The organism is Legionella sp. PATHC035, from assembly GCF_026191115.1.
Lineage (GTDB): Bacteria > Pseudomonadota > Gammaproteobacteria > Legionellales > Legionellaceae > Legionella.
The window spans coordinates 3,041,715-3,099,385 of the sequence record NZ_JAPHOT010000001.1 but is presented as its reverse complement, the minus strand read 5'-3'; the positions used below and the strand labels follow the sequence as shown (position 1 = coordinate 3,099,385).

The following is a 57,671-nucleotide window of genomic DNA, read 5'->3' as shown; positions in this document are numbered from 1 at the left end:
TAAAGCATTGGACTCTATCACCAATCTGGTAGGTCTGGACACTTTAGTCTACCCCTTGATAACCATTATATGCTAAATCTTCAAAACGAGTGTATTTACCTATGAAAGCGACACGCACTTTACCAATAGGGCCATTTCTTTGCTTGGCAACTATAATTTCGGCTGTACCCTTATCGGGACTATCCTCGTTATACACTTCATCCCTATAAATAAAACAAATTAAATCAGCATCTTGCTCAATTGCACCCGATTCACGTAAATCAGACATGACTGGCCGTTTATCCGAACGTTGCTCCAAGCTCCGGTTCAACTGAGATAAGGCAATGACCGGTACTTGTAACTCTTTTGCAAGCGACTTAAGACTGCGTGAAATTTCAGAGATCTCTGCAGTTCGATTATCGGCACCAAATCCTGGCACTTTCATTAATTGCAAATAATCCACCACAATTAGGCCCAAATTGCTCCCTTGATCTTTTGCTAATCTTCGGGCTCGCGCACGCATTTCACCTGGACTTAAAGCGGGGGTATCATCAATAAATAAAGGAGCCTCTGAAAGCATATGCACTGCAGAAGTAACACGAGGCCAATCGTCATCATCCAGTTTACCTGTTCTAATCTTATGCTGATCAATGCGTCCTAAAGAAGACATCATCCTCATTGCCAAAGAATCTGCGGGCATTTCCATGGAAAAAACGAGAACGGGTTTTCCAGATTTTATTGCGGCATGCTCTGCCATATTCATAACTAATGTTGTTTTACCCATGGAAGGACGACCTGCAACGATCACTAAATCGGCAGGCTGTAATCCGGATGTCATTTCATCCAAATCGGACAATCCCGTAGCAAGCCCTGTGATTGCATCGCCATTATGGTAGAGGGCATCAATTTTTTCTACGGCCCGAACCAAGATTGATTTTATATTTTCTGGACCACCATCACCACCAGTTTGCTCACCTATAGCAAAAACCTTGGTTTCGGCCATGTCCAATAGCTCTGGAACTGGTCTCCCTCCGGGATTATATGCTGAATCCGCGATTTCAGTAGCGACATTAATGAGCTGCCTCTGTACTGATTTTTCACGGACAATATCCGCATAAGCAGACACGTTAGCAACACTGGGAGTATTATTCGCCAGTTCAAACAAATAGGCCTCACCACCGGCATCATCCAACTCATTATGAGACTTTAATGCATCAAGCAACGTCACGACATCAAATGGCTGATCTTTCTTTACCAAAGAAGAAATTGCACGAAATAAAATTCGATGCTCAGTGCGGTAAAAATCTGCTTCGCATAATTTATTGCTGACTTTGTCCCAAACCTGATTGTCCAGCATTAATCCACCAATAATGGATTGTTCCGCCTCGACCGAATGAGGTGGGCGTTTCAAAGGATCAACTGACTTTTTGGAATTTTGCAGATCATACATATTAATGACACAATGACTATTTAGAACAAGCTATTGTAATGTGCTTTTGACAAATAGTCATTATTCTTGACTCTTTGAGGTAGTGAATTATCCCTACTTTGCAAGATAACATCCCGAACAGACTGTTCGGGATGTATTTGAGGCTGTTATTGTTTTTGCCAAACTTGAGTACGACCCAATAAAGAAATACCAACATATCCTCTGACCAAGAGTTTATTTCCTTGGACTGTCAATTTTGCACGATAGATCTTACCTGACTTGGGATCTAAAATAGAGCCACCGCCCCATTCATTGTCACCTTCGCTCTTCAAACCCCACATAAATTGCAATCCTTGGATTTTCTTGCCCTTAAAACCACCTGGACATTTCTCACAAATTCCAGTATCACCAGGTTGTGGGAATACCTTGTCGATGACCGCACTCAGCTCTCCACCAGATTCACTAATGGTGACAAGTGCTCTTTTTTTACCCGTTTTATCATCAATTGTGACCCAATTACCTACTGGTGCCTGGGATGCGGCTAGTGCTGCGGGTAAATAAATAACAGCAACAAAAAAACCACAAGCGAGCTTCCATAAGTTCATAATTTTCTCCATGTTTACAATCATTTAATAGCTTATGCCATGAATGAAAACTATGCCAGTTATTAATGCAATAAATTTTCGAATAAGCATGGGCATCTGAATAATTTTGTGATTTGGAGCCTGGGTTTGATAGCGGCAATTTTCAATCAAAAGCCTGAGCTATAGCATAGCGGTGCACTCGCTACGCGATTGACGGGCGCTATTAGCTCAAGGGCATAAATAGGTGTTCTATATCTTCTTCACTCAAAGTCATCGCTTTGGTCGGATCAGCGGATAGAACACCGGCAACTAATTGTCTCTTTTTCTCTTGCATCCCTAAAATAGCTTCCTCTACCGTACCCAAGGTAATGAGCTTATAGACAAAAACGGGGTTTTCCTGACCTATTCGATGACTCCGATCGGTTGCTTGATCTTCAACGGCGGGATTCCACCAGGGATCATAATGAATTACTGTATCAGCACGTGTTAAGTTAAGTCCGGTACCTCCCGCTTTCAAACTAATGAGAAAAACTGGAGTTTTTCCTTCCTGAAATTTTTCTACCATTGCTTGTCGATGAACGGTTTGCCCAGTTAGCTTTAAATAATCATAATTTCTCGCACGCAACTCCTCTTCAATTAATTGCAACATGGAAGTAAATTGTGAAAAAACCAGAACCCGCCTACCCTCGCCCACCAAATTATCCAATAACTCCATCAACGCCTCGAGCTTTGCAGAAGTTCCATGGGCAATCGAGGCTTCAGACAAAGACAAAAGCCTGGGATCGCAACACACTTGGCGTAGCTTCAGTAGCGCATCCAGAAGAAGTATATGACTTTTACCTAATCCCTGCTTTGCAATCGCATCCCGAACTTTTTTCTCCATACTCATGCGAATCGCTTCGTACAAATCACGTTGTGGACCAATAATTTCTATGGTTCGAGTCATTTCTGTTTTGGGTGGTAATTCACGAACCACCTGATTTTTTGTCCTTCTTAATATGAAAGGCTGCACTCGTTTAATTAATATGTTCCGTCGGGCCAAATCTGCGTATTTTTCAATGGGCGTTCTAAACCATAGTCGGAATTGTTTTGCATCGCCCAATAACCCCGGCATCAAAAAATGGAATAAAGACCACAACTCACCTAAGTGATTTTCCAAAGGCGTGCCGGTCAGACATAAACGATGGGTTGCATGTAATTGCTGAATAATTTGCGTCGTCTTAGTGCGCGCATTTTTAATGAATTGCGCTTCATCCAAAATCAAATAATAAAAAGGATAAGAAATAAACTTATCTTTATCACGGTGAATTAATCCATAAGTAGAAACAACGATGTCATAGTCATCAAAATTATCCTGATGGCGCTCAGAACCATGATAAATTAAAACGTTTAATTCTGGGGTAAACCGCTTTGCTTCGGCATGCCAATTTCCTACAAGGCTGGTTGGTGCAACGATTAAACTTGCTTTTTTAATACGTCCTTGTTCTTTTTCATATTGCAAATGAGCTAAAGTCTGTACTGTTTTACCTAATCCCATATCATCGGCCAGAATACCACTAAAATGAGATACTCTTAAAAATTGCAACCAATTTAAACCATGACGTTGATAATCCCTCAACTGAGTTTGCAAGCCAGTTGGCAGTGGTATTTCAGGAATAAGGGTTAATTGCGACAGTTTTCTTATTTGTTCTCTTAGCGTTTCAGCGCCTTGCCAACGCGTTTTGGTTGCCGCAATTGCCAATTCTGCTTCGCGCATTAAAATAATTTGATATTTGTTGATTTGCACCTCTTGATTTTCATCGATATGACGTATGCCAAATTGCAGCAACAATCGGACTAATGGTTTAATTCGTCCCATTTCCAACTGCAAAGCACGTCCATCATGCAAGGGCAATTTGACTAATTGTGTATCAGGCAGATTATCCAAGTCATCCCCTCGATAACGCTGAATTAAATCTGCTACCAAAGGAACGATACTGACCGGTTTACCCTCAACCAAAATCCCTAATTGATACGAGAAAAAATCCGTCGTACTTCCTGAGAGATCGGAATACCATTCTACGTCGTCAGCACTTATCACTTCTTGATACAACGAACTAATACGCTCAACTCGCCAGCCTCGACTTTCTAACTCGGGTATTAATTGACTATGAAGAAATTCTAAATCTGCGACGACATGAACATTTTCCAAAACAAAATCAGCTTGTTTTATTTTTTCCCATTGTTCATGTTCCCATGACCTGGGTACTCGTAACTCCAAGATTTCCTGGACTTCCTCCCATTTGGATTTTTCATAATCTTTATGCCGCACATATTCAATTAAAACCCCATCTTGCTGACAAACAACCGTTTCACTTCCATCAGATCCTGCAATGATTAACCCCGCATAATCAAAAATAATACGCGCAATAAACAAAACATGCAGTTCTTCTTCAGTGTCATAAAGCCAAGAAGATTCTTCGTCAAATTCACTCACGGCATCGAGAATGAGTACAGGTACTGGCTGTAGGTTACGAATTTCTCGTTGTTCAAAAACGCGTGGCACAGGAAATTCAGGACATGTTTTAGCCATTTTATCTGCTAATAATTGGGCCTGTCCCATTGGAATTGGTGGTGCTTGCAATAAATAACCCAGTTGCTTTATTGGATATGAGGTAATTAAACGTCCCATTTTGTTTTCTGCATAATTAAAATACCAACTATCATCCAACAGCACAGGGTCAAGCGCACTTCCTTCGTGCATTAGCAATAAGTTCTGACTGCCATTATGAGATAACACCCATTCACAGGTACCTTGGATCGACTCACCTAGGTGAATTGGATCATGCTGATTGTGTATAAAAAAGGCCCTGCCAGTTGCAATGGTTCGTTCTAACAATTCGCTATTGCGTATGATTAATGTATCGAACCAGCCTGAGACACCACATTTAAACAACAACAGTGCGACCAGATCATTATCATCACCAACAAAATGCTGCTTTTTAGAATCAGAAAGGCTGTTAAAAGTAATCATTTTTCCATAACCGCCGCGCTTTAATAGCTTGGCTAAAGCCAACTTAATCGCGACCCGGTGTTCATGCCCATCAAGTCTTAGTTCCAGGAGATAAACTAAGTGATGGGTGACTTCCGTGGTTTTCACTACAGCTGCTTCTTGGGCACGTAAGTTCTTCAACCAACTATCAAGCTTTTTATCCAATTTATTGGCAGGCAAAGAGAGTAAGCTTTCCTTTTCTCGATCCCTTAGGGCAAACAAACACGCAGCAGCATGCTTGCAGTTAAATTGATAAGGACAGGTACAATGCGCTAATTTTTTTGGCCAAGCCTTCAAGTCCATATGGACATCATAAATCTGACTTGAACTACCTTTCACCCGCCCTTTGAGTAGGCCATCACTAAAACGGATGTTGAGCACATGCCCCTTTTCAAAATACTCTTGGCCACGCAATAATAATTTGGCCTCAAAGACTTCTGGCATTTTTGAGAGTGCTTCATTTAACATAAATGTGATTTTTTAATGGCAAAGGGTACATTTTAGACAATTTTTAAATTAATTAACATTTTTATCTTTAAATTAAGGGTTCTTTGTATTAGGGTATCCTGTTGAGCACACCTTGGGGTTCTTTATAGAGTATATATCATGCAGAATAAGCTTACTGTACTTATGGCACAAATTAATCCAACTGTAGGAGCTTTGGCATCCAACAGGGATAAAATCATCGAAGTTATAAAAAGCAAACAAGCAGATCATCATGTCATACTCTTTCCTGAATTGGCTTTAACCGGCTATCCCCCCGAAGATTTACTCTTTCGTAAAGAGTTTCAACAAGCCGTTACCGAACATTTAAAACACATTCAAGAGGCAACAAAAGACTGCTATGTCCTGGTAGGACATCCAAGCCGGGATAAGCAACGACTGTATAATAGCGTGAGTATTTTTTATCAAGGACAAAAAATTGCAGAGTACCATAAACAAAATTTGCCAAACTATGAAATTTTTGATGAAGCGCGTTATTTTACCCCAGGGAAAAAAAATCCATGCCTCTTAGAAATAAATAACAGCAAAGTAGGCGTAATTATTTGTGAAGATTTATGGCATCCAGGCCCTGCAGAAGATTTAATTGAAAATGGAATTTCTGTCCTACTCATTTTAAATGCCTCCCCATTTGATTACAGTAAATACCAAAAAAGAGAAGCCCTGCTAAAATCTTATGCAAAACGGGGTATATCTATAATCTATGTAAATCAAATTGGCGGTCAGGATGAACTGTTATTCGATGGTCAATCATTAGCAATTGATTCTCATGGTGTAATTTGCGCACGGTCTCCAGCATTTGAAGAGGATTTACGTACGGTTGAAATCCAAGCAAATCAGATCAAGGGAGAAACTTCCCCTCTTCTCGATTTTGAACCATTAATCTATGAAGCATTGGTTTGTGGTACTCGAGATTATGTCAATAAAAATCATTTCCCTGGAGTTTTAGTTGGACTTTCAGGAGGTATTGATTCGGCATTAACGTTGACTGTAGCAGTCGATGCATTAGGCGCAGAGCGCGTCCATGCGGTTCTTATGCCTTCACGTTATACAGCCCAAATGAGTAACGAAGACGCTTTAACACAAATAAAGCACTTGAATGTATCCTATTCCATGCTCTCTATTGAACCCGCTTTTGATGCGCTAATGACTACTCTCGAGCCCGAATTTAAAGGGTTACCAACTGATACCACTGAAGAAAACATTCAAGCACGAATTCGTGGTTTGTTGATTATGGCGTTGTCTAACAAAACAGGAAAAATGGTACTTACAACATCGAATAAAAGCGAATCTGCTGTCGGCTATGCCACCTTGTACGGAGATATGGCTGGAGGATTTGCGGTATTAAAAGATGTTCTAAAAACCCAAGTTTATGCTCTGGCACATTACCGTAACAGTCTTTCACAAGTGATTCCCGAACGGGTCCTGACTCGTGCTCCATCCGCTGAATTAAGAGCCGATCAAACCGATCAAGACAGCTTACCTGACTATGCAATACTGGATGCAATCATTGTTGCCTATATGGAGAAATACTTAACCCCTGAAGAAATAATTCAGCAAGGTTTTGCCGCAGAAACTGTAGCTAAAGTAATTCAATTAATCAAACGCAATGAATACAAACGGCGTCAATCTGCACCAGGGATAAAAATAAGTCCAACCGCTTTTGGTAAAGACTGGCGTTATCCTATCACGAATGGTTTTTGAACAGTACGAGCGTCACTAAGTTAAGTGGACTACCCCTTCTCCTTATGGAGAGAAAGTGCCCCCTGGGTGGATGAAGGGATTAATTACGGCTAATGAACCCTCACCCCTACCTCACTCCCACAAGTGGGAGAGGGTATTTAGGCTTACTGGTTACTCTTTACACCAGGTCTAATTAAAATTAAGGATGACTCAGAGGCTGCTTTTCATTGATGACTTCATTGGCCAATGATTCTTCCATTGCACTTTTACGTTGTTGCCAAAAAGTAGGTAACCCTGAGAGTGCTGAATATCTATCTTGTCCCAACTTATTAGACTTTTTCTCTGGGGTAATTTCTTCAATACATTCTTGCTTTGATTCAGAAACTACTTTTTTTGTAGGTGCAGGATCCTGCGAAGCTATTTTTTTTACGCGATCTTTCATATTTTCTTCAAGAAAGGCAAATTTCTTCATGTTTATTTTAGGTACCTTAGTTTGATTCTCTTCTTTATCAGGCGCATCAATCAAAAGTTGCTGTTGTTTGTCTTTATTTTGTAATACTTTTGATAATAAGACACTCATTTTATCGAGTTTTGCGGTTGCGATGGACTGTTTGGTATTGATTTGCAACAAAAAAGCTTTTAATTGCAGCACATCAGCTTCGCTAAATGAACCGTGATGATTAGTCAACCAAGAAGACATTGCCGGATGATCTGTGAGACTCATTTGATGAGGAACACCCATGCTGTTTATCCACCAAAGGCTTTGCCCTTTTTCTTGATGGCGTAAAACAAAAGTGGAAGTAATACCGTTTCGAATCAGATCCTCGTTACTCAATTCAGGATCAATATCTACTTGCACTTTAGCAACATATACCTCTCTTGCTTTAATACACTCCTTCTTAATGGCATTTAATTTTTCTGGATCTTTTTCTATATCTTTTTCCTTTAAAGTTGCCAATTTCTTCCTTAACTCTAAACCTGGGGTAAGAGGATAAACTTGTCCCGTTACATCGACCCAAGAAAGATGCCATTCGTGGTTTTTAAAACTAAGAGAAAAAACAATTTTGTTTTGTTCTTTCGCTTGATAATTTTTAGCAGTTTCAAGATCATTAAATACCATTACATTTTCAGCCAGTTGGCGAGCACTTTCATGCGCTGCCAGAAGTTCTAAGTCACGTTTCTTTTTGTCTTCTAATGAAAGTTTATGCTGAGCCAAATAACTGTTCACCTCTACCATTACTTCATTTTTGAGAGCCTTCAGAAAAGTAGGGATAAGATGTTCTTCTACCGGTTGGAACTCGGAGTTAGCTAGGTATACCGCATCCGCTATCTGGCGAAAAAGGAAATAATTATAGGAACTATCTACATTCCACTCCCCCTCGCTAATCATCAATTTAAACTCGAGTAATCGAGTGTAAGCATCAGGAAAGTTTTCCATTACATTAATGGATTGTTCTACTTTATCACCACGTGTTCTGGTGAATTGATAAACCCAGCCTGTTAACCATGATTTTACAGGGCGTTGATACTCCTTTTCTGCTCTTTGGGCAATGGCAACGATCTTTTCACGCCCTTCTACTGTCTCATTAGCAAGTATCGCTATTACTTGTTCAACAAATTCTTTCGCTATTTTTAATGGGTTTTTTTTTGGCATTTTTTGAAACTCCTTTTCATGATGCAAAAATTTATCTTTGCATTAATGTTAATTTGATACAAGTAGAAAATTATTATGCTAAATTGATTGCATGAATGTAGTCATGTTAATTTCTCTACATCACAATAGATTATAATAATTAACCCTCTCTAAACATCACCACTTTCCATTGGCCTAGAGTTTGGACTTGCATTTCAAAGAAAAAATTGGATTCATTTCCGCTTTAAATCACTGCATTAAGACGCTATTTGCAGCACTCATTTGAGCACGAAGAGTCATTACTTTTTGAAAGCATTTTTTAGAGTGCCAGTTGAAAGTATAGTCTTTGTTCTAGATCCTGCCAAAAGGATTAGTAAACTATTCAAAATTACATCAATGTCATTTTTGATTATGATTTTATTGAGGAATAATTATCAAGTGGAATAACAGGTCACTTTTTAAAGCAAAAACAACTTTATAATCAAACCAAAATCGCATTAACGCTTCTCTTTTCCAAAAATATGCCTTTCCAATACTTGCAAATTTAAAGTAACACGTTAACATGATTCCACTAAAAAAATAATAACAACAAAGGGATGTTATGAAATTTGCATTTTTCTCTGCTAGTTTATTCGTAAGTGGTATTGCGGCAGCTGCAACCCCAGTTAATGGTTGGTATTCCAGTATATTTGGAGGGTACGCTCATGTATCTCAAAAAGTATCGACAACTATTTTGGGTTATACCTTTTCAGAAACCTTTAATAATAATGGGTTTAACGCCGGACTACGTTTAGGTTATCAAAGCAATCCTATTCGCTATGAATTGGAATATACCTATATCCAGCCAGAGAATAAAGAATTTGATTTTGGCTTCCTCGAATTAGAGAGAAAATCCCATGCCAATGTGGGAATGGCAAACATCTATTATGATTTTTCCGATGGCCTTTTACCAACAATTTATCCGTTCCTGGGAGTGGGTATTGGTTATGCGTACGCGCAGGATAAGCTCACAGGTACTGGCCCTATTGGCGGAACATTTCTTGATGTAAAAAAAGGCGTGTTTGCCTACCAAGGAACTGCCGGACTCACTTTTAACTTTGAAGAAAATTGGGCATTAAATGCTTCCTACCGTTATTTGGCAACAAGCAATAAGCATGATTTTGGCAGCCTACAGGTTCAGATGGGTGATGTAGGTATCGTTTACCGATTTGATCATTGCGATTATAAATAATTGTTACACACCACCAAAACCTGGTTGAATTGCTTGCTGGTCAATTCAACCTGCTCTCCTCCGTAAAATCGTACGTAGTTCAAGTACCCAAGTGGTCCTGACGCAAACCTAATTTTATACCTTGCTGAAAGCAGGTAGTTTTTTTACGAATGATGTATTTTGCTAGCAGCTAAAATTTGCGGTTCTTGCCATAAAGTCATAAAGAGAACCATGACTAAAGGTCCCACAAATAAACCAAGCAGCCCCAGAGTTTCTACACCACCTAAAATTCCAAATAACACCGCTAAAAAAGGCAATTCGATTGCACCGCCAATTAATGCAGGTTTGACAAAATGATCGGCAACAAACATAACAAGTGTTCCCCACACTAAAACAACGATGGCACTAATCATGCTGCCCAATGAAAATAAAATAACAGCAACTGTAATAAAAACTATTGGAACGACGAATGGAATCATTGCCGCAAGCGCCGTGATAAATCCGACTAAAGTGGGGGCAGGAAAACCGACTAGACCGTAACAAACTCCCATTAAGATCCCGACACCAAGCCCTACAACTATGGTTCCATTCACTGTGGCTCTCAATGCTCTTGGCAGTCTGTCTGCATATCGAAACCATCTTTTACCCAAACAATATTCGCCTACCTGATAAATCTGCAAGAGTAACCGATCCCCATCACGATAAAAGAAAAATAAACTTAAAAGAGTAAAGCCCAATTGAACACTACGATGCGCGAGACTCGAACCTATTTCTTTCACATAATAGCTCGTCGGAGTTAACGATAAATGAACATTGGATAAAAGACTTTTAATCATTCCTGGCTTGCCAATATTTTCATCCCAATACTTTACTAAGTCATTGCCTACAAAGGGAAAATCTTTTAGAAATTCAGGTGCAGCCCCTCCTTGTTGATTTAAAGATTGCAAGAAATTAATAAATATTTGCAATTCTTTGATTAAAAGTCCCAGCAGCCAGCTTAAGGGAAGTATAAACAACAAGCCAATTAAGGTGGTAAACAGTAAGGCAGAGAGATTATCTTTGTTGCCAAAAAAATAGCGCCATTTTTCATATAAGGGATAAGATGCAATAACAATTATGGAAGCCCATATCAATGAAGGAATAAAGCGATGAATAATAAATAAACTAAGAGCCACAATTCCAATAGTCAAGCCCATACTGATGAGCTCTTTATGATTTTCATTCATTAAGCAAAACTCCATGCTAATAGTTGCATCAAGATCCAAGAAGGCACGGCAGCTAACACATCATCCAACATAATTCCCAAACCGCCATGAACTTTTTGATCGATATAATCAATAGGCTGAGGCTTCCAAATATCAAAAATTCGGAACAAAATAAAACCACAAATCATCCAGGATAATCCTTTAGGGGCCATAAACATAGTCAATAAATAGCCCACGACCTCATCCCAAACAATCCCTTTATAGTCATGTACCCCCAAATCTTGAGTCACTTTATCACACACCCAGACACCTAGAAGGAAGGCGGCAAGTGTAAAAAAAAGATAAACTGCCCAATGAGTGCCTATTAATAGCAAGTAAAGAGGTATTGCTGCCAATGTGCCCCAAGTGCCTGGGGCAGTAGACATTAAACCACTCCCAAAGCCAAAGGCAATAAAATAAATAGGATCCTGGAATACACTTTTTGCTAAATTTATTTGTTTCATTTTATTTTTCTCTATGCTTGGCCCATCTTAAAGGTTGGATTAATTTATTCAGGAGCATTTCATCTGTTCCCCAGCATTCAAGAAGATACTCCAGGAACCGTTTCATACAATTAACTGAGAATAACCTAAATCCTTAATTATGTTTACTCAAAGAACCCAATTAAAAATGTGAATAACCTGCAGGTGTCAACTTATGGCATTGGTTGTTAGCATCTTTCATTCTTAATCCAGAGGCCTCTTCAATGACTCCTATAGGATAGCAGGGTAAATTAGCTTTTTGAAACTCGTGCATCAATAGAGCAAATCGATGTTCCGGAACTGTAAAACATAATTCATAATCATCACCGCCAGTCAAAGCGATGTCAACAGCATGATCCGGCCAATATTGATTAAGTAAGGCATGTATGGGAATCGCCTCTTCATTAAGGCAAGCACCAACACCACTTGCAACACAAATATGATTTAAGTCGGCACTGAGCCCATCTGAAATATCTATTGCTGCAGTGGCATAATTTCGCAAAAAATCAATTAAATCAGTACGAGGCTTAGGATGGAGTAATTTATTCATCAATTCCGCCTTGTCGTTTGGAGGAATTTTCTGATTCTCAAGAAGTTTAATGGCTAAAGCTGCAGCGCCCAACTCACCTGAAACGACAATAATATCACCAGGTTTTGCTCCACTCCGTAGCACCGCTTTTCCCTTGGGGGCGGTACCCAAGATAGTTAATGTAATCGATAATGGACCGTGTGTTGTATCACCTCCAATTAAAGACAGGTGATATCGACTTAATGAATCCTTTAATCCTCGCGTAAACGAGTTCAGCCATTGTGGATTGAGTTCCGGCATAGTTAAAGCGAGTGTGACCCAACAAGGCTCTGCAGCCATAGCCGCCATATCACTCACATTGACTATCACTGACTTACACGCAATGTCATAAGCATCCCAATGCGGAAGGAAATGAACATTAGAGACTAAGGTATCAGTGCTTATCAGTAAATTCATCCCTTCAGGAATACGCACGCACGCTGCATCATCACCAATACCAAACAAGACGTCATCACGCTTTATATCAAGTGGTTTAAAAAAATGATCAATAAGAGAAAACTCATCCATGGCTATTGATTTCAATTGACCTCACCTGCTGTGCCAAACTATTTAATACACCATTGACATAACGGTATCCATCCTGGGAACCAAATTCTTTAGTCAATGAGATCGACTCATCAAGAACAACTTTATAAGGAATTTCAGGACAATAGAGTAATTCAAAAGATCCGATACGTAACACCGTCAATTCAATTGGATTAAGTCCTGCGATCTCTCGATCAAGAAAAGGAGAAATACGCTCTTCTAGGGTTTCAACATGATCTGGAACACCGTGTAAAATACGACAAAAATAATCTACATCTACTTTATCCATATTATTGATGACTCGAAACTGTGCTTCGATTTCATGCAATTCACTTCCAGACATTAACCATTGATAAAGAGCCTGAAGTGCTAATTTTCTGGCCTTTCTTTTACCGCTTATTGACCGCTTTTCCACCTTTACCTCATAAATTCTTTTTAACATCTATAAAGCTCCTTTTCTCTATGAAAAGGAGAAAAAGGATGTGGCATAGTATAACAATCGGGCACGCACCCAGGTACACAGGAATTGACTTGAATTACGCTAAGGGCGCGATTTTTAAAAATTGCGCATTAGCGCTCATTGACTTGCCTGCGCCCGTTTGCGTGTCCATGCCCGGTTATTTACACCCGTCACATACCTACCCATTAATCAAATGGGAAAAGTACTAATCCTTATCCATTTGATCAATTGTCTGCCTAAAATCACTTACGTCTTTAAAGCGTTTGTATACCGATGCAAAACGCACATAAGCAACATGATCCAAACTATATAATTCCTTCATAACCAATTCGCCAATGATTTGGGAATCGATCTCCCGCTCGCCTCTACGACGAATTTCTTGTGTAATTGAAATAATCGAGGCCTCTAATGCATCAACACTTACCGGTCTTTTTTCCAAAGCCCGCAACATACCTGAACGTAAATTATCAATGTTAAAAGGCTCGCGCCGTCCATCACGCTTAACGACCGACGGCATGATTAATTCGGCTGTCTCAAAAGTAGTAAAACGTTCATGACATATGAGGCACTCTCGTCTTCTGCGCACTTGAGCACCATCAGCGACAAGACGTGAATCAACCACTTTTGTTTCTTCTGCGTGACAAAACGGGCAAAACATAATTATTTATAAACCGGAAATTCACGACATAAAAGCAATACTTGTTCTTTAACCCTTGCAATAGTCGTTTCATCATTAATATCATCAAGAATATCAGCTATCCAATTCGACAGAAGCGTAATTTCTTTTTCTTTAAATCCTCTGGTTGTGACTGCGGGAGTCCCGAGACGCAACCCACTTGTTACAAAAGGAGAACGAGGATCATTAGGTACCGTATTTTTGTTCACAGTAATATTTGCTTTATCTAAAGCGGCATCAGCATCTTTACCTGTAATATTCTTATCAATTAAATCCACCAATATTAAATGGTTATCTGTGCCACCAGAAACAATCTTGTAACCACGACTCATTAGCACAGAGGCCATCGTCTTCGCATTGACGAGTACTTGTTGTTGATAGTCTTTGAATTCTGGTAACAATGCTTCAGCAAAAGAAACTGCTTTAGCTGCAATGACATGCATTAATGGCCCACCTTGACTGCCAGGAAAAACAGAAGAATTTAATTTTTTTTCTATTTCTTCATTCGCTCGACATAAAATCATTCCACCTCTTGGTCCTCTGAGTGTCTTATGAGTAGTCGTTGTCACTACATCAGCATAGGGAACTGGAGAAGGATAAAGGCCTACTGCAATCAAGCCAGCGACATGAGCAACATCCGCCATCAAATAGGCACCGACTTTATCGGCAATTGCTCTGAATCGTGGCCAATCAAGAACACGGGAATAAGCAGAAAATCCAGCGATAATCAATTTAGGCTTATGCTCCAGAGCCAATTGCTCCAAAACGTCATAATCGATTAAACCCGTTTGTGAATCAACACCATAAGGGATTCCATGATAAAGTTTACCCGAGAAATTCACTTTAGAACCATGGGTTAAATGACCGCCATGGGGCAATGCCATACCTAACACAACATCACCCGGAGCTAATAGAGCCATCATGACCGCAGCATTAGCTTGTGAACCAGAATGAGGTTGAACATTGACATAATCTGCAGAAAAAAGTTTTTTTGCACGCGCAATCGCCAACTCCTCAGCAACATCAACATACTCACATCCGCCATAATACCGCTTCCCAGGATATCCTTCGGCATACTTATTCGTTAATACAGAACCTTGAGCCTCCAAAACACGCGGGCTTACATAATTTTCTGATGCAATCAGTTCAATGTGCTCTTCTTGTCGACGTTGTTCGTCAACAATTGCTTGAAATAACTCATCATCAAAATGTTTTATGGTATAGCTTTGGTCAAACATGAGTAATCCTTGGGAAAATGGTTAAGGTCTAACGATGATGTCATTACGTACCTTTCGAACACCATCTACGCTTGCAGCAATCATCCCTGCTCTTTGCTTCAATCCAGGAGTAGCAACAAAACCACTGAGTTGCACTTCATCTTTAAAGGTTTTCACTTGTACTGCTAAACCTGTACGCCCTAATTGATTCACTAATGTTGCTTTTACTTTAGTAGTCGTCGTTGAACTATCCAAAAATTCACCCGTACTTTCAGTACCTGGAGAAGCAACACACGCTATAATAAGTATAGTTAAAAGACCCACAAACAACATTTTAAGTGAGTTACGCATCCAAAAACTCCCTAAAGAAAAAACGTCATAAGAGTACCACAAAATTTAACTGGTTACGAACTGTGAATACAAACTGAATAGGCTATTTTTTTAATTTTGACGGTTAAAATACTGCACACGCTTTTCAGGCGATTCGTTAGCAATACATCTTCCTACTGCCGCAGCTTCTATGCGGCACGTAGGCCTTTAGAAAATCTATAAAACTTACCACCCGATTTTTTTCTTCAGTATCTTAACCTGTTCATGCTCGTGTTTTTTATTTTTATTATTCACAACCACTTGTTGATGATCATTCTTATGCCGATGTGCTTGATTACCATGTCCATGTACCTTAGCTTGGTTAGGAGCCACGTGTGTTTGATGATGGCCTCGATAATGACGAGAAGGATGGCGATAATCATGTGGCCGCTCATCGAAACCATAAATTTCAGCTCGGGGAGGAACGGAATGATAATAACCAGCATCGTAATATTCGGGTTCGGCGATATAACATGAAGTCAAAAAAGGAATGAATACTACACAAAAGACTAAACGCTTCATGAACAACTCCTGAAACATAAAAAAAAGGGAAGGTGCACTTGCATGCAACTTCCCTATCGTAAAATAAGTGATTAATTACTTATTTTTTTGCTGTAACTTCAACTTTCTCACTCTTAATCCCTTTATTCAGGTAATTAACAATGCGTACTGTACTGTTTACGTTAGTCCAACCAGAATAAATCGTTCCGTAAGGACCCTGAATCATAAGGTTCATACCAGCATGGCAATAACCATAGTAGTATAAGCTGATGTAATGAGGTGCATCATAATAGAATATAGTGAAAGGCTCTAATGGAGAAGCATCATCAAAAGAACCGTATACACGAACATTGTCAATACTGTTGTTGATGATTTCAATTTCACAATAACCTGGATACATCATTGATTTACCAGCAGGCTTTTTATCAGCTTCGGTAGCTTTGGGGTGCAAATGTGTATTTGCTGCAAAAGCTTGTCCAATCAAACTAACACAAAGAGCAAATAACAAGGACTTCAACTTCATGGTTTCTCCTTTGACTTTATTGAAAGCTGCATAGTAACAAAGTGTTGTATTTAGTCAATAGGATATTTTTATAACCATGAAATAAATAAAATTGAAGCTTATAAGCACAATAAGGGTAATAATATTCATCTTTCATGTTATATTTGGCGAGTTTTGTAATTTACCGTTTTTTGGTCTGTTTACAATTCGCTCCCTTCAGCCAAAATGAGAGTCGAATTGTCAACTGAACCTAGTATTTCAGGGGAGCATAATGAAAAAGCGAATGGTCATCATGGGAGTAGCCTTACTGATTGTTTTCGGTGGGATCATTGCTTTTAACTTGATCAAGACAATCATGATCAAGCGTTTCTTTGCAAGCTACCAGCCACCCGCTGTTTCTGTCGCTTCCGCTGTTGCTCAAGCTGTAGATTGGCAGCCCACCATCAATGCCGTAGGCAGTTTCGTTGCTTTAAACGGAGTCGATGTGAGTTCTCAAGCATCGGGCAATGTAGTAAAAATTGATTTTGAGTCTGGGCAATATGTGGATAAAGATGCACCTTTAATTACCATTGATGACAGCGTGGATCAAGCCGTATTGAAATTTAATCAGGCCGAACTCACGCTAAAAACGTTGAGTTATCAACGTCAAAACGATTTATTCAAACGAGGAGCTTCACCCATTTCGAGTGTTGATGAAGCCAAAGCAAATCTCGAACAAGCCCAAGCAAAATTAGAGCAAACCCAAGCGCAAATTAAGCAAAAACACATTACGGCACCCTTTGCTGGAAAATTAGGTATACGACAAGTGAATCTAGGTCAATTTATCAGTCCTGGACAAACAACAATTGTTTCTTTGCAATCACTTGATCCATTATATCTGGAATTTTATCTTCCAGAACAACTCTACAAACGTATTCGGCCTAATCAAACCATTACATTTTCTGTAGAGGGATTTCCTAATGCACTTTTTGAGGCTAAAGTTAATGCCATTAACTCCAAAGTAGATCTCAACACCCACAATATGCTCGTTCAGGGTACCCTTGCTAATTGCCCTACATCAGCGATTAAAGATCCCGAAAATTCTCCATTATTGAAAATCCGCAAAGAACCTATGGGCAATAAGCGAATTATTACTTGCGATACCGATTTAAACAGCAAAAATAAAATTCGTAACTTTACGTTTGTACCCGGGATGTTTGCTTCGATTGAAATCAGCCAACCCGCTGAACCCAATACAGTGATTGTTCCTTCTACTGCTATTTCCTATAGCTTATATGGTAATGCCGTGTACATTATTGAGAAAAATGCGGAAGGGAAGAAAAATCCAGACGGTTCTGACCTGCTGACGGTGAAACGTGTGTTTGTAAGCACAGGTGAACAGCATGGAAATTATACCGTCATCAAAAAAGGAGTTAAGGCAGGACAGTTAGTGGTGAGTGCGGGTGAAATAAAATTACAAAATGGTACGCCTGTTGTCATCAATAATGAGGTCAAACTCAATGAGGTCAGTAATCCGGATCTCTTAGGACAATAAAAACCAGCTGCTGCAGCCAGGCGTCATCCTGAATGCTACAAAGGATCTCTTATTAACCCGGTCTTCGGTGTGGAGAGTCCTCGTAGTACTGGGGATGACGACAATAGATCCCGGGCCAGCTACAATGCAACCAAATTGCATTTTACCTATTACGAAATTTTTAATCAGGAACAGTTATGAAGTTTACCGATCTTTTTATCAAACGGCCCGTACTTGCCATGGTAATTAGTTTGCTCATTTTTCTTTTTGGTATTAATTCCATTTATAACATGCAAATTCGTCAATACCCTCGCATGGATAATACAGTAATTACAATTATGACCGGTTATCCAGGAGCAGATGCCGATCTGATTGCAGGATTTATTACCTCACCTCTAGAAAAAGCCGTTGCCAGTGCAGAAGGGATCGATTACATGACCTCTTCGAGTACACAAGGTTTAAGCACGATCACGCTCAACATTAAATTAAACTTCGACCCTCAGGTGGCTTTTACCGATGTGATGAGTAAAGTACAACAAACCTTAAATCAATTGCCTAAAGAGTCGCAACAACCTGTCATATTGAAAACATCGGATAGTTCAACTGCATTGATGTACATCAGCTTGGATAGTACCGAAATGACCCCACAACAAATTACCGATTACGCAACCCGTGTCGTGCAGCCTCAACTGCAAACAGTAGATGGTGTGGCAAAAGCGGAAATTTTAGGTGGTGCAACCTACTCCATGCGAATTTTTCTGGACCCTATGAAAATGGCCGCATTAGGCGTATCTCCCTCGGATGTATCGGCTGTACTTGCCAAAAATAATTTCTTGACTGCAGCAGGCAATACTAAAGGCGAATACGTGGCAATCAGCATCACCGCAAAAACCGATCTGAATGATGCAGCACAATTTAGTAATTTGATTGTTAAAAGTGACAAAGGGTCTATTGTCCGTTTACGCGATGTGGGCAAAATTGAGTTAGGCTCACAAGACTATGATACCTCGGTTACCTTTAATGGGAAAAAAGCAGTATTTATCTCCATCACCCCCACACCAACGGCAAACCCTCTGACGGTAATTAGTGATGTACGAAAAATTCTTCCTTCAATCATCAAAGAATTTCCACCATCCCTAACAGGAACAATAGTGTATGATGCAACCGCGTTCATTAGAGCCTCTTTAGATGAAGTGACTCATACCATTATTGAAGCCGGACTCATTGTGATTGTAGTGATTTTCCTGTTTTTAGGATCTATCCGCTCCGTACTCATTCCAATTGTCACTATTCCTCTCTCATTGGTTGGCGTATGCACCCTAATGCTTATGTTAGGATATAGTATTAATTTGTTAACCTTACTTGCTTTTGTCTTGGCAATTGGCTTGGTCGTCGATGACGCGATTGTCGTAGTTGAAAACGTCCATCGCCACATAGAAGAAGGAAAAACTCCTTTTGACGCAGCATTGATTGGTGCTCGTGAAATCGCCACTCCAGTCATTGCAATGACCATTACATTGGCTGCGGTGTACGCACCTATTGGATTTATGGGAGGGCTGACTGGAGCCTTATTTAAAGAATTTGCGTTTACTTTAGCCAGTGCAGTAATCATTTCTGGAATTATTGCATTAACGCTCTCCCCCATGATGTGCTCAAGAGTGTTATCCAAAGACATTAGCAGTGGTAAGTTTGTTCATTTTCTCGATAATTTTTTCAACAAACTTAAATTGAAATATCAAAATGCCTTACATAGTTTGTTGAACACCCGGGTGATTATGTTATTTTTTGCGGCAGTGGTTATCTTGATGCTGCCTTATCTCTACATCCATACCTCAGCAGAGACCGCACCCGATGAGGACCAGGGGTTCTTTTTTGTTATGGCAATGATCCCACAATTTGCAACACTTAATTATATCGAGTCTTTCACTAAGCCCTTTGATGAAATTTATAAAAGTTTCCCTGAAACAGAAAATTATTTTACGGTCAACAACAGCAGCCAAACCATCTCGGGCATGGTATTGAAGCCATGGAATCAACGCAGTAAAAGTCAGTTTGCTCTAAAACAGCCGCTACAAGATAAATTATCACAGGTCGCCGGTTTAAATGCTTTTGCAATTGTACCACCCCCCTTACCTGGGGGCGGAGGCGGTACTCCAGTACAATTCGTCATCAAAACAACAAATGACTTTCAGAGCCTGTTAGACGTTTCCAATAAGCTTGCCGATAAAGCGCGTAAAAGCGGCTTGTTTATCTATGTCGATAATTCCCTCAAATTTAATAAACCGCAAATTATATTGGATATTAATCGCTCTAAAGCGTCTGAAATGGGATTAGACATGCAAGCTGTAGGAAGCAGCTTAACCAGCGCTTTGTCAGGTAATTATGTCAATTACTTCAACCTCGAGGGCCGTAGCTATCAAGTAATTCCCCAATTAAGCCGTTCATTTCGCATGAACCCTGAACAATTGGGACAGATCTATGTTAAAAGTATTCATGGGACAATGGTCCCTCTTTCAACTGTAGTGACTGCTGTAGAAAAAACTGCACCGAATGCGGCCTCACATTTTCAGCAAATGAATTCAGCCACCATTCAGGCAGTAATGATGCCCGGAAAAACGCTAGGAGAAGGCCTGCAGTTTTTACAAGAAGCAGCAAATGATACCTTACCCAAAGGTTTCGCTTACGACTATGGCGGCGAATCGAGACAATTTATGCAAGAAGGAAGCGCTCTCTTATTTGCATTTGTCTTTGCGATCATTATTATTTTCTTGGTACTTTCAGCTCAATATGAAAGCTTTCGCGATCCGTTAATTGTATTAATTAGTGTGCCCATGTCCATTTGTGGCGCATTAATTCCACTGAATTTGGGATTGGCAAGTATCAATATTTATACTCAAGTAGGCTTGATTACCCTTATTGGATTAATCTCCAAACATGGAATTTTGATCGTTGATTTTGCCAACCATTTACAACGTGAGAAAAACTTGGATAGACGAGCGGCGGTAGAAGAAGCAGCTGGAATTCGCTTAAGACCAATTCTCATGACTACTGCAGCAATGGTATTTGGTGTACTCCCCTTACTCATTGCCAGTGGCGCTGGAGCAGTAAGTCGTTTTGATATAGGATTAGTGATTGCAACGGGCTTGTTGATTGGAACAGGGTTCACTTTGTTTGTAGTACCCACTTTGTATACCTATATCGCAGAAGATCATCGCTCAAAAGCATCTGAGCCTCAGTTCGATGAAGCAAAAATTCCCGATGTACAAGTACCTGATCAAAAACATTAAGCAAGTAACCTGGGTTCGGCGAAGCCGTAATCCGGGACCCTTGAAACAGCCTATGCCTTTGATTGGCGATTGATAGAACATGTGAACGACTCACCAGAGGAAATTAAAAAAAATATCAATTATAAAATTAGTTTACATCACGTTATTGATGGCCTTACTGGCTCAACTTATGACTGAATTTGTGGTAGTATTTCGCTTTTATCAGTACAGGTCTAATCATGGATAAAGTCTATTCCCCTGAAGCAATCGAAAAAGCATGCTATAAAAACTGGGAAAATCATCATTACTTTCAACCGCATGGTGACGGTAAACGATATTGCATTATGCTCCCCCCCCCTAACGTCACGGGGAGTCTGCATATGGGGCATGGTTTTCAGCATACCATTATGGATGCTTTAACCCGTTATCACCGTATGTTAGGTGATAAAACGCTATGGCAACCTGGCACTGACCATGCCGGTATCTCAACGCAACTGGTCGTTGAACGACAACTTGAAGCTTCAGGAATCTCGAGAAAAGATCTTACCCGTGAACAATTTCTAGAGAAAGTTTGGCAATGGAAGAATGAATCGGGTAATACCATAACCCAACAAATGCGACGTTTGGGGGCATCTGTAGATTGGAATCGGGAACGATTTACTATGGATGAAGGGTTGTCGGCTGCCGTACAAAAAGTATTTGTACAGCTCTATGATGAAGGACTGATCTATCGTGGAACCCGTTTAGTCAATTGGGATCCTAAATTAGGCACTGCAGTATCCGATCTTGAGGTGCTCTCTGAAGAGGAAGATGGTTTTCTCTGGCATATTCGCTATCCCATTGTGAACTCAACTGAATCGCTTATTGTTGCGACCACTCGACCTGAAACGATGTTAGGCGACACCGCAGTTGCCGTACACCCTGAAGATCCACGCTTCAAACATCTTATTGGACAACAAGTTCATCTGCCTCTTTGTGATCGAACAATCCCGATTATTGCTGATGAGTACGTAGACAAAGAGTTTGGTAGTGGCTGTGTTAAAATTACCCCTGCTCATGACTTCAACGATCATGAAGTGGGTAAGCGTCATAATCTTCCAGTCATAAACATATTGACTAAAAAGGCCTCTATCAATAAAAATGCACCCCTCAAATATCAAGGCATGGATCGATTCATCGCTCGAGAACAAATTGTTAAAGACCTTGATGCAGCAGGCTTATTAGTTAAAACAGAGCCGCATAAGTTAAAAGTACCTCGTGGTGAAAAGTCGAATGTCATTATCGAGCCCCTATTAACCGACCAATGGTATGTCAAAACCCAGCCACTGGCTGAACCGGCAATAGCAGCCGTAAAAAATGGTGAAATCCGGTTTATTCCTGAAACCTGGAGCAAAACATACTTTCAATGGATGGATAACATTGAAGACTGGTGCATTAGTCGTCAATTATGGTGGGGACATCGAATACCTGCCTGGTATGACAGCAATGGTAATGTGTATGTGGGTTATAGTGAAAATGATGTTCGTTTTAAATATAAAATTAAAGATTCAACGACATTAAAACAAGATGAAGACGTTCTCGATACGTGGTTTTCTTCTGCACTTTGGCCCTTTTCTACTCTAGGCTGGCCCGAAAGAACTTCCGAGTTAGAACAGTTCTACCCAACTTCCGTGCTCGTTACTGGCTTTGATATTATCTTTTTCTGGGTTGCCCGCATGATCATGATGGGCTTAAAATTTACAGGGAAAATTCCATTTAAAGAAGTCTTTATTACTGGTTTAATCCGGGACAGTGAAGGACACAAAATGTCCAAATCTAAAGGTAATGTCCTTGATCCTTTGGATATAGTGGATGGAATTGACCTCGAATCCTTGATTGAAAAAAGAACTTCCAATTTAATGTTGTCTTCAGTTCGTGATCAAATAATTAAAAACACCCGTAAAGAATTCCCTGAAGGGATCAGCGCTTATGGAACAGATGCCCTTCGCTTTACTTATTGCTCTCTCGCATCAACTGGACGTAATGTACGCTTTGATATCGGTCGTGTTGAGGGGTACCGCAATTTTTGTAATAAACTATGGAATGCTGCGCGTTATGTATTACTTAATACTGATGAAGATCTAATGGATTTCGATGATGGAGCATTTCAGTATACTCCGGCAGATCAGTGGATTTTATCACGCTTGCAACGTACTATTAGCAAAGTACATCATTATTTTGAAACCTACCGATTTGACTTATTATCAAGCACGATTTATGAATTTGTCTGGCATGAATATTGTGACTGGTATTTGGAATTATCTAAGCCAGTATTACAAGATGAACAGGCACTGAGCGCTTTGAAGCGGGGTACTCGTAGAACCTTAATTCATGTGCTGGATCACATCCTTAAAATGCTGCATCCTTTAATGCCATTCATTACAGAGGAAATTTGGCAGCGTACCTCAAAGCTAACCAGCGAAAATGGCGCAAGCATCATGACGAGTGCTTATCCACAAGTAAACTCTGAGTTCATCAATGATACTGTTGAAGAGGAATTAGAATGGTTAAAATCTGCAATTCAAGCGGTGCGCACCATACGCAGTGAAATGTCCATTTCACCTGCCAAGCTGATTCCACTATATATTCGTAACGTGACACCAGTGCTTAAAGACAGAGTAGAAAAATATCAACACACGTTAAAAGCACTCAGTAAATTAAGTGATATTCATTATTTAGGAGCAGATGAGAAAGCACCTGTCTCAGCGACTGCGGTACTAGGAGAAATCGAGTTACTCATTCCTATGGCTGATTTAATCGATAAGGAAGCTGAGCTAGCCCGTTTGAATAAAGAGTTAGGTAAACTGGATAAAGACATTAGTCTTGCTGAAGGAAAACTAAATAATCCTAAATTTACAGATAAAGCCCCCGCAGAAATTATCGCGAAAGAACAGGAAAAATTAGCACAAGCACAACAAACTAAGGAAAAACTGTTAGAGCATAAACTCAGGGTTGAGTCACTGTAATCCTAATCCCCTCTCCCACTCCTTGGAGAGGGGTATAGATGAGGGCTCATTGGCTACCACCAATCCGCTCATCCTCCCTGTAGGCATTATCTACCCAACCGCAGTCCCGCGCGCAGTGAGGGAACTCCCTTGCTGTGGTTCGGTATCACCATCAAGAAATCCCTCGCTATGCCTGGGATTAAGCAATGAAACGCTTAATTTTATGATACTAATCTTTAAATTACTTGTATTTAACAACCCGATTATGGATCCACCACGCAAGTAATAAAGTGGTTAAAACGCCTAAATAAACACCGATGTTTTTCCATTCTGGCCCCACTATTTGCAACGCATCCGGACTTTGAAAAATCGAAAAAGGAATTGCAAGCAACACATCTACAATTGCAGAACCGGCAACCAATCCACAGGCGATAAGCGTCCCTCTTTGTTTGCGGGTTAATACCTCTTCTTCAACAGGAGCCACGCGTTTCAAACGTCTTTTTACAAACAGCGCGATCATCCCGCCAATAAAAAGTGGAAAGGAGGAGGAAAGTGGTAAATACATTCCTATCGCAACGCCTAAAATGGATAAGTTTAAATAACGACTTAAGCGCAACAAATAATTGACGAAAACAATAAGGAGAATAATTGCAGAACCAATCAACATCATCGTCCATGGCAATGAATTTCGAAAAACAGCCTCAGTAATCGCCGCCATTAAAGCCGCTGTTGGCGCAGGCAAAGATTGACTTAGGTCCATACCCTCATGAGGCATTACCCCTGCAATTCCATAAACATTAAACAGCAACTGCATCACCGGAGGAATAACCAATGAAGAAATGACTACGCCAAGCAACAGCATCAATTGTTGCTTCCATGGAGTTGCACCAACCAACTGACCGACTTTAAGATCTTGAGTGTTATCATTGGCAATCGCCGCTATACCGGTTACTACAGCACCAATCATGATTGTAATGGCTTCAGCTGCCTGAATTTGTTCTGTCTTTAACGGTAAAGGTAATAGATGATCCACTGCAACCAAAAGCAACCATGCAGCAAAAAGCATTCCTGAAATAACAACCGAACTACCTGGACTGGCTGTAACCCCCACCATACCGGAAAAATAGGCGGTAATAACAGAAAAAATAAACCCTATAAACAAAACATAAATAACCGCGAGAAAAATAAGAGTCGGTGAATACTCATTATCCAGTCCCACTTGCTGCAGCGGCAGAACCAGCTGGAAAAAGAGAAACAGGATGGCTGCTAACGCACCAGTGCCGATCAAAATATAAGGTAAAGGCATGTCTTGATCAGTCCGCAAAGGTTGAATGTCTTTATTCCCTTTGCACATAAAGGATTTCAGTGAATTTTGGATACTTGTGGATAGGGGCCTCACTAATTTTAAAAAAGTCCAAACACCTGCAAACAACATAGCTCCTATCCCTAGATATCGCATCTCGCTATTCCATAAAAAGGACGCTGCTTGCTCTGCAGGATAATGGCTTACAAACTCAGGATAAAATTGACTGACCACAGGTAATGCGATTAACCAAGAGATCACGGCCCCCAAAAAAATACTGATTGCCATATCATGGCCAACCAGATAACCAGCACCTATCATTGTAGCGGAAAAGCCGGCACCAAGACCAAATAGAGAGCGCTGTATCACAAACCAATAACCCCAGCTATTGGCGACTACTTTAAATCCAGTTTGGAATAATTCAATAAGCCCTCCGACAGCACCGCCAATCAATATGTCTTTGATCCCTGTTTTTTCAACCGACGATTTTAGTACCTCCGCAATTGCACGTCCCTCTGGAAACTTGAGAGAGGGATCATGAACTAAAATACGGCGAAGCGGTATGGAAAATAATACCCCCAAAATGCCACCGCACACTGCAATAAAAAAATTAGTGAGGTAATCAAAATGATTCCAATAACCAATAATAATCAACGCTGGAATGGTATAAACAATCCCCCCAGCAACAGCTTCGCCTGCAGATGCAGCAGTTTGCACTGCATTATTCTCAAGGATGGTGGAGTTTTTAAAAAAACGCAGAATACCCATAGAAATGATTGCCGCAGGAATTGATGCTGAGGTTAAAATTCCCAACTTCAACGCAAGATATGCATTAGACATCGCTAGTAATACAGTAAGTATTATAGCCAGCACAACAACTCTTACAGAAAGTTCAGCTACCTTTTTATCGGCAGCTATAAAAGGAGTATCAGCCATTAACGACCCCAAACATTGTGCATTATTTCAGGCTTAATTAAAGACGAAATCTGTGATAGGGGTATTTTTACAGTCTGAGGTCCGTATACATATGCAGCAACTTGATAGGTATCGAAAATTATATTTATTCCTTGGGGTGAAAAAGACCAGATTTTATAGTTTTTATCTGTAGGCTTAGTTCCCTCGTCAATCCATTTTTGATCTGCAAAACCTTTTCCACTGATTTTTTTATTAGAAAAACTCGCAATAGGCTTTAAATAATTTACTTCAGGACGAAATAAATCGGATAACTCAACCTGACGACCATCAATGAAATTCAATACGGCCACCGTATTTGATGGATGCGCAGCTCCTCGATGATAAATTGAAATATTAAACGATACACTTAAAGCCTTTTTTGTTTTAAAAGGCAAAGAATAAGTGACATTTAAACCTGATTTTCCTGGTGCATCCGCAGGAACATCTGCATCGTCCGCAATTTCTTTAAGGAAGTTTTTTTTAGTTTTTTCAATAAAGGATTGCACAGCGGCATTGATCCGCGCATCCTTAAAGCCTTGAGGGTACTTGATATCAATGATATAAACCGATGTTTCTTTTTTAACTGATACTGGATTCACCGCCCAAACAGTAAAAGAACATACCATAATACCTACAGAAAGAATTGTTTTTAGTGATTTCAGCATATTTTATTCCTAATAGTTATCCTTTGGAGACACCCACTCCCCTCCAATCATCGTACGATGAGGTAAGGGATAAGCAAAATAATAACAAAGGGCAGCACTGTCATTAACAGACCACCATACCAAATCGGCGTTCATGCCTTGCTCAATTGCTCCCAGTTCTTTTTGCAAACCTAATGCTCTTGCAGCATGACTGGTGACCGCCATCAATGCTTCAGGCACAGATAATGAAAAAAATTGGCAGGCCATACTCATCATCAAACGTAATGAAGTAGTTGGCGACGAGCCCGGATTACAATCAGTGGCAACGGCCATTCCTACACCAGCTCGACGCAATAGATCGACGGGTGGTTTGTGTTGTTCACGCAGAAAGTAATAAGCCCCAGGAAGCAAAACAGCAATCGTATTTGTTTTTGCCATCGCATAGGCTCCTTTCTCATCCAGGAACTCCAAATGATCACAAGACAAAGCACCAAACTCTGCAGCAAGCTGGCTTGCTCCAAGATTGGATAATTGTTCTGCATGGCATTTTATAGGCAAATTTAATTCCCGCGCTGCCATGAAAACTTGCTCGGTTTGTTTTAATGAGAAGGCAATACTCTCACAAAATACATCTACAGCATCTATTAAATTTTCTTCACATAATGCGGGCAACATTTCTTGGCAAAGAACATCAATGTATGCCTGGCTGTTTCCTTTAAATTCGGGTCCTATTGCATGCGCACCAAGGAATGTTTTTCTTACCCTTAAACCCGTTATCTCGCCCAAACGTTTGGCTACTCGCAGCATTTTTAATTCGCTAGCCAAATCCAACCCATAACCTGATTTAATCTCAACCGTAGTCACCCCATCTGCCCATAATGCAAGAATTCTGGGCAACGATTGTTTGATTAACTCATCTTCTGAGGCAGCGCGAGTCTGATGCACTGTAGATAATATCCCACCACCTGCTTTAGAAATTTCAGCATAACTCACTCCAGCTAATTTCATTTGAAATTCGGTGGAGCGATTTCCTGCATACACCAAATGCGTATGGCAATCGATTAGCCCAGGGGTAATCAACTGTCCCTGACAATCTTCTTCATGCAATGACTTACAAAATTCTGCAGGCAATTCTGTCTGTGGTCCAGACCAGGCAATAAGGCCATTTTTAATGGCAATTGCTTGCTGCAGCAATTGATTTCCCTGAGCATCAATAGTAGTTGCATTCAATAGTAATTTGTCACAAGGAACCATTAAAAATCCCAATGAAGAACTTGATGAGGTGGCTTGAGCCATGCGTTATGGTGTTTTGTGTCATAGATATCCCATTCCTTAGAAACATAGGTTTTCTTGTCCACATCCAGTAAGAGCCAAGTCAAGAATTCTGCGACTGTATCCGGTGACACCAAGCGATGTTCCTCTTTCAATCGTTTATAAAAATTAATTCGTTCATAATCAGGATTATCCTTACTTCGGGCAATCGCTTGCATTTCGGTATCGATTATGCCTGGCATTACATTAGCAAAAGCAATTGCATCAGATTCCAATTGCCAACATTTGGTCAGCATGGATAAAGCGGCTTTAGAAACACAATACGCAGTCCAGCCCCTAATCGGGAAATGGGCGGCTCCAGAACCAATATTTAAAACACGGCCGTTAGTCAATTTATCGTATATCTTTTGTGGAAGAAAAAGAGCAGCATTTAAATTGGTATTTAAAGCATGATGCCAGTCTTTAGGCTCTATATCCTTTATGGAGGTCAAAGGATTTAAAGTTCCAGCATTATTAACCAGTGCACGAACCTGATCCACATCGCGTAATTGATTTTTGATTAAGTCTAAACCTTCAAGTGTTGACACATCAGCGCAAATATATTGAATGTTTGAAGAAAAAGAGGCTGTTTCTTGCAATGGTTGCTTTCTTCTACCCACAATTAAGACTGTTTGATCTCGTTTTGCCAAAGAAAAAGCTAATGATCTTCCTATCCCACTACCTCCACCGGTAATAACAATCACAATACCCTCTTACTCTTTTTATTTGCCATGCACGAATCATACCAGACATTGAGTAAACTTGGCATAATTTTATGCGTATTTGATGGCGAACAAAGGCCGATGAAGCAAAACTCATGCAGATTGAGAAATATCAATTTATCGTTGGTGGAGGAATAAGTAACACAGGGTTTGTAGCAATGCGGACTGTGTTTTCGGCAACACTACCTAAAAATAATCGATTAAAACCTCGACGTCCGTGCGTACCCAATGCGATTAAATCTGCAGACCAGCTTTTAGCTTCATTGACAATCGCTTCAGAGATCCTTCCTTGCAATAGATTGTGTTCCATTAATTTGGTGTCACACTGAACTAAAGGCTGACCCGTGACTAATTTTTTAGCATTCTCTAAAATTATTTGACCTTCCTTTGTGTAGTGAGAGAGCAACGAAATATAATCAATACCAGGAAACATAAAATGTACTTCAACAACATGTAAAATAAGTAATTGAACTTGCTCTTCTTTCATAAGTTTTATTGTTTCTTGCATTGCATGCGTTGAGATGTCACTGCCATCAATTGCAATTAAAATTTTTTTAGACATAGCATTGCCCAATGAACGAACTATATTATAGATTGTAGGCAATAGATCGGTGTAAGCTCAAATATCTTAGGGTATCCATTGATTGGATGATCTTATAGTCTACTCACGATGAGGATATCTATGTATCAATTAAGCACCTTACTCGCTCAATCAGCGAAACAGTTTCCTGATAAAATTGCCTTGATTATTGATCAACAGAGTTATACGTATAAAAAACTGGATGAATTAACGCACCGTATGGCCAATGCATTTTTAGCACAAGGGGTCTCACAAGGAGACCGCATTGCATTTCTTTTGCCAAACAGTATTGAAATCGTTTTATGTTACTATGCCTGTTTTATGATAGGTGCTATAGCCGTCCCAGTGAACATTCAATTTAACAATGAACTGATTCATTATGTGTTGGAACAGAGTAAGGCGCGTGTTTTTATAACTACTGCACATTATTATCAACAGCTACTTGATGATGAAAAAATATTAAACGAAATTGATGAATGTTATCTCACCTCGGAATCAGCAGGCTATTCCGGAGTTAAGAATTTCCAAGATTTACTAGCACCTAGAGCAATATCCACTCCCGCTGATATCACAATCGACCCTAAAGAACCTGCCTTAATTTTTTTTACATCTGGAACCACAGGCTTACCCAAAGTAGTGGTCCATACTCACTATAGTCTCAGTCAAGGCACCCAAAATCAGCTCAGCCAAATTCAAATAAATCATACTGATCAAACTTTAGTCATGTTTCCAATCTGTTATTTGATTGGCTTAGGTTCACAAATTTTACCTTTTCATGCAGTAGGAGCTACGGTGATCCTATTACCTAGCTTTGATCCTAAAGATGCATTAACCAAATTAAACCTCTATGGGATTACGAAAATCTATGGGTTTCCTAAGCTTTATCTTGAACTTATTAATCATGCGGAATCTTTAGGGTATGAAATCAACACCCTTGATTTTTGTTTTTCTGCTGGGGATGCAACGCCTATCTCACTGCAGAAAAAATTTAATCTATTGTTTCATGCCGAAATTACCGAAGGCTGCGGGATGTCTGAATTGCAAATCTATTCCATGAACCCTCCTTATGGAAAAAAGAAAACCGGATCAATTGGCTTTCCCATAGAGGGTATGGACATGCGCTTAATTGATGAAAAAGGTGAAGTCATTTTAAATCCACATCAAACTGGAGAAATTATTGTTCATGGCGAAAGTATGTGTTCAGGCTATTGGCAGGATCCTGATTTAACCGCAAAAACGATAAAAAATGGCTGGTTGCATACAGGGGATTTAGCATATCGCGATAAAGAGGGATACTATTGGTTCGTCAGTCGTAAAGTAGATATTATACGTTGCGGAAAAGAGCTCATTTCTCCCAGTGAAATTGAAAATATCTTTTATCAACACAGTGCAGTTAAGGAAGCTGCTGCAATTGCACTACCCAATAAAAATAAAGCAAATAATGATAAAATCATTGTCTATGTGGTACTTAAAAATAGAGACAAACACGTGCACGCCCAAACATTGATGGATTTTGCTCATGCCTCACTCCCCCCCACCAAACGCCCATATCAAGTCATTATCATGGACCAATTGCCTTATGGTTTTACTGGAAAGATTGATCGCAACACTTTAAGGCAGATGGCAAAAACGCAATTAGATTAAGTGATGATCAATATTTGGACACAATAATCCACGTGCTATACTAAGCAAAAATTTCTGGGGTGCCATTGATGCGAATTTTTATTGGGATAAACGTCTTTTGGGGTTTTATTGTCTTTTGTGGTCCAGCATCCGCAACTGCGATACATTGCCCAGAGACCATAAAAACAACTCAGTCTTTACAACATGATATCAAAGCATGGGAGGCATTCCAGGATGATTTGAATAGTATTCATCAGTTTGATCGCGTCACATTTTATTCAGGACACCCTAAAGAACATGCCAGCTTAGCCCCTGACACTGAAGTTTCAAAAGTTAAAAAATTAACTTGGTCATTTGATAGACAAGAAACTTGGGTAGCTTGTGAATATACACAGACTAAAATTCAATTAATTCAAAAAATTCCTCGTGGAACCGAACGTTGTACCGTGACTTATAATGAAAATTTTTCTAGAGTACTGAGTATCAATTGCACTTAGGTCTCTTTTTTATATAGATTCTTAAAGAATTAATTAAAGATTAGGGAGAATTTAATGTTTGAACATCTTTCCAATTACCAACGTGCCAACCCTTCACTCTGGCAAGGTAGAAAGGATACGATAAGTGCTGAACGCTTCTTTCAAAAGATCATTTTTCCAGTGCAACAAACTGAGCTCATTACTAAAGAGAAAAAAACCGTTTTTCTTGGCTTTGCCAGTGATGCGGGCGTTCGCCGAAATATGGGAAGACCAGGAGCAAAATTAGGACCAGATCAAATCAAAACCCAATTAGCCAAACTACCGTGCTCTTTAGATAAGCAATTTTATGACCTGGGGACTATTTTCTGCGAGGAAGACGAACTGGAAACTGCGCAAGCTCAATTTGCCAATCTCATCAGTTTTTGTCATCAGCAAGGGCATCAAACGGTTGCCTTCGGTGGAGGCCATGAAATTGCCTGGGCTCATTATCAAGGTTTAGCACCTCATTACAGTAAGCTGGGAATCATTAATTTTGATGCACATTTTGATTTAAGACCACACCAAAAAAATCAACCAGGCACCTCAGGAACCCCTTTTTCACAAATCGCAGCATATTGTAAAGAAAATAACCAACCCTTTAACTATTGCTGCTTGGGAATCCAAAGATTAGGCAATACCCCCTCTCTCTTTGAACGCGCTAATGAACTTAATGTCCATTATCTGACTGCTGAAGAATTGTATGCAAACAGCGTAGCATGGCATTTGGCTTTTCTCGATGATTTTATGCTGAATCTAGATCACATCTATGTGACACTGTGTCTGGATGTTTTAGCAGAATCTTTTGCTCCTGGCGTAAGTGCTCCACAGCCACTCGGATTGATGCCATGGCAAATTTTACCGCTCTTGAAATACATCATTCAAAGTGGCAAAGTAGTTAGTTTTGATGTTGCTGAACTGTCACCGCCTTTGGATCAAGAACAAAAAACTGCTAGACTAGCGGCTCTTATTATCGCAGAATTGCTACATACTATTTAAGGAGTTAATTTCATGAAGAACACTTTACTATGGGGTACCCTTTTTGCTTTACTTGGTACTCAAGTTCATGCTGAAAACACTCAGCCAGTCGCACCACCGCCTCAAACTCCAAGTGCCCTAAAACCTGTTCCTGCTACACCAACACCACCCGGACAAAATTTGCCATCGGTACATCCTGCAACAGCAGCACCGGCAGCTGCCATCAATTGTGAGTACAAAATCCCGCCTGAAACCAAAACAATTGATCAATCAGTGGTCATGCAATGGGCCGCAAAAGCGGTTACCCAGGCATTTGACTTTAATCCAACCAACTTAGATGCTCAATTACAAAAATTGCAAGCTTGTTTTACGGAGCAAGGTTGGACTGGTTTTAATACCGCTTTACAGAAATCAGGTAATTTGGAAGCGATTAAATCGCAAAAACTGACCGTGAGCAGTCAAGTAGACGGACAAGTTGTTATAACCGAAGCAAAAGACAATCAATGGAAAATTAATTTACCTTTACAAGTGGTTTATCAGAATGATAAGGAAAAAGTAACCCAGTTACTGAGTGTGGACCTAACTATAGGCCGTAAGATGACTGGAGACTTGGGAATTACCCAAATGATTGCCGCTCCCAGAGGCACAGTGACACAGGAAAAACCACAAAGTACTGCTCCTAATGCAGCGAACTCCACGAATCCACCTACCGGAGCGACACCAAATCCAGCCGCTGCTCCTACAGCACCGTCGCCAGCAGCTCCGACAACGACAACGCCCACGACGACAACACAACCTACTGCCCCTGCAAATCCTTCGGCAACACCAACACCAACTCCAGCAACACCTGGACAACCTACTTTGCCTGAAAACCACTCTACCCAGCCTTCACTACCACCGAATACTCCTTAATTATTATTGCACTCCCCTTGTTTTGGGGGAGAAACAAGGATATTTAACCTTTATTGACCATAATTAGCACCCTCATCCGCCCTAACGGGCACCTTCTCCCCCAGGGGAGAAGGGAAATGGTTCACTTGATGATGGTAAGCAGCCTGCATCGATAAATATTGCGATCGAGATTTACATAGACCTCCCCGCTCCCGTTTTCGGGAGAGGGACTGGGGTGAGGGTTAATTAACTCACCCTCATCCGCCCTATCGGGTACCTTCCCCCCGAGGGAAAAAGGAAATGGTTCACTGGATGATGGTAAGCAGCCTGCGGCGATAAATATTGCGATCGAGATTTGCGTAGACCTCCCCTCTCCCGTTTTCGGGAGAGGGGCTGGGGTGAGGGTAACTGAAGCGAGAAGCAAACCTGGGTTTCGGCATTGGGTTGCACCCAGACTATAATAAACCTCTTCCTTTTAGCCTAATTTATTGGGCAAAGTGGGCTGTTTAGCACCCGGCTCATCAGGATATTCTAATACTATCACCTTCGTACCGATACGGAAAAAGTTTTCGCTTAACCACTTGGCAGCACTTGGGAAAATACGCACACAACCATGGCTTGATGGGTGCTCTGGTACTTCATAAGCTGCATGGATGGTATATCCTTGGTAAAAATAAGTACAATAAGGCATTTTTGCACCGCCTTTAGTATCTACTGGATATTCCCCAGATTTACAATCAAACCCTCTTCGATTATACACTTTAAAAGTTCCAGTAACTGTTCTGCACGATTGATTTGAATTTTCTTCGCATACATCAACACCTGCTGAACCACCGCCAGTCAATAAACGATTACCTTCCTCGTCATATGCTGCCCATGCAGAAACCTTAGGGTCAAAAATAAAGCGTCTTTCACCTGTTGCTTGAATCTTTTGAGGAAAATAATCACGACCCCGTTTATCCTTTGTGTAATGAACGGTTCGATGCACATACCCTGCATCATCAGTGAGCAACGTAGATGGATCATAGTCAACACAGGATGTTAAACCCCCAACAGACAATAACAAACCTGCCCAAAACAACTTATTCATTTAAATTTTATCTCCACTTAATTAAAACTTGATAACTGCAGACCCTAACCTACGTCTCGGACTATCCGCAGAACTAGGCAAGAGAGAGCAGTTAGCTTCAAACCTATGACTCTAATTTACGATATTTGATACGCGATGGCCTATCTGCAGCATCCCCTAGACGACGCTTTCTATCTGCTTCATAATCCGTGTAATTTCCTTCAATGAACGTAATTTGTGAGTCACCTTCAAAAGCCATCAGATGAGTACAAATTCTATCTAAAAACCATCGATCATGCGAAATGACGATCACACAACCAGGGAAATTGAGAATCGCATCTTCTAAAGCACGCAGAGTTTCTACATCCAAATCATTACTGGGCTCATCAAGTAATAAGACATTCCCGCCACTCTTAAGTAATTTTGCCAAATGGACGCGGTTACGCTCTCCTCCAGAAAGTTGACCCATTTTCTTTTGTTGATCAGTACCCTTAAAATTAAAACGGCCAACGTAAGCGCGGGAAGGCATTTGGAAACTGCCTACTTGCATGATGTCATGACCATCAGAAATCTCCTGCCATACCGTTTTATTAGAATCCAATTCATCACGTAGCTGGTCAACATAAGCTAATTGCACTGTGTCACCGATGCGAATCGTACCCTCATCAGGAGTTTCTTGACCGGTAATCATTTTTAAGAAGGTCGATTTACCTGCCCCATTAGGACCGATAATTCCTAAAATACCTCCTTTAGGGAGTTTAAAATCCAAATTATCAATCAGGATTCGATCACCAAAGGATTTTTTGATTTTTTCCCCTTCGAGAACCAAATCACCTAAACGCTCACCTGGTGGAATGTATATTTCATTGGTTTCATTACGTTTTTGAAACTCTTTAGAATTCATTTCTTCAAAGCGGGCTAAACGTGCCTTATTCTTAGCATGGCGTCCTTTAGGTGAAGTACGGACCCATTCTAACTCTGCTTTAATCGCACGTTGGTGTGCGTCTTCTTGTTTCTGCTCCATCTCCAGGCGTGCCTCTTTCTGCTCAAGCCAGGAAGTATAGTTGCCTTTGTAGGGAATGCCTTCGCCGCGATCCAGTTCTAATATCCATTCGGCAGCATTGTCCAAGAAATATCGGTCGTGAGTAATCGCAACTACTGTACCAGGAAAACCTTCAAGAAAATGTTCTAACCAAGCGACAGACTCTGCATCCAAATGGTTTGTTGGCTCATCAAGCAGCAACATATCAGGATTGGAAAGTAATAAACGGCATAAAGCAACTCGGCGACGCTCACCTCCTGATAACTGCCCCACAATGGCATCCCATTCTGGCAAGCGCAATGCATCCGCAGCCACATCGAGTTTTCTGTCTAAATCCCAGCCACCACCAGCTTCAATTTCGTTTTGTAATTCACCCTGCTCAGCAAGTAAGGTATTCATTTCCTCATCGCTCATGGGCTCTGCAAAACGCATGCTGATTTCGTCAAAGCGCGCCAGTTTCTCTTTCATTTCCTTCACGCCTTCTTCGACAACTTCGCGTACAGTCTTATTCAGATCGAGCTGGGGCTCTTGCTCAAGATAACCGATTTTAATTCCTGGTTGTGGTCTTGCTTCTCCCTCAAATTGAGTATCAACACCCGCCATGATGCGTAATAAAGTGGACTTACCAGAACCATTCAATCCTAAAACACCGATTTTAGCGCCAGGAAAAAAACTTAATGAAATATCTTTTAAAATAAACCGCTGATTTTCAACAATTTTGCTGACGCGATTCATGGTAAAAATATATTGTGACATAACTACTCCGTCTTTTTAAAACTGCTTTTGTGGCTTGGGTAACGGCATGGTCGCACTGCTCGTCAAGTAAAGGTTCCCTTCCCCCTTCGGGGAGAAGGTGCCTGCGAGGGGGTATGAGGGTATTGATTGTCGCTGATGATGCCCCCACACCTTTCCCTCCCCCATTCATGCAAGAGGGGATTTTTCTTTACCTAATAGCAGTAGAACACAGCCATAACCCGAGAATGATACTCGATATAACCTTAATGTACATTAGTGCAATTCAATATCTACCACTCAAGAATCACTTTTCCTGATTGACCTGATGCCATAATTTGAAATGCATGTTGGTAGTCATCAACTGAAAAACGGTGTGTTATCACCGGTGAAATATCCAATCCACTTTGTAACATGGCAATCATTTTATACCATGTTTCAAACATTTCACGACCATAAATACCCTTGATCACTAACCCTTTAAAAATAACCTGATTCCAATCAATTGCTGTTTCTTGAGGAGGGATACCTAACAAAGCTACATGCCCACCATGATTCATGGCCTTCATCATGTCATTTAGAGCCATGGGATTTCCAGACATTTCCAAACCCACGTCAAAACCTTCGAGCATACCTAGTTCTGCAGTCACATCGGATAGTTTTTCATGTGTGACATTTACCGCACGAATGCCCCCCATTTTACGAGCTAAATCCAAACGGTAATCATTGACGTCAGTAATAACGACATGACGTGCTCCTATATGCTTTACTATAGCTGCGGCCATAATACCAATGGGTCCAGCTCCAGTAATCAATACATCTTCTCCGACTACATCAAAAGCCAAGGCACAGTGCGTTGCATTACCAAAAGGATCCAGAATTGAAGCCTGCTCTCCAGTAATATTATCCGGAAGAACAATCACGTTGGTGGCGGGTATGGATAAATATTCTGCAAAACATCCAGGCCTATTGACGCCCACGCCCAAAGTATTACGGCAAAGATGGCGTTTGCCTGCGCGGCAATTTCGGCAAAAACCACAGGTCAAATGTCCTTCACCCGAAACTCGTTGACCTACATGAAGTCCCTGCACCTCTTGGCCTACCGCAACAATTTCACCATAAAACTCATGCCCCACGGTCATGGGTACAGGGATAGTCGCTTGTGCCCATTCATCCCAGTTGTAAATATGAATGTCAGTACCACAAATTGCTGTTTTTTTAACTTTAATTAATACATCATTGACGCCATATTCAGGTATAGCGACCTCTTCCATCCAGATGCCAGGTTCCTTTTTCGCTTTGACTAATGATTTCATAAAAGTACCTCAAAATAAGATCATCTCTGTAAAAGTTAAGAGAAGACGGCGTTGCTTTAAATAACAGAAAACTCCTTACCTACCGTTTCAAATGCCTCAATGGCCTTATCCAAATGATGTAGTTCATGTGCTGCGGACATTTGAGTACGAATTCGAGCTAAACCTTTAGGAACGACAGGGTAAGAAAAACCTACCACATAGATACCGAGCTCGAGCAAACGGTTTGCCATGCGTCCTGCCAGGCTTGCATCCCCTAACATAACAGGAATAATTGGATGTTCCCCAGGGATTAGATTAAATCCTAGCTGGGTCATACCTTCACGGAAATAGCGGCTATTACGCTTTAATTTTTCAGCCCAATGATTATTTTTCGTTAAATTATCGAGAACAACACACGAAGTATGCGCAATCACTGGGGCCAAAGTATTAGAGAATAAATAGGGTCTGGAACGTTGACGCAACCATTCAACGATAGTCTGGTTTGCTGCGGTATAACCACCTGACGCCCCTCCTAGCGCCTTACCTAGAGTGCCGGTAATTATATCAATACGGTCACTTACTCCAAAATGCTCAGGAGTTCCACGTCCCGTTTCTCCCATAAAACCGACAGCATGGGAATCGTCTACCATAACCATAGCATCATATTTATCGGCTAATTCGCAAATTGCAGGAAGATTTGCCAAAATTCCATCCATCGAAAAAACACCGTCTGTAGCGATTAAACGAAATCGAGCATTTTTAGCAGCAATCAATTGCTCCTCCAAAGCCTTCATGTCGTTATTCGCATATCGATAACGCGCAGCCTTACATAGACGCACTCCATCAATAATACTGGCATGATTTAATGCATCACTGATAATCGCATCCTCTTCACCCAATAAAGTTTCAAAAAGACCGGTATTCGCATCAAAACACGAAGAATACAGTATGGTATCTTCTTTGTTTAAAAATTGACTAATTTTTTGCTCAAGTTGTTTATGAGGCGTTTGAGTACCACAAATAAAACGTACTGAAGCCATACCATAGCCATATTGAGCCAATGCTTTTTGCCCTTCAGCAATCAGTTGCGGATCATTAGCCAGACCTAAGTAATTATTTGCACAAAGATTAATGACTTCTTTATGATTTACTGTGACAGCAGCTTGTTGCTGACTTGAAATAACACGTTCGCTTTTATATAAGCCCTCACTCTTCAGTGTCTCTATTTCAGTTTGCAAATATTCAGTAAATTGCTCAAGCACTGTATTCTCCTATACGTTAAACGCCACAATACCTCGGTACCTCTCGTGCTGTATCGAAAATAAGGGACAATCTATTTTAGAAAACCATTAAAAATAGCGGATCATAGCAAACTTTAACCAGAGTCACCACGAAATTTGGGATTCAAACATTATTTCTTAGCACATGCGCTATTTTTTTGCTAAGATTGTGCCAAAGTTTTAAAAGTGTGTTGACAATTCGCTTTTGCCACCTCGTTTCGCAGCATGTCTGTGGAATTCTAAAATTTTCAAATGTGGAACACCGCGAATAAGTTGCAAAGCGATGGCTTTGGCAAATGAATAGTCAATCTTAACCTAAAACAATCAACACGGTAGAGCAAATGAGTTATCAAAGCGCACGCATTAATATGGTCAAGCAACAACTCCGAACTGGCGATGTTTTAAACGAATCCATACTCAATTTGTATGAACTGGTAGCCAGACATGAATTCGTTCCTGAACAATTTGTAAATTTTGCTTATTCAGATATGCAAATACCGCTTCATCATGGTCAACGCATGTTGACCCCTTTGGAAGAAGGACAAATTCTGCAAGCACTTGATTTACAAGGCCATGAAACAGTATTGGAGATAGGTACTGGCAGCGGATTTTTCACCGCATTGTTAAGTAAGTTGTGTAAAAAAGTAATCAGCGTGGATTATTATGCTGATTTTACCACCCATGCAGCCCATCAATTAAAAAAACATCACTGCAATAATGTAGAATTAATCACCGGGGATGCCAGTCAAGGCTGGTTAGAAAGTGCTCCTTATGATGTGGTTATATTCACTGGCGCAGTAGAAAAAATAAATGAGACTCAAAGGTTGCAGATTCTGCCTGGAGGCAAGTTATTTGCTATTGAAGGAAAATCTCCTGTAATGCAGGGTCGTCTCTATGAATTGGATCATGAGGAGCGTTGGCATGACCGAATCATTTTTGAAACCAACATTCCTCTCCTGATTGATAAATCAAAGCCCAAAGAATTTGTATTTTAGGAATTAGTTTAATGAAAAAATTGCTGTTCGGATATCTCATGACTTTAGGTCTGTCATCGCACGTCTTTGCTGCCACAGACCTAATGGATATCTATCATCAAGCCCTCGAAAATGATCCTATTTTCAAGAATGCGTATGATACATACATGGCTAGCGCAGAAGCCCTTCCACAAGCCCGTGCTGCATTACTTCCTCAAGTTGGTATTACCGCCCAAGCAACACGAAACGTTTTTCATGTAAACGATGGTATTTTTACCATTCAAGATAACACTTATAACTCGAGGACGTGGCAAGTTTCTGCATCTCAGGCTATTTTTAATTATCAGGCTTGGGCAAGGGTACAACAAGCAAAGGCATCCGTAAAAGCAGCACAAGCTGTTTTCAATGATGCCGCTCAGGATTTAATTCTTAGAACAGCCAAAGCGTATTTCGATGTACTATTTGCTCAAGATACTTTAAATTTCGCTGAAGCAAAAAAACGCGCTAACATGCGCCAATATGAGCAAGCAAAGCAACGCTTTGAAGTAGGTCTTGACCCAATCACTTCTGTTTATGAAGCAAAAGCAGCCTATGATCAATCGGTTGCAACAGTTATTGCATCGCGAAACAACCAAATCAACCAAAGCGAAAATTTAAGAAAACTGACCAATCATGTTTATGAAGTCATAGCTCCTCTACGTGATGGTAAAATTCCGTTAATCAAGCCAGAGCCTAATGTGGTTGATCAGTGGATAGATACCGGTCTTAAGCAAAACTACAAGTTGCTGTCTGCAAAATACAATCTTGAAGTGGCTCGTGAAAACATGAAAGCGCTTTCTGCGGGGAATTGGCCTACGATCTCCCTTCAAGGTAACACCGTAGAGACAACAAACGAAGTAAACTCATCGAATCCTTTATTGCCTGCAAACCAAAAATTATCGACTGTCGGGCTAGCTTTAAATTTCCCTGTATTCCAAGGCGGATTAGTACGTTCGCAAACACGACAAGCACAGCATAGTTTTCAGGCATCCAGTGAACGAGTGGAGCAATCTTACAGGGATGTAGTAGTTAATAGCCGCATAGCTTTCAATACCATTACTGATGGAATTAGCAAAGTAAAAGCGGACAGACAAACCGTAATTTCACAACAAAACTCCTTGGAAAGTACGGAAGCCCAATTTGAGGTAGGGACACGCACCATGGTGGATGTGGTGAATGCCCAACAGCGTTTGTTTGAAGCCCAGAATCAACTGGCTAATGACCAATACAGTTTGATTAATGCGGTTTTAACATTAAAATACTTAGCCGGAACATTGAACGCAAACGATCTCGAATTAATCAATTCATGGTTAGAAACAACCAGGGTCAACGGATTGCTCCCGGCAGAAAACAAAACCACTAAATAACAACTTTTCATTAGGTTTTTAATAATGTCCAATCCTTCTCAAGTTGAAAAAAAATTATTGCATTATACCGGCAAAGCCATTGCAGATTTTAATATGATCCAGCGTGGGGATCGTGTGATGGTCTGTTTATCAGGTGGAAAAGACTCGTTCACACTGTTAACGATCTTGGATCAATTACGCCGACGCTCTGGTAATAAATTTGAACTCTTTTCGTTTACCCTGGATCAGGCTCAACCAGGTTGGGATGACTCGGCTTTACGCCAGTGGCTTGCCGATCGATCTATTCCTCATGAAATACTGACACGCGATACCTACAGCATTGTGAAAGAGAAAATTCCTGAGGGTAAAACCTACTGCTCTTTATGCTCACGCTTACGACGCGGTATTATTTATCGCTATGCAGAGGAAAATGGCTTTAACAAAATCGCCCTGGGCCATCATCGTGATGATTTGGTCCGAACCCTAATGATGTCGATTTTATACAATGGGGATATTCGATCCATGCCACCGAAGTTACTGAGCGATAATAAAAAGCATATCGTCATCCGACCATTATGCTATGTTCAAGAGAAAGACATTATTACTTTCGCGCAAGAGCAATCGTATCCCATTATCCCCTGCACCCTTTGTGGGTCACAAGAAAATTTGATGCGTAAAAAAGTAACGCATTTGATTAATCAGCTTGCAGAGGAAAACCCCAAGGTCCCAAGCAATATTCTGCATGCACTTCAAAGTATTAAACCCAGCCAGCTTATGGATCAAACTATGTGGAATTTTAGAGATCTTGAGCATGGCTTAATAACCAATCAAGTCACCAATACCGACGAAATCTTCAGTACCGAAGAATTCGACCGGGTTGAGGAGTAAAATCTATAGCCTGGGTCTGGGCGAAACCGGATCCAGGTTTTTTTATCACAACAGTTTCTCCCTGGCCCTGCCTGCAATCAATCAGGGTGTTGCGATCCACCAGATCGTCATCCAGAACTCCCCCTTGCAAATTCCAGCCTATGTCATGCAAATCCTGTCTTTGAGTCACGATAAGATTACGAATGAATGGCGTTACGGTCATGACCAATCACTCTCGAGCTCCTTGACTGAAAGGCAGTAGCCCCGACACTACAGTCTGAATTTTATCTCAACCAATCCATGCAATAAGTAATCACGATGCGCTCACAAACAGCAATAAGATAAGATAGATTACAATTCTTAACTAAACCGTAACATTTTTATAACATTTTTGTTACAATGATGTTTTAATAAATAGCACTATAGTCTAAAATTAAATTTACTTTTCTCTGGCTATACTATTTTCTTTGTTGATAGAGGAACATACTCCATGCTAGCAAATACATCCGTTGACTCGCGTAAATTTCGAATTTATATGAGGAGATATTTTAAATTTGACTTTGTTGCAGCGATAGTCGTATTTCTTGTAGCCATCCCATTATGCTTGGGTATTGCTTTAGCTTCTGGCGCACCTCTTTTTTCTGGAATTTTAAGTGGAATCATTGGCGGCGTCGTAGTTGGATGTTTAAGTGGATCGCATGTCAGTGTCAGCGGACCTGCAGCAGGTATGGCAGCTGTCGTTGTCGCAGCAATTGCTCATATTGGAGACTTTAACTCCTTTTTAGTTGCGCTGGTACTTGCTGGTGTACTTCAAGTCATCATTGGAAGTTTAAGAGCCGGATTTGTAGCCGACTATGTCCCTTCAAACGTAGTACAGGGTCTGCTTTGTGCGATAGGTATTCTTTTAATAATCAAACAATTACCACTCGCATTCACCCTCTCTGCAGATTTCAACGAGCTTAAAACCCATTTATTAGAAACCACTGAGGAAATCACATTAAGTCCTATTCTTGCTTTGTACCATCATCTCAATTCTGGAGCCATGTTGATTACGGTACTCTCATTAAGTACCTTAATTTATTTTGATTTGACAAAAAATAAGATCCTGAAAGAGATTCCAGCCCCCATCCTCGTGGTCATTTTGGGTGTATTACTGAATGAATTTTTTATCTGGACTGATTCAAGCCTGGTCCAAAATTCACCACAGCTGGTCAATATTCCCCACACCAATGACTTCCATGAATTGTTGAGCAAACTGGAATATCCAAATTGGTCTGCCCTGGCTAATCCGCAAGTCTATCTTTATGCGATCATCATTGCGATTGTTGCGTCGCTTGAGACTTTATTGAACCTTAAAGCTGGAGAAAAACTGGATAAAAAACGTCTCCATCCCTCCACAAGCCGCGAATTGGTGGCTCAAGGGGTTGGCAACCTGACCGCGGGTTTAATTGGAGGAATTCCTATTACTTCAGTGATTGTACGCACATCCATTAATATTCAAGCGGGATCCACAAGCAAAATATCTACTATTTTGCATGGATTCTTTATTTTGTTTGCAGTCATGTTGATCCCAGGCACTTTAAATAAAATACCCTTATCCTCACTCGCCGCCATTCTCATCTATACCGGTTATAAACTGAATAAACCGTCCATTTACCGTAATATTTTTGCTCAAGGCAGCGATCGTTTTATTCCATTCATTGTCACTGTGGTCTGTATTATTGTCTTTAACTTATTGACAGGGATATTAATTGGATTGGCAGTCAGCTTATTCTATATTTTGAAATCAAATAGTCAGGCGCGGATAAATATCCTGAAGGAAATCCACCCTACTGGAGAAATTAACCGCTTGGTGCTCCCCCAACAAATGACTTTTCTTAATAAAGCGGCCTTGGTTGCTGAACTTGATTCGATACCCAGGGAATCACAATTAATTATTGATGCACGTTACACCCAGTACATTGATAAGGAAATTTCCGAACTTTTAAAAGAGTTTAAGGAAGAACAAGCTCTCAATAAAAAAATTGCTTTGAATATGATTGGATTTAAAGAGCATTACAAAATCCATAATTACATTGATTTTATCAACGTCACCACATACGATGTGCAATCGCACCTATCTCCAGCACAAGTATTAAATATTTTGTATGAGGGAAACCAACGTTTCCTCAATGACAACTTAATTCACCGTTCAAATCAACTGGATATTAAACATACAGCCAAAGCACAGCATCCCATTGCCATTGTTCTTGGCTGCATTGATTCCAGGGTACCTGTTGAAACCATTTTCGATGTGAGTTTTGGTGATATTTTCTGCGTGCGTGTTGCTGGGAATGTAGTAAACAACGATGTTTTGGCGAGTATTGAGTATGCGTGTAATGTCGTAGGCGTCAAACTGATTATCGTCCTTGGCCATACACGGTGTGGTGCCATTCAATCGGCATGTGACGGGGTTGAAAAAGGGCACATTACCGAACTGCTCGATAAAATCAAGCCCGCAATCGATGCCGAGAATGAAACCGAAACCAATCGACACAGCAAAAATACTACCTTCGTGAATAATGTGACTGATTTGAACGTTGCCAATACCATCCAAAAAATTTATGAGCGGAGTTCGATTTTGCATCAGATGATAGAGAAAAATGACATTGCGATGGTTGGTGCCGTTTATAATGTGCAAACAGGCAAAGTACATTATAATAATTACGCGCATGAATTAAGCCAGCTTGGTGGAAAAAATAATGATCATTTAGCCTCTAAATTAAATGCGCTATTGAAAGAATCTAAAATCCAAATATAAGCGACCAGTCATCAGGTCACTCACATTTCAGGACATGCTGGGCCAAGGCCCAACATGCTCCCCTTTCAGCACTTAATTCATCTGTTTTTGAACAAAAACTTCTGTATAATGCTTTCAATTCAAGAACAATACGACTTCAGGAGTAGAAATGCGTGCATCTCAATGGTTTTTAGTAACTCTTAAAGAAACTCCAAGCGATGCGGAAATCGTTTCCCATAAACTTATGCTGCGAGCAGGTATGATTCGTAAGCTGGGCTCAGGTCTATATACCTGGATGCCATTGGGTTTAAAGGTATTACGTAAAGTAGAGCAAATAGTTCGCGAAGAAATGAACCGCATCCATTCTATGGAATTACTGATGCCGGCAGTACAACCTGCTGAACTGTGGCAAGAAACAGGACGTTGGGAAACTTTTGGCGGACAGCTGCTCACCATGGAAGACTCCAATGGCAGAGAGTATTGCTTTGGCCCTACCCATGAAGAAGTAATTACTGACATCATGCGTAATGAATTACAATCCTACAAACAACTGCCTGCAAGTTTTTATCAAATTCAGACCAAATTCCGCGATGAAATCAGACCTCGTTTTGGTGTAATGCGTGCACGTGAATTTATCATGAAAGATGCTTATTCATTCCATTTGAATTTGGAAAGTCTACAAGCCACCTATAAAGATATGTATCAAGCATATTGCCGTATCTTTGATCGCATGGGACTTAAATATCGTGCTGTTGAAGCCGATACCGGCGCTATTGGTGGTTCTGCCTCTCATGAATTCCAGGTACTCGCTGATTCTGGCGAAGATTTAATTTTCTATAGTGATAAAGGGGATTATGCAGCGAATATTGAACAAGCGACCAGCTTAAGACCTGAGAAAGCTACCCCTACGACACAAAAAATGATTCTGGTAGATACCCCAAATCAAAAAACCATAGCAGAAGTAGCACAATTCATGGGAGTAGCAAGCAATCAAACGGTCAAAACGTTGATTGTAAAAGGAAGAGAGCATCCTATGGTTGCTTTGGTTTTGAGAGGCGATGATGAACTGAACGAAGTCAAAGCAACAAAACATCCTTTAGTCCATTCTCCCCTACAATTTATTGATGAAGAGTCGGTCTTAAACACTTTGAAAGCCCCTATTGGATCATTAGGCCCAGTCAATTTATCGATTCCCGTAATCGCGGATCATCATGCATTGGCTATGGATTCTTTCATTTGTGGCGCAAATCAAGCAGACAAGCATTACCAATATGCGGCGTGGGATAAAGACATTCGTGAATACCTTGCTTATGACTTACGTAACGTAAAAGAAGGCGACATCAGCCCTGATGGTCAAGGAACCCTCCGCTCGTGTCGCGGCATCGAAGTGGGTCACGTCTTTCAGTTGGGTGATAAATATGCTAAAGCCATGAATGCTGCAGTGATTAATGAGCAAGGCCAATTAGAAACCATGTTAATGGGATGTTATGGTTTAGGAATCACTCGTGTGGTTGCTGCGGCCATTGAACAACATCATGATGAGCAAGGAATTATCTGGCCTCAAAACATCGCTCCATTCCAAGTGGTCATAATTCCCTTAAACGGACACCGATCACCATCAGTCACAATGCAAGCAGATGCTTTATATGAACGTTTAAGCGAGTTGGGCGTTGATGTATTAATTGATGATCGTAATGAACGAGCAGGCGTATTGTTTGCCGATCATGATTTAATTGGTATTCCGCATCGTATCATTGTGAGTGAGCGAAACATGGAGCAAAATTGCGTGGAATATAAAAATCGTGCTACCGGCGAAATGCAGCAATTAAGCTTAGATAGAGCAATTGATGCACTAGTTGAACTGGTTGCAAAATAAAGACATGGCTCGTCATCTCATAATGGCAAAAAGATCCCGGATTACGCTTTGCTAATCCGGGCTACAAAATGATTACCCCCTATTCCTTGCATCCCAGTCCCCTGAAATCTTACGCTTCAAGAAAGACAAAAAAATCAAGTGTAATTAAAGGATTAAATCAAAAAATTAGCTCAGTGGTTACCCTATGTGCGAGAGACAAAACACTTCCCTTACAGGTGTATAAATACTTGTATCTAGTTGTTTTTCATATAGGATCGCTAATTTTGGGCCTCCTAATAATCAATCTATTTTAAAGTTAAGCTATCTTGGAGAACAAATATGCTGCACACGGAAACAGACACTTCTGGATTTAAAAATGGCACTGAGAAATTATTGGGTATTTTTAAACCGATGAATCCTGGTTTTCTTTCTCTGAGTTCTTTACATGATCATCCTGATCTTACAATAGAGACTCCGAAGTGGATTGCAAGGAACCGCAAAGAACTTAATGATTTACTTAATGATCCTGATTGCTCTAGAAGACATCTGGATACTGGTTTACTCAATATAAAAACCGTAAAATTTGTATTAACAACACAAAATAAGTTAATTTTTGGTCCATTCGGACATGAAAATTCAGAGAATAATATCCCTGCTTATGCCCATCTGGCAGCAGAAAAAGATTTTCGTTATGCTCAATGCATCACTAATGGACAAGCCTGGTTCACAGAAATTAATCAGTTAATCGCTATAAATGTCAGTACCTATGAATTTAGAGCATCTTTTCATTCATTGCAGTTTGCACTCCCTCACCTTTTATGCCTTCCCTTAGCTGAAACATTGAGAATCATTGAAACCGATTGTTGTGATCGTTTTGTAAGGTGGCATTTCATTAAACGCAACACTTTAGAGCAACATATTCGAGAAAACCGAAGTGATAAGGAGGATGTAAGCACATTCTCTTCCCCAGAGAAAAAAGAGGTAGAAGAACAAAAAAAATTCACTTCAACGGATATGCTCTTTTTTGCAAACCAGCAAACCCAGCAAAGACTGAAACAACCGCTTGAATCAGCTCATTCATCTGAAAAAAAACTTCATGTGTTTTGTATTAAGTAGTCCACTCTAAGTCAAATGTCTCAAATAGCCCTCGGTCCTGTACGTCGAAGGCTATTCATCCCCCGGATTTCCTTGAGTATTCAAATAAGCCAATACCTCATTACTTTTTAATGCTTTAACACCAATGGCACCGATTTGATTATAACCTACATCTAAAGTATACAAACTCGTGGTTTCAGCTAAGGCCAAAGCACCTTCATCTCCAATGTGGTTATCACGCAAACTTAAATTTCGCATCTGTGTCGCATTGGCCAAAATTTTTGCTCCCTCGTCGCCAATAAGATTATTATTTGCATATAAATTATTCAAAGAGCTCATTTTTGCCAAAGCAATAATCCCCTCATCAGCAATGAGGTTATTATCGATGTTGAGCATAGTCAGATGGTTAAGTGCCGATAGGGCTTGAGCTCCTTCTATACCGACACCACACCCCGCAATCGATAACCACTCCAGCATAGGAATTTGAGCTAAAACAGCAGCACCTTCATTGTGTAAAGGATTTTTATCAAGATTCAGATAGAACAAATTGGTTTTTCTTGCGATGTTCTTGACGCCATCCTTATCGATATTATTGTCTTCCAAATCAATAAAGTTGATGGAATGGTTTCTATCAATAAACTGGATTCCCTCATTACCTAAACGGTTATTGCCTAGATAGACACTTTTCAAAGTTTCATTCGCGAACAAAGCCTGCGCACCTGCAACCCCAATGTGACTTTTTCTCAGAGAAAGATGAGTTAGCGTCCTGTTTTTTGCCAAAGATTTTGCCCCCGAAGTGCCTATGGGATTGCTATCAAGGGATAGAAAAGTCAAGGTGGTATTATTGGCTAAAGCCTCGGCTCCATAGGGACCAATATGATTTTCTCCCAGAAGAAGATAGACCAAAGAGGTATTTTTTGCTAATGCCTCAGCTCCCAAGGAGCCGATTCGATTTCCAGTAAGAAAAAGATAACGAATATGAGTATTGGTAGCGAGCAATTCTGCACCTTGGTAGCCAATCTGATTATCAGAGATACTTAGACGAGTAATTTCTGGATGCGCGTTGAGAAAGGATAGAATTTTTGGGACATCACGGTCATGAATATGGCATTGATCTAAAAACAAACCACCATCGCTGACACGTGATTCAATCGTCTCGACACATTCATTATTTTGTAGTTCCGAAATTTTAATTTTTTCTTTTGCAAATAAAGGGGAAATTATGACGCTTAATAACAGCGAAAGAATGAAGACCACTTTTCTCATCATGCACACAATCCTTTTGTTTGAAGCAGAAATACTTAATGGGAGCTATGGTGAGTTGTATCACGAAGATCAATAAAAACCAACACGCCAGTGTGAAGAACTGTAAACAGGCTGTTTAGTCTTTTGTAGCGATAGCTAGTGCTTGGAGTTGCATGACAAACTCTTCTTCAATTCTATAATGAAGGCAATTGTTTTTTAATTTCTCTATGTATCCTAATTCTTCCAATCTATTTAAAGCCGGAAGAATCTCTGTGGATAATTCATATCGAAAACGAGGAACAGACGAATTTAATATTGCATCTTTATCCACTACAAAAAATTCTCTTATATTCTGATGACTCGGGTTCTTAATATCATTTTTAATAGCACTCATAAATTGGGGGAATTCATCAAAAAGTCGGTTTAGGTCGAGTATTTTTTTATTCTTTATGGTGGCCATATTTTTTCTATTATTGATGAATTTTTGTACCTTCAAGCCACCCAGAGCCGTAGTAAAACAACCAGTTAAAAAACCAAATAAAAATGAGATATCCATGGATTGTGTTCTAAATTAAAATAATTATTGGAGGTTTGATCATCAGTAACGATCATAAATTGGTTAATTATATATCAAACGAGTGACAAAGGTAACAAAGACTGTTTGGATTTAGGTGTCCACTGCATCCTTGCCGAGGCTTCTGCTTGATTTTTTAACTAAGCGTCATTAAAATAACTCAGTTTGTTCTGTATCCGTTTGTCCCAAGGCAACATGATCATGACCACACTGCCAGAACAAGTTCATCCCTATAACGCATAAAAAGAGGATCATATGTTAAAAAACTTCTTTATTTTTTCTATTATGGTTCTAGCAAGCATGTTGATCGCCTGTGGTCCTATTTACAATACAGAATACAGTTTCGTTCCGCCAAAATCCGATGTAGCAAAAATGTGTACGGCCCAATGCATTCAGAGTAAAAATGACTGTCAACAAAGTTGTCGAGTAGACAATGAAAATTGCCGGATGAGGGCTCAGCAAAATGCGATGTTTGAATACAAACAATATAAAGAAGATCAAAAAAGAATGGGTTTGCCTATCAGTAAAACAATAAATGATTTTGATCGGAGCAGCAGCTGCAATAATTCCTGTCAATGTGAATCCACTTACAGAGCTTGCTACTCTGCCTGTGGAGGCGAAGTCAGAGAACATCAAGTATGCGTCGCTTTTTGTGATCAGCGTCATTAAATGACGCTGCTTTTAAATCTGCAACATAACCTCTTGATGTGAAACACAATCTGCAATGAGATCTTCTGCACGTTTGGTTTAATTATTTTACAATTCAAGAAACCTTTGCCACACTATAAATGATTCATAGTGTAGAGCAGAAAAATAATGAAGAAAATCATCCTTTATTTTTTAGCATTTATTGGCACACTGTCTCTATTATTTTTTATTTCTGAATGGTTTGGTAGAGCAGGGACTACAATGTATGGAGGAAGTCCTGAACCCATGCAAGCCGTAGTCGGGACTCCGAGCGCCCCCATAGCAATGATGCGTGATAAAAACCCATCTAATACCAGCCAATCGTCAGAAAATGTGATGCGAGGTATGATTATCCGCAATGCGGATATTTCCTTGCAAGTCGATAACATTAATTCGACCATGGAAAAAATCACTCAATTAGCAGAGAACTCCGGTGGCTACGTCGTTAGCTCCAATTTAACTCAAGATAACAATGTCACAGGAAATACCACCGCAAATATCAGTATAAGAGTACCTGCTCAAGGCTTGAACAATGCGTTAAGTACCCTGAAATCACTCGCAACCCATGTCGTTCAAGAGTCAGTCACTGGCGAAGACATCACACAACACTTTGTCGATTTACAAAGTCAACTGAGTAACCTGCAAACCGCCAAAGAGCAATTAGCAAAAATTATGGCCAACGCCACGAAAACATCGGATGTTCTTAGCGTGTTCAAACAATTAAACGAGATCCAACGACAAATCGATGTGCTCCAAGGACAGATTAAATATTACAAAGAATCTGTGGCTTATTCATTGATAAATATTAACTTGAGCATGAATCCAATCATTCAAACAACAGAACAAAAGCAATGGAAAATTACAGAAGCATTCATTGACTCCTATCATGCTTTAGTTGATCAGTTACGTCATTTTACCTACGGTTTAATTGAGTTTTTTGTCTTTTTTTTACCCTTGCTTTTATTATGGGCTTTTATCTTCTTGATCGTTTTTTGGATAGGAAAGAAAATTTGGGGCGGATTTAACAAAAAATAATTTAACTCAATAACGCGCCCTCCTTCCTATCAACATCCAATAAACGATGATCAAGGCCTATTTTGAGTTTTTGTGATATGGAAAAAATCAATTCTCGTGCGCTTATAAGGTCCATAGGGAGCTAGATATACTTTCAACAAGTCCAAAATCCGAAGAGAGAATGCGTTGTGATTCATTATTTTAGATCAAAACAATTTATTGTTTTTTTAATAGCAGGAGCCATATCACTTGCAGTAAATTTCTTGAGTAGAATTCTCTATAACTATACTTTCAGTTTTTCAACATCAATTCTCTTGGCTTATCTTACCGGGATGGTTACAGGCTTTACTCTTGGAAAATTTTTTGTATTTACGAACAGCAAACAGACTTTTACACGCTCGATTCTATTTTTTATTTTAGTTAATTTAATTGGGATGATACAAACTTTGTTTATTAGTTTATTGCTCGTTGATTATGTTTTACCCGATCTGGGTATTCAGTCATTCACTCGGGAAATAGCGCACTTATTTGGTCTAGCCTTCCCTACGTTTACTAATTATCTGGGGCATAAATTTTTCACTTTTCGAGAAAACAACTAAGCCACGTTTATTATTGAAAAACAGTTAAGAAAATAGAGTATAAGAGCAGGCATCTCATCCTTATCTCTGGTCATTCCATGCAATCGAGTTTCATGACCTATACTTAGTGAATAATTACACTGAACCTTGGTGAGATTTGAAAATGGAAAACTCATGGAAAGATCAGTTGCATCAAGCACTATTAAAAAAATTGGGTCCTAAAAAGGGGAAACAATTTACGGAAAAATACCTTCCCGCATTGTCAATGAGCTATTGTGAACAACATACTATAGAAGAAGCAATAGGCGATCTGTTACAAATCGATAATTTAACGCCAGAGAACCCTTTAGCGATAGTATTCTACGAATTGACTCGGGGAGAACATCCATTGCATATTAAACTGTATCGCTATGGCAGTTCGATACCCTTATCTGATATCTTACCGATGATTGAAAACATGGGATTACGGACTTATACCGAAAGACCTTATAGAATCGCCATTGATCCAAATCAATTTATCTGGATTGGTGATTTCAATGTGTCCTATGCCCATGCCAACTTACTTACCCTGGACCAGGTAAATCACATTTTTAATGAAGCTTTAATCAAAATACATCTCGGGGATTGTGAAAATGACGGTTTCAATAAGCTGGTTTTAGGGGCAGGATTATCCTGGCGAGAAATAGCCATCATTCGTGCTTATGCCAAGTACATGCAACAAATTGGTTTTCGCTTTAGCCAGCAGTATATAGAAAAAACGATTGCAGCATATGCTGGGATTGCCAAAAAACTGATCCAGCTTTTCTATTTAAAATTTGGTCTGAAACAAAATACTGCAAGCAAAAATAAAATGGCAGATTTGGAATCTGAAATACAAGCCGATATCGATGGGATTACCAGCTTGGACGAAGACCACATCATCCGGTATTTCCTGTCTTTAATCAAAGCGACACTAAGAACCAATTATTTTCAGTTAGATGCCCATGGCGCCCAAAAAAATTATATATCATTTAAACTCCATACCTCCAAAGTGCCCGATCTTCCTCCAGGGCAACCTCTATATGAAATTTTTGTATATTCAACACAGTTTGAAGGCATCCACCTGCGCAGTGCCAAAGTAGCACGTGGGGGTATTCGCTGGTCAGACCGACCCGAGGATTTCCGTACCGAAATTCTTGGACTGATGAAAGCGCAAAAAGTAAAAAATTCGGTGATAGTCCCTTCTGGAGCCAAAGGGGGTTTTATTTTAAAAAAATCACTCAGCATGCTGGACCGTGAGCAGATAAAAAAAGAAGTGGTTTATTGCTATCAATCCTTTATCAGAGGCTTACTTGATCTTACCGACAATTTTGAAAATGACCGTGTTGTCCCCCCCCATAATACAGTGTGCTATGATGATGCCGATCCTTATTTGGTGGTAGCCGCAGATAAAGGAACAGCAACCTTTTCTGATACTGCGAATGCGATTTCTAAAGAATTTAATTTTTGGCTTGGGGATGCTTTCGCCTCTGGAGGCTCAGCAGGCTATGATCATAAAAAAATGGGCATTACAGCCCGTGGTGCTTGGGAGTCGATTAAACGCCATTTTCGCGAATTGGATATCAATATCGAAGAACACGATTTTACGGTCGTTGGTATTGGAGACATGAGTGGTGATGTATTCGGGAATGGCCTGACTTATACCCCTCATGCACTTTTACTCGCGGCATTTGATCATCGTCACATCTTTCTTGATCCTAATCCTGACAAACTGAAAACATTTGAAGAACGCCAGCGCCTATTTAATTTACCCACCTCATCATGGGAAGATTTCAATCCTCAATTAATTTCCAAAGGTGGTGGGGTATACAAACGATCCAGTAAATCCATTGCCATCACACCGGAAGTAAAAAAAGCACTTGCGATTACCCAAGATTCATTAACACCAAATGAATTGATTCGGGAAATCTTAAAAGCACCTGTTGATTTGTTATTTAATGGAGGTATTGGCACTTATGTAAAAGCTTCAATTGAATCGCATGCGGATGTTGGTGATAAGACCAATGAATTTTGCCGGATCAATGGTAATGAATTGCGTTGCAAAATTGCTGGTGAAGGTGGCAATCTTGGATTTACCCAACTAGGAAGGGTTGAATATGCCCTCGCAGGTGGCCTGATTAATACCGATTCAATTGATAACTCAGCTGGCGTTAATTGCTCCGACCATGAAGTCAATATCAAAATTCTACTGAATAAAGAAATGAGCCAAGGAAAACTTACCGAGAAAAAACGCAATCAATTGCTGACCAAAATGACCGAAGAAGTTGCACAACTTGTGTTGCAAGACAATTACAACCAAGCACTGGTCTTGAGTTTTTCGGCCACGAACGCTCTAGCATATAGCGGCTTATACCAGACTTATATTAAAGAACTGGAAGCAATAGTTCATTTGGATAGAAGTGTTGAGTTTCTTCCAGATGATAAGCACCTTTTGGATCGCAAGGCGGCAGGCCAAGGACTGACGCGGCCTGAATTGTCTATCATTATGGCTTATACAAAAATTTATATCACGGGAGAATTATTAAAATCTGATTTACCTGATGATCCCTATTTTGCAACCATTCTGGAGACAGGTTTTCCTTCACTCCTCAAAAAAATGTATGCCCATTCGATGCAAAACCATCGGCTAAGACGTGAAATTATCGCGACCCAACTCAGTAATCAAATCGTTAATAGCATGGGCATTACCTTTATGTACCGCATGCAAATAGAAACAGGACAATCGATAGCAGATATTGCCCGTGCCTTTATTATTGCTTCAAAAGCATATCAAATAGATGACGTACACCAATTAATTGAATCACTGAACTACAAGGTTACCGTTCAAACCCAATATGAGTTACTTCATCACGTCAGGCAGTTAATGAACTTGGCATCTCGTTGGTTTTTACATCATCGGCGACTTGAAGGCGGAATTGCTAATAATATTGCCCATTACAGCCAATCAATAAGCAAACTTGAAAAATCAATTCCCGATTTAATGGCTGGTGTCACCAGAGAATATCTTGACAAGATTGTCACACAGTTTGTGGGAATCGGCTTATCCGAAAAAGCTGCGAAAAAAATTGCCGCTACTCGCGCTATGTATACCGTATTAAATGTAGTGGAAGTTGCAACCCAAAATAAATTTGATCTTGTCCGAACAGCCGAAGTTTACTTTAAAGTAGGCAGTAAATTTAGTTTGGTTTGGTTCCGTGATCAAATTGGTAACGATTCTCGGGAAGGTCATTGGAATAGTCTGGCTCGATTATCCTTACGTGATGAACTGGATAACTTACAACGCCGCTTAACCATTGTCATTTTAAAAAATGACCAAAAAAAATTGGACTCTGAGAAACTGATCGCCTATTGGTTCGCCAAAAACAGCTTTATTCATCAACGTTGGGATAAGTTAATGGAAATGCTGCTTAGTAGTTCCAGTATTGATTATACTATATTTTTTATTGCACTAAGAGAATTATCGACATTGATTACCGTAGAATAATTGAAAAATCTATCAAAATACGTAATCCAAAGACAACGCATTGCATCATGAATGCGGTAGCCCTGATTAGTGCGGCTTCTTGCAAGCGGCAACACCTCTGAAATGAGGCGAGAAACGTCAGATAGAAGTCCTGATTGGCTAACAAACGCTATGGGAAAAGGGTTCTATAATACTCTGCAATGACACCAGGATGAGTTATCCAGAGTTGTTCCCGATGATGTTCAATATGGGTTAATGCGCGTCGGAGATGTTTTAAACGAAAAGGTTGCCCCATAATATAAGGATGAAGGGCCACCCCAAAAACCAAAGGTCTTAATTGAGACTGTTCGAGCATTTCATCAAAATGGTCTATCATCATATCGGCAAATTCTGAAGCACTCAATCGATTAGGAACAATAGCGGGAATGTCATCGATCTCTTGTGAATAAGGAATCGATAAAATGTTCCCTCTTTTGGTTTTTAGCCAAGTGGGTTGATCATCATGCGCCCAATCGAGTACATATTCATACCCTGCTGTCGACAATAAGTCAGGGGTATCCAAACTTTCTGAAATCCAGGGACTTAACCAACCTTTAGGAGGTTTTCCTTCTTCTTGGCAGACTCTCTGAGTTACCTCTCGAATCAGTATTTTTTCATCGTTCTTACTTAAAGCCCCCTGACGAATGGAATTAGAATAGCCATGAGCGACTATTTCATCCTGTCGTTGACGAAAAGCAGTAACTACTTGTGGGCAATAATCATATACAGACGTATTAACTAACAACGCTACAGGCAAATTAAGCCGATTAAATAATTCAAGTAAATACCAGATACCCACGCGATTGCCATAATCACGCCAGGTGTAATTTAAAACATCAGGCTGCGGCCTTGGCCCCGGAGCTAATTCGGCTCCTAAACCTTCACCAAAAGAAAAATGTTCTAGGTTAAGTCCAATATAAAATGCCAAGCGTGTACCATTGGGCCAATTAAATACCGGTCTTTCCGTAATTGGCGAATAATCATAACGATGATGATGTTTTATCATAGCCGCAGATCCTTCTCATATTTTGGCAAAAGTTGATTCAAAATTAAGCCTCTATTTACCTAGTTATAGTCTATTTACTGAAATCTTTTTTCCTTATAGAACAATGGATTTAATTTATCGAAACAGGCTTTCTTTTTTTATTTATTAAGATAACATATTGACCACATTATTATTTTTTTTGAATTAAAGGAAATCAATCGATCCAATTGAATTAAGAGTGGTCGAATTATATTTTTTGTTAACAATAGATATAGGAATAGCTATGGCAAAGATACAAATCAGCTTAAAAGAAAAGAAGGATAAAGAATATGCGCAACCCACTCAAGCTGGGGATAGACTTGACTATCTTGCCTGGTGCTTAGAAAAAGCAGATAAAGCAATAGGAGAAAAAAAACCTTTATGGGCGGTAGAGGAAATTTTTAAAAAATCGATGGACGCAAGCACTCAAACCAGCAAGCTCTATGAATTAGGACCCAACAAATACAAGGAACTGTTGAACCGACTTGTCGATATTCAGAAGGGAAAAATTCAATTTACATCGATGGTTGTAAAAGGGTTAGCCACTGATGGGCTTATTTTAATAGAGCTCCAACAATCAGATAATGCATTAATATTGGAAGAGAGTAAAGAATCCATCAGTGATTTCACAATTTAGTATTGCCTTCAAAATGCAAAGCGCTCCCAATAAATCTTGGCTGTAAGCTGTCTTTGAATTACTTCTCTGCCTTAGTCCCCGCCTCGACAACGTGTTGGCGTG

At 40.1% G+C, this 57,671-nt stretch carries 46 protein-coding genes (1 of these 46 only partly in view); 20 read left to right on the top strand and 26 right to left on the bottom strand.

Features of this window, described 5'->3' with window-relative positions; all coding sequences use genetic code 11:
- From alr to OQJ13_RS13590, 4 genes are all read right to left on the bottom strand, one after another.
- Positions 1 to 42, bottom strand: the 5' portion of a protein-coding gene (gene alr / locus OQJ13_RS13605) for an alanine racemase (RefSeq protein WP_265711369.1). 1,032 nt of this gene lie to the left of the window's left edge; the window shows 42 of its 1,074 coding nt (coding positions 1-42); its start codon is at positions 40 to 42; its stop codon lies beyond the left edge, outside the window.
- 1 nt (position 43) lies between these two features.
- Positions 44 to 1,429 (bottom strand): replicative DNA helicase, encoded by a 1,386-nt coding sequence (dnaB, locus tag OQJ13_RS13600; protein WP_265711368.1) that lies wholly within the window; start codon positions 1,427 to 1,429, stop codon positions 44 to 46.
- A 146-nt stretch (positions 1,430 to 1,575) separates the two neighbouring features.
- Positions 1,576 to 2,013: a DUF2147 domain-containing protein gene (locus tag OQJ13_RS13595; RefSeq protein WP_265711367.1), complete on the bottom strand. Its 438-nt coding sequence runs from the start codon at positions 2,011 to 2,013 to the stop codon at positions 1,576 to 1,578.
- A 202-nt stretch (positions 2,014 to 2,215) separates the two neighbouring features.
- Positions 2,216 to 5,491 carry a DEAD/DEAH box helicase gene (locus tag OQJ13_RS13590; RefSeq protein ID WP_265711366.1) on the bottom strand — a complete coding sequence of 1,092 codons (3,276 nt, stop codon included), beginning with the start codon at positions 5,489 to 5,491 and terminating at the stop codon, positions 2,216 to 2,218.
- Positions 5,492 to 5,629: 138 nt separating this feature from the next.
- Here OQJ13_RS13590 and OQJ13_RS13585 point away from each other — a divergent pair, with 138 nt between their 5' ends.
- On the top strand, positions 5,630 to 7,228 hold the full coding sequence (locus tag OQJ13_RS13585; protein ID WP_265711365.1) for an NAD+ synthase: 1,599 nt from the start codon (positions 5,630 to 5,632) through the stop codon (positions 7,226 to 7,228).
- 178 nt (positions 7,229 to 7,406) lie between these two features.
- Here the strand turns inward: OQJ13_RS13585 and OQJ13_RS13580 are convergent, their stop codons facing one another.
- Positions 7,407 to 8,861, bottom strand: coding sequence for a hypothetical protein (locus tag OQJ13_RS13580; protein ID WP_265711364.1), 1,455 nt, complete (start codon positions 8,859 to 8,861; stop codon positions 7,407 to 7,409).
- 580 nt (positions 8,862 to 9,441) lie between these two features.
- Here OQJ13_RS13580 and OQJ13_RS13575 point away from each other — a divergent pair.
- The gene (locus OQJ13_RS13575; protein ID WP_265711363.1) at positions 9,442 to 10,071 is read left to right on the top strand and encodes an outer membrane protein; all 630 of its coding nucleotides are present in this window, start codon (positions 9,442 to 9,444) and stop codon (positions 10,069 to 10,071) included.
- A 143-nt stretch (positions 10,072 to 10,214) separates the two neighbouring features.
- Here OQJ13_RS13575 and OQJ13_RS13570 read toward each other — a convergent pair whose 3' ends face one another.
- The 9 genes from OQJ13_RS13570 to OQJ13_RS13530 all read right to left on the bottom strand — a co-directional run bounded on the left by OQJ13_RS13570 (position 10,215) and on the right by OQJ13_RS13530 (position 16,636).
- The gene (locus OQJ13_RS13570; RefSeq protein WP_265711362.1) at positions 10,215 to 11,276 is read right to left on the bottom strand and encodes an AI-2E family transporter; all 1,062 of its coding nucleotides are present in this window, start codon (positions 11,274 to 11,276) and stop codon (positions 10,215 to 10,217) included.
- Positions 11,276 to 11,758, bottom strand: coding sequence for a phosphatidylglycerophosphatase A (locus OQJ13_RS13565; RefSeq protein WP_265711360.1), 483 nt, complete (start codon positions 11,756 to 11,758; stop codon positions 11,276 to 11,278). Before OQJ13_RS13565 ends, OQJ13_RS13570 begins: the two co-directional genes overlap by 1 nt.
- 160 nt (positions 11,759 to 11,918) lie before the next feature.
- The gene (thiL, locus tag OQJ13_RS13560) at positions 11,919 to 12,872 is read right to left on the bottom strand and encodes a thiamine-phosphate kinase (RefSeq protein ID WP_265711947.1); all 954 of its coding nucleotides are present in this window, start codon (positions 12,870 to 12,872) and stop codon (positions 11,919 to 11,921) included.
- Complete coding sequence (gene nusB, locus OQJ13_RS13555; RefSeq protein ID WP_265711946.1) at positions 12,865 to 13,305, bottom strand: transcription antitermination factor NusB; 441 nt, start codon at positions 13,303 to 13,305, stop codon at positions 12,865 to 12,867. Before nusB ends, thiL begins: the two co-directional genes overlap by 8 nt.
- A gap of 250 nt (positions 13,306 to 13,555) precedes the next feature.
- Positions 13,556 to 14,008 (bottom strand): transcriptional regulator NrdR, encoded by a 453-nt coding sequence (nrdR, locus tag OQJ13_RS13550; protein ID WP_265702960.1) that lies wholly within the window; start codon positions 14,006 to 14,008, stop codon positions 13,556 to 13,558.
- A 2-nt stretch (positions 14,009 to 14,010) separates the two neighbouring features.
- Positions 14,011 to 15,264, bottom strand: a complete 1,254-nt coding sequence (gene glyA / locus OQJ13_RS13545; RefSeq protein WP_265711359.1) for a serine hydroxymethyltransferase — start codon at positions 15,262 to 15,264, stop codon at positions 14,011 to 14,013.
- 21 nt (positions 15,265 to 15,285) lie between these two features.
- Entirely contained in the window at positions 15,286 to 15,594 is a 309-nt protein-coding gene (locus OQJ13_RS13540) for a BON domain-containing protein (RefSeq protein WP_265711358.1), read from the bottom strand.
- A 204-nt stretch (positions 15,595 to 15,798) separates the two neighbouring features.
- Positions 15,799 to 16,134 (bottom strand): hypothetical protein, encoded by a 336-nt coding sequence (locus tag OQJ13_RS13535; RefSeq protein WP_265711357.1) that lies wholly within the window; start codon positions 16,132 to 16,134, stop codon positions 15,799 to 15,801.
- Between the two features lie 79 nt (positions 16,135 to 16,213).
- Positions 16,214 to 16,636 (bottom strand): hypothetical protein, encoded by a 423-nt coding sequence (locus OQJ13_RS13530; protein ID WP_265711356.1) that lies wholly within the window; start codon positions 16,634 to 16,636, stop codon positions 16,214 to 16,216.
- A 250-nt stretch (positions 16,637 to 16,886) separates the two neighbouring features.
- Between OQJ13_RS13530 and OQJ13_RS13525 the strand changes: the two genes are divergently transcribed.
- The 3 genes from OQJ13_RS13525 to OQJ13_RS13515 all read left to right on the top strand — a co-directional run bounded on the left by OQJ13_RS13525 (position 16,887) and on the right by OQJ13_RS13515 (position 24,399).
- On the top strand, positions 16,887 to 18,149 hold the full coding sequence (locus OQJ13_RS13525) for an efflux RND transporter periplasmic adaptor subunit (protein ID WP_265711355.1): 1,263 nt from the start codon (positions 16,887 to 16,889) through the stop codon (positions 18,147 to 18,149).
- A 176-nt stretch (positions 18,150 to 18,325) separates the two neighbouring features.
- Complete coding sequence (locus OQJ13_RS13520; RefSeq protein ID WP_265711354.1) at positions 18,326 to 21,415, top strand: efflux RND transporter permease subunit; 3,090 nt, start codon at positions 18,326 to 18,328, stop codon at positions 21,413 to 21,415.
- 218 nt (positions 21,416 to 21,633) lie between these two features.
- Entirely contained in the window at positions 21,634 to 24,399 is a 2,766-nt protein-coding gene (locus OQJ13_RS13515) for a valine--tRNA ligase (protein WP_265711353.1), read from the top strand.
- Positions 24,400 to 24,619: 220 nt separating this feature from the next.
- Here OQJ13_RS13515 and OQJ13_RS13510 read toward each other — a convergent pair whose 3' ends face one another.
- From OQJ13_RS13510 to OQJ13_RS13490, 5 genes are all read right to left on the bottom strand, one after another.
- Positions 24,620 to 26,617 (bottom strand): OPT family oligopeptide transporter, encoded by a 1,998-nt coding sequence (locus tag OQJ13_RS13510; RefSeq protein ID WP_265711352.1) that lies wholly within the window; start codon positions 26,615 to 26,617, stop codon positions 24,620 to 24,622.
- Entirely contained in the window at positions 26,617 to 27,300 is a 684-nt protein-coding gene (locus OQJ13_RS13505) for a DUF3298 and DUF4163 domain-containing protein (protein WP_265711351.1), read from the bottom strand. Before OQJ13_RS13505 ends, OQJ13_RS13510 begins: the two co-directional genes overlap by 1 nt.
- Positions 27,301 to 27,309: 9 nt before the next feature.
- Positions 27,310 to 28,533: an imidazolonepropionase gene (gene hutI / locus OQJ13_RS13500; RefSeq protein ID WP_265711350.1), complete on the bottom strand. Its 1,224-nt coding sequence runs from the start codon at positions 28,531 to 28,533 to the stop codon at positions 27,310 to 27,312.
- On the bottom strand, positions 28,533 to 29,294 hold the full coding sequence (locus tag OQJ13_RS13495; RefSeq protein ID WP_265711349.1) for an SDR family NAD(P)-dependent oxidoreductase: 762 nt from the start codon (positions 29,292 to 29,294) through the stop codon (positions 28,533 to 28,535). Before OQJ13_RS13495 ends, hutI begins: the two co-directional genes overlap by 1 nt.
- Before the next feature lie 130 nt (positions 29,295 to 29,424).
- Positions 29,425 to 29,874 carry a universal stress protein gene (locus OQJ13_RS13490; protein WP_265711348.1) on the bottom strand — a complete coding sequence of 150 codons (450 nt, stop codon included), beginning with the start codon at positions 29,872 to 29,874 and terminating at the stop codon, positions 29,425 to 29,427.
- Positions 29,875 to 29,994: 120 nt separating this feature from the next.
- Between OQJ13_RS13490 and OQJ13_RS13485 the strand changes: the two genes are divergently transcribed.
- From OQJ13_RS13485 to OQJ13_RS13470, 4 genes are all read left to right on the top strand, one after another.
- Positions 29,995 to 31,536 (top strand): class I adenylate-forming enzyme family protein, encoded by a 1,542-nt coding sequence (locus tag OQJ13_RS13485; protein WP_265711347.1) that lies wholly within the window; start codon positions 29,995 to 29,997, stop codon positions 31,534 to 31,536.
- A 68-nt stretch (positions 31,537 to 31,604) separates the two neighbouring features.
- The gene (locus OQJ13_RS13480; protein ID WP_265711346.1) at positions 31,605 to 32,012 is read left to right on the top strand and encodes an STY0301 family protein; all 408 of its coding nucleotides are present in this window, start codon (positions 31,605 to 31,607) and stop codon (positions 32,010 to 32,012) included.
- A 54-nt stretch (positions 32,013 to 32,066) separates the two neighbouring features.
- On the top strand, positions 32,067 to 33,026 hold the full coding sequence (hutG, locus tag OQJ13_RS13475; protein WP_265711345.1) for a formimidoylglutamase: 960 nt from the start codon (positions 32,067 to 32,069) through the stop codon (positions 33,024 to 33,026).
- 12 nt (positions 33,027 to 33,038) lie between these two features.
- The gene (locus OQJ13_RS13470; RefSeq protein WP_265711344.1) at positions 33,039 to 33,917 is read left to right on the top strand and encodes a DotI/IcmL family type IV secretion protein; all 879 of its coding nucleotides are present in this window, start codon (positions 33,039 to 33,041) and stop codon (positions 33,915 to 33,917) included.
- A 454-nt stretch (positions 33,918 to 34,371) separates the two neighbouring features.
- Here OQJ13_RS13470 and OQJ13_RS13465 read toward each other — a convergent pair whose 3' ends face one another.
- The 4 genes from OQJ13_RS13465 to OQJ13_RS13450 form a co-directional block, all read right to left on the bottom strand.
- Positions 34,372 to 34,986: a L,D-transpeptidase gene (locus OQJ13_RS13465; protein WP_265711343.1), complete on the bottom strand. Its 615-nt coding sequence runs from the start codon at positions 34,984 to 34,986 to the stop codon at positions 34,372 to 34,374.
- A 103-nt stretch (positions 34,987 to 35,089) separates the two neighbouring features.
- Positions 35,090 to 36,763 carry an energy-dependent translational throttle protein EttA gene (gene ettA, locus OQJ13_RS13460; protein ID WP_265711342.1) on the bottom strand — a complete coding sequence of 558 codons (1,674 nt, stop codon included), beginning with the start codon at positions 36,761 to 36,763 and terminating at the stop codon, positions 35,090 to 35,092.
- Between the two features lie 269 nt (positions 36,764 to 37,032).
- Complete coding sequence (gene tdh, locus OQJ13_RS13455; RefSeq protein WP_265711340.1) at positions 37,033 to 38,055, bottom strand: L-threonine 3-dehydrogenase; 1,023 nt, start codon at positions 38,053 to 38,055, stop codon at positions 37,033 to 37,035.
- A gap of 56 nt (positions 38,056 to 38,111) precedes the next feature.
- Positions 38,112 to 39,296 (bottom strand): glycine C-acetyltransferase, encoded by a 1,185-nt coding sequence (locus tag OQJ13_RS13450; RefSeq protein WP_265711339.1) that lies wholly within the window; start codon positions 39,294 to 39,296, stop codon positions 38,112 to 38,114.
- Positions 39,297 to 39,655: 359 nt separating this feature from the next.
- Here OQJ13_RS13450 and OQJ13_RS13445 point away from each other — a divergent pair, with 359 nt between their 5' ends.
- The 6 genes from OQJ13_RS13445 (at position 39,656) to OQJ13_RS13420 (ending at position 48,290) form a co-directional block, all read left to right on the top strand.
- Entirely contained in the window at positions 39,656 to 40,309 is a 654-nt protein-coding gene (locus OQJ13_RS13445) for a protein-L-isoaspartate O-methyltransferase family protein (RefSeq protein ID WP_265711338.1), read from the top strand.
- A gap of 11 nt (positions 40,310 to 40,320) precedes the next feature.
- The gene (locus OQJ13_RS13440; RefSeq protein WP_265711337.1) at positions 40,321 to 41,694 is read left to right on the top strand and encodes a TolC family outer membrane protein; all 1,374 of its coding nucleotides are present in this window, start codon (positions 40,321 to 40,323) and stop codon (positions 41,692 to 41,694) included.
- Between the two features lie 24 nt (positions 41,695 to 41,718).
- On the top strand, positions 41,719 to 42,561 hold the full coding sequence (gene ttcA, locus OQJ13_RS13435) for a tRNA 2-thiocytidine(32) synthetase TtcA (protein WP_265711336.1): 843 nt from the start codon (positions 41,719 to 41,721) through the stop codon (positions 42,559 to 42,561).
- A 469-nt stretch (positions 42,562 to 43,030) separates the two neighbouring features.
- Positions 43,031 to 45,340, top strand: a complete 2,310-nt coding sequence (locus OQJ13_RS13430) for a bifunctional SulP family inorganic anion transporter/carbonic anhydrase (RefSeq protein WP_265711335.1) — start codon at positions 43,031 to 43,033, stop codon at positions 45,338 to 45,340.
- A 148-nt stretch (positions 45,341 to 45,488) separates the two neighbouring features.
- Complete coding sequence (locus tag OQJ13_RS13425; RefSeq protein WP_265711334.1) at positions 45,489 to 47,195, top strand: proline--tRNA ligase; 1,707 nt, start codon at positions 45,489 to 45,491, stop codon at positions 47,193 to 47,195.
- A gap of 318 nt (positions 47,196 to 47,513) precedes the next feature.
- Positions 47,514 to 48,290, top strand: coding sequence for a hypothetical protein (locus tag OQJ13_RS13420; protein ID WP_265711333.1), 777 nt, complete (start codon positions 47,514 to 47,516; stop codon positions 48,288 to 48,290).
- A 51-nt stretch (positions 48,291 to 48,341) separates the two neighbouring features.
- Here OQJ13_RS13420 and OQJ13_RS13415 read toward each other — a convergent pair whose 3' ends face one another.
- The gene (locus OQJ13_RS13415; RefSeq protein WP_265711332.1) at positions 48,342 to 49,538 is read right to left on the bottom strand and encodes a hypothetical protein; all 1,197 of its coding nucleotides are present in this window, start codon (positions 49,536 to 49,538) and stop codon (positions 48,342 to 48,344) included.
- A gap of 112 nt (positions 49,539 to 49,650) precedes the next feature.
- Positions 49,651 to 50,070, bottom strand: coding sequence for a hypothetical protein (locus OQJ13_RS13410; protein WP_265711331.1), 420 nt, complete (start codon positions 50,068 to 50,070; stop codon positions 49,651 to 49,653).
- A gap of 273 nt (positions 50,071 to 50,343) precedes the next feature.
- Between OQJ13_RS13410 and OQJ13_RS13405 the strand changes: the two genes are divergently transcribed.
- The 4 genes from OQJ13_RS13405 (at position 50,344) to OQJ13_RS13390 (ending at position 55,890) form a co-directional block, all read left to right on the top strand.
- Positions 50,344 to 50,757 (top strand): hypothetical protein, encoded by a 414-nt coding sequence (locus OQJ13_RS13405; protein ID WP_265711330.1) that lies wholly within the window; start codon positions 50,344 to 50,346, stop codon positions 50,755 to 50,757.
- 147 nt (positions 50,758 to 50,904) lie between these two features.
- Positions 50,905 to 51,810, top strand: a complete 906-nt coding sequence (locus OQJ13_RS13400) for a DUF4349 domain-containing protein (RefSeq protein ID WP_265711329.1) — start codon at positions 50,905 to 50,907, stop codon at positions 51,808 to 51,810.
- 167 nt (positions 51,811 to 51,977) lie between these two features.
- The gene (locus OQJ13_RS13395; RefSeq protein ID WP_265711328.1) at positions 51,978 to 52,388 is read left to right on the top strand and encodes a GtrA family protein; all 411 of its coding nucleotides are present in this window, start codon (positions 51,978 to 51,980) and stop codon (positions 52,386 to 52,388) included.
- A 142-nt stretch (positions 52,389 to 52,530) separates the two neighbouring features.
- Entirely contained in the window at positions 52,531 to 55,890 is a 3,360-nt protein-coding gene (locus OQJ13_RS13390) for an NAD-glutamate dehydrogenase (protein ID WP_265711327.1), read from the top strand.
- A 148-nt stretch (positions 55,891 to 56,038) separates the two neighbouring features.
- Here the strand turns inward: OQJ13_RS13390 and OQJ13_RS13385 are convergent, their stop codons facing one another.
- Positions 56,039 to 56,914 carry a polysaccharide deacetylase family protein gene (locus OQJ13_RS13385; protein ID WP_265711326.1) on the bottom strand — a complete coding sequence of 292 codons (876 nt, stop codon included), beginning with the start codon at positions 56,912 to 56,914 and terminating at the stop codon, positions 56,039 to 56,041.
- A 262-nt stretch (positions 56,915 to 57,176) separates the two neighbouring features.
- On the opposite strand from OQJ13_RS13385, the gene OQJ13_RS13380 reads away from it, so the two are divergent.
- Complete coding sequence (locus tag OQJ13_RS13380; protein ID WP_265711325.1) at positions 57,177 to 57,569, top strand: hypothetical protein; 393 nt, start codon at positions 57,177 to 57,179, stop codon at positions 57,567 to 57,569.
- The last annotated feature ends 102 nt before the right edge of the window (positions 57,570 to 57,671 follow it).

Coding starts and splice junctions, on each gene's coding strand:
- dnaB (WP_265711368.1), bottom strand. CDS start 1,429: ATGTATGATCTGCAAAATTCCAAAAAGTCAGTTGATCCTTTGAAACGC.
- OQJ13_RS13595 (WP_265711367.1), bottom strand. CDS start 2,013: ATGAACTTATGGAAGCTCGCTTGTGGTTTTTTTGTTGCTGTTATTTAT.
- OQJ13_RS13590 (WP_265711366.1), bottom strand. CDS start 5,491: ATGTTAAATGAAGCACTCTCAAAAATGCCAGAAGTCTTTGAGGCCAAA.
- OQJ13_RS13585 (WP_265711365.1), top strand. CDS start 5,630: ATGCAGAATAAGCTTACTGTACTTATGGCACAAATTAATCCAACTGTA.
- OQJ13_RS13580 (WP_265711364.1), bottom strand. CDS start 8,861: ATGCCAAAAAAAAACCCATTAAAAATAGCGAAAGAATTTGTTGAACAA.
- OQJ13_RS13575 (WP_265711363.1), top strand. CDS start 9,442: ATGAAATTTGCATTTTTCTCTGCTAGTTTATTCGTAAGTGGTATTGCG.
- OQJ13_RS13570 (WP_265711362.1), bottom strand. CDS start 11,276: ATGAATGAAAATCATAAAGAGCTCATCAGTATGGGCTTGACTATTGGA.
- OQJ13_RS13565 (WP_265711360.1), bottom strand. CDS start 11,758: ATGAAACAAATAAATTTAGCAAAAAGTGTATTCCAGGATCCTATTTAT.
- thiL (WP_265711947.1), bottom strand. CDS start 12,872: ATGGATGAGTTTTCTCTTATTGATCATTTTTTTAAACCACTTGATATA.
- nrdR (WP_265702960.1), bottom strand. CDS start 14,008: ATGTTTTGCCCGTTTTGTCACGCAGAAGAAACAAAAGTGGTTGATTCA.
- glyA (WP_265711359.1), bottom strand. CDS start 15,264: ATGTTTGACCAAAGCTATACCATAAAACATTTTGATGATGAGTTATTT.
- OQJ13_RS13540 (WP_265711358.1), bottom strand. CDS start 15,594: ATGCGTAACTCACTTAAAATGTTGTTTGTGGGTCTTTTAACTATACTT.
- OQJ13_RS13535 (WP_265711357.1), bottom strand. CDS start 16,134: ATGAAGCGTTTAGTCTTTTGTGTAGTATTCATTCCTTTTTTGACTTCA.
- OQJ13_RS13530 (WP_265711356.1), bottom strand. CDS start 16,636: ATGAAGTTGAAGTCCTTGTTATTTGCTCTTTGTGTTAGTTTGATTGGA.
- OQJ13_RS13525 (WP_265711355.1), top strand. CDS start 16,887: ATGAAAAAGCGAATGGTCATCATGGGAGTAGCCTTACTGATTGTTTTC.
- OQJ13_RS13520 (WP_265711354.1), top strand. CDS start 18,326: ATGAAGTTTACCGATCTTTTTATCAAACGGCCCGTACTTGCCATGGTA.
- OQJ13_RS13515 (WP_265711353.1), top strand. CDS start 21,634: ATGGATAAAGTCTATTCCCCTGAAGCAATCGAAAAAGCATGCTATAAA.
- OQJ13_RS13510 (WP_265711352.1), bottom strand. CDS start 26,617: ATGGCTGATACTCCTTTTATAGCTGCCGATAAAAAGGTAGCTGAACTT.
- OQJ13_RS13505 (WP_265711351.1), bottom strand. CDS start 27,300: ATGCTGAAATCACTAAAAACAATTCTTTCTGTAGGTATTATGGTATGT.
- hutI (WP_265711350.1), bottom strand. CDS start 28,533: ATGGTTCCTTGTGACAAATTACTATTGAATGCAACTACTATTGATGCT.
- OQJ13_RS13490 (WP_265711348.1), bottom strand. CDS start 29,874: ATGTCTAAAAAAATTTTAATTGCAATTGATGGCAGTGACATCTCAACG.
- OQJ13_RS13485 (WP_265711347.1), top strand. CDS start 29,995: ATGTATCAATTAAGCACCTTACTCGCTCAATCAGCGAAACAGTTTCCT.
- OQJ13_RS13480 (WP_265711346.1), top strand. CDS start 31,605: ATGCGAATTTTTATTGGGATAAACGTCTTTTGGGGTTTTATTGTCTTT.
- hutG (WP_265711345.1), top strand. CDS start 32,067: ATGTTTGAACATCTTTCCAATTACCAACGTGCCAACCCTTCACTCTGG.
- OQJ13_RS13470 (WP_265711344.1), top strand. CDS start 33,039: ATGAAGAACACTTTACTATGGGGTACCCTTTTTGCTTTACTTGGTACT.
- OQJ13_RS13465 (WP_265711343.1), bottom strand. CDS start 34,986: ATGAATAAGTTGTTTTGGGCAGGTTTGTTATTGTCTGTTGGGGGTTTA.
- ettA (WP_265711342.1), bottom strand. CDS start 36,763: ATGTCACAATATATTTTTACCATGAATCGCGTCAGCAAAATTGTTGAA.
- tdh (WP_265711340.1), bottom strand. CDS start 38,055: ATGAAATCATTAGTCAAAGCGAAAAAGGAACCTGGCATCTGGATGGAA.
- OQJ13_RS13445 (WP_265711338.1), top strand. CDS start 39,656: ATGAGTTATCAAAGCGCACGCATTAATATGGTCAAGCAACAACTCCGA.
- OQJ13_RS13440 (WP_265711337.1), top strand. CDS start 40,321: ATGAAAAAATTGCTGTTCGGATATCTCATGACTTTAGGTCTGTCATCG.
- ttcA (WP_265711336.1), top strand. CDS start 41,719: ATGTCCAATCCTTCTCAAGTTGAAAAAAAATTATTGCATTATACCGGC.
- OQJ13_RS13430 (WP_265711335.1), top strand. CDS start 43,031: ATGCTAGCAAATACATCCGTTGACTCGCGTAAATTTCGAATTTATATG.
- OQJ13_RS13425 (WP_265711334.1), top strand. CDS start 45,489: ATGCGTGCATCTCAATGGTTTTTAGTAACTCTTAAAGAAACTCCAAGC.
- OQJ13_RS13420 (WP_265711333.1), top strand. CDS start 47,514: ATGCTGCACACGGAAACAGACACTTCTGGATTTAAAAATGGCACTGAG.
- OQJ13_RS13415 (WP_265711332.1), bottom strand. CDS start 49,538: ATGATGAGAAAAGTGGTCTTCATTCTTTCGCTGTTATTAAGCGTCATA.
- OQJ13_RS13410 (WP_265711331.1), bottom strand. CDS start 50,070: ATGGATATCTCATTTTTATTTGGTTTTTTAACTGGTTGTTTTACTACG.
- OQJ13_RS13405 (WP_265711330.1), top strand. CDS start 50,344: ATGTTAAAAAACTTCTTTATTTTTTCTATTATGGTTCTAGCAAGCATG.
- OQJ13_RS13400 (WP_265711329.1), top strand. CDS start 50,905: ATGAAGAAAATCATCCTTTATTTTTTAGCATTTATTGGCACACTGTCT.
- OQJ13_RS13390 (WP_265711327.1), top strand. CDS start 52,531: ATGGAAAACTCATGGAAAGATCAGTTGCATCAAGCACTATTAAAAAAA.
- OQJ13_RS13385 (WP_265711326.1), bottom strand. CDS start 56,914: ATGATAAAACATCATCATCGTTATGATTATTCGCCAATTACGGAAAGA.
- OQJ13_RS13380 (WP_265711325.1), top strand. CDS start 57,177: ATGGCAAAGATACAAATCAGCTTAAAAGAAAAGAAGGATAAAGAATAT.